Below are 53,175 nucleotides of genomic sequence, written 5' to 3' on the forward strand. Positions count from 1 at the left end.
CGATCTCAGCACGGCGGAAGGGGTGGAATCGCTTCTGAAGGTGGCGAATAACGTCGATATTCTGGTCAACAACGCCGGGATTTACGGCCCTCAGGATTTTTATGCCACCGACGATGAGACCTGGGAGCGTTACTGGCAGACCAACGTGATGTCCGGCGTACGCTTGTCCCGCGCCCTGCTGCCGGGCATGGTGCAGAAAGGCTGGGGACGCGTGGTGTTTATCTCGTCCGAGTCGGCCTGCAATATTCCGGCAGATATGATCCACTACGGCGTGACCAAAACGGCGCAGCTCTCGCTGGCGCGCGGGCTGGCGAAGTTCGTGGCGGGAAGCGGCGTGACGGTCAACAGCGTCTTGCCGGGGCCAACGATGTCGGACGGTTTCGCAGAGATGATGAAAGATGAAATCGAAAAAACCGGCAAATCGCTGGAGCAGCTGGCGAAAGAGTTTGTGATGGCCAACCGCCCCAGCTCGGTTATCCAGCGCGCTGCCACGGTTGAAGAGGTGGCCAATATGGTGATTTATGTCTGTTCGACCCAGGCCTCCGCCACCTCGGGCGCGGCGCTGCGCGTCGACGGTGGCGTCGTGGATGACATCATCTGATGCTGTCAGGCCGCGCTGCCTGCGACCCGACGAGCGGTAATATAGTGTGCTTGCCAGTAATCATCCGTCAGGGTTGAAACCGTTACGCCCTGGCTGCTTGAGGCGTGAATAAACTGGCTGTCGCCAATATAAACACCAACGTGCTTGCGGTTCGGACCCGTCTGGAAGAATACCAGGTCTCCGGGCCTCAGGCGGTATTGCGCCACCTGCACGCCGCGATGGATTTGCTCGTGCGTCGTGCGGGGTAAATTCAGGTGTGCCGCATCGCTGAACAGATGCTGCATCAGCGCGGAACAATCCACCCCGCGATGCGTGGTTCCGCCCCACCGGTACTGGGTGCCTTTCCATTTCTGGTATTGATCGAGAATACGCGAGCGCAGCGGGCCTGTTTCCTGATGCACCAGCGCAGATTTCGCCGGTGAAACTGCCAGCTCACTGTTCATCGAGACCATCGACGCTGGAAGTTGAAAGCTAAACGCAGAAAACGAAGCAAAACTTAACGTGAGGATTGAAATAAGCGATCTAAGAGTCATATCAAGAAAGAAGTAGTGAGTGAGTTTTTCCTTACCTGTGGGGTTCAATGGGTTCCCCTAAATATCTTGCGATGTGGCGATAATATAGACAGGTCGTTTTTTCGCCAATCCTTATCGAGGCCAAAAATAGACTGACTTTGAGATCGCAAGATCGAGAAAAAAATGTTGGGGATATAAGGACTGTCCTGCTAAAGCAGGTAAACTGATCCGCAGAATGTGTATTTCAGCTAAGACGTATTTATGACCAATATGATTGCCGACGAGACGGTGGCAAAATCTAACGTGCTCTCTGTCTTTGACTTTGACGGGACGTTAACGCACCACGACAGCTTTATTCCTTTCCTGCGTTTTGCCTTCGGTAAACGTTACTTCGCGGGCCGCCTGGTGCGTATGGCGCTGCCCACGCTCCACTGCGTGCGTCGCAAGCTGACGCGCGATGAGCTGAAGGAAGTGCTGATTAAAACGTTCCTGACGGGCGTGGATGAACACTGGTTGCGCCAGCAGGCGGAAGCGTTTTGCGAAAAATACTGGAACAAGCTGATGCGTCCCGAAGGGGTTCTGGCGGTGGCGGCTGAGGTGAATTCCGGTGCGGAAGTGACCATCTGTTCCGCATCCCCGGCGCTGGTGCTCCAGCCGTGGGCTGACAAACTGGGCATTAAGCTGATTGGCACGCAGCTGGAAGTGAAAGACGGCAAGCTGACGGGACGCATCACGGGCAATAACTGCCGCTGCGCCCAGAAGGTGGCCAGGCTGGAAAAAGTGTATGGCGATCTCAACGCCTATCACCTGCGCGCCTGGGGTGACACCCGCGGCGACCACGAGCTGCTGGCGGCGGCGCAGGATCCGCACTGGCGGCACTTCCATCACCCGCGCAAGCGTCGGAATTCACCGATTAAGGGTTAGGTGCGGTCTGGTGCCCTCACCCCGGCCCTCTCCCACAGGGAGAGGGAGAAAAACGATGCATCAGGCCTCACGTTTTCCCGGGAACATCACGCTCGCAATAATTCCCAGCGCCAGCACGCCCAATACCACAAACAGGCTGGCCGTTGCGCCAATGCTGTAACCGTGATGCCAGAAGTGATCGGTGGCATTTAACCCCAACTTGAACGCCACGAAGAACAGCAGAAGCACCACCGCCTTCTCGAGATGCACCAGATACTGCTTCAGCGCTTCCAGCACGAAGTAAAGCGTACGCAGGCCAAGAATGGCGAACATCATGGCGCTGTAAATAATCAGCGGTTCGCGGCTCACGGCAATAATGGCCGGCACGGAGTCAAACGCGAACATCACGTCAGAGAGTTCGACGACGGCCACGCAAAGTAATAGCGGCGTCGCATAGCGCTTCGCCTTCTTCACGCGTCCGACCATCACGTCCTGGTTTTCCGGCTTTTCAAGCTCCGCATCCACCTCTTTCTGCGTCAGAATAAAGGCATTGCTGCTGATTTTTGGCCAGACCGGATAGAAGCGCTTCACCAGACGATAGGCGAGATGACCCGAGTAATCTTCCACTTCGTCACTCTCTTCATTGCGTCGGAGCATCATCACCGCCGTCCAGCCGACGACCAGCGCGAAAATAACCTCAACGTACGGCCCAAGGCTTAGCAGGCTGGTCCCGATAGCCACAAAGATGCCGCGGAAGACAATTGCCCCCAGCACGCCCCAGTAGAGCACGCGGTGACGGTACTTATCCGGCACGCCGAACCAGGCGAAGATCGCCATCATCACGAACAGGTTATCGACGGAAAGCACCTCTTCCAGCGCGTAGCCGGTGAGGAACAGGCTCGCCATCTCGGCGCCGTGGTGAACGTACAGGAACCCGGCGAAGGCCATCGCCATCATGACCCAGAAAACGGACCACATCGCCGCGCTTTTCAGCGAGATCGGTTTATCGTGACGGTGCATAAAGAGGTCGATAAACATCGCCCCAACGGCCATCACCACAAAGACAACAACGGTTTCAGTCGGGAAACCGAGATGAGCAGCAGACATACAAAACCCTTTTGGCAGACAAAACACAACACCATGCAAACTGGCGTAAACCAGGAACAGAAAAGGGTGGGCTGTTAATCAGCCTTTTCACCCTCAAAGCCGCAGCCCTGTCGGCTACGTAAAGAGGGGTGTACTTTACCTTACCAGGCGGGGATCGCGCATCTGCCGTTTAGGCGCTCATTCCGCGCAAGCGCTGCAGCACCGCCACCAGAACCGCTACAGACCAGCCCACCATCAACGCGCCCACCAGCCCCTCCACCCCGCCGATGAGCCGCCAGTGCTGGGGTAACGTGACGTCGCCGTAACCTACCGTCGCATAGCTCACCAGTGAAAAGTAGAAGCTGGTGTTCCAGTCATTAAACGCGTCGATGACAAAATAAAACGCCGCAAACAGTCCGGCCTCAAGGAGATGGGAGAAGATCATGGAGATCACGATACCGACATTGCGTAAAACAATGCGTACCGCAGAATCGACGTCTAATTTAATGAATTTTAAAACGCCAAACATCCACAGCGAATGAATCACCACGGTTAGGGTAAGCAAAATAATAATACTGAGTAGCTGCATGATGCGTGCTCTGACCAAAGGGAGTATGGCCCCGCGAGCGCGGCGGGGCATCTGGTCGAAGCTTAGTTGAATGGAGAGAAAAAGTTGGTGCAATAATTGCGTTGCGTGATTATTCCTCTACCGGCACGACCAGCTTGCGGCTGGTTAGCAGCTGAAAACGCTATATCCGCAGCGCACTATCTGTGAGTCACCTCTTATTTACATCATTTAAACCTTCCATTAACTGGATAAAAATAACGCGCCGTCGCTATAGTGGTTTTGTTTAATAAAACCAAGTTGTACCTAATAAAACCAAGAACACACCCTGCGAGGATACAATGACAGAACATTTACGTAACGGCGCGACCGCCACCGAGGACATAGAAAGAGAGACGATGCGGAAGGTGATCTGGCGTATTCTCCCGTTTCTGATTGTCAGTTACCTGGTCTCCATTATCGATCGCGGGAATATCGGCATGGCTTCGCTGCAGATGAATGAGGACCTTGGCCTCAGCAAAGCGGCGTTTGGCTTCGCCAGCAGCCTTTACTTCGTGGCCTATTTTTTGTTTGAGGTACCCAGTAATCTGGCCATGCAGAAAGTCGGCGCCCGGCTGTGGATCCCGCGCATTATGATCAGCTGGGGCATCGTCTCCATGGGCATGGCGCTGGTTCAAAACACCACGTCGCTCTATATCGTCCGTTTTCTTCTCGGGGCAGCGGAAGCAGGCTTCTTCCCAGGCGTCGTGCTTTATCTGACCTGGTGGATCCCTTCCCGCTACCGCGCGCGCATTATTGCGTCCTTTATGGTCGCCATCCCGCTCGCTAACTTCATCGGTTCCCCGCTTTCAGGATTGATACTGTCGCTGGATGGCTGGCTGGGTCTTCGCGGCTGGCATCTGCTGTTCATCATTGAAGGCTTACCTGCGGTGCTGCTGGGTATTGCGGCCTGGTTTATTCTCCGGGATCGCCCTCATCAGGCGAAATGGCTGAGCAATGAACAGAAAAAGTGGCTGGAAACCACGCTGGAAACCGAGCGGAGCCAGCAAAAGAACATTGGGCATCAGACGACGTGGCAGTTGCTGAAGCATCGCCAAATCTGGCTGATGGCGCTGATTTACGCGGGCGCATCGTCCGCGGGCACCACCATCAGCGTCTGGTCTCCTCAACTGCTGAAATCCTTCCATCTCGATAATCTTGAGACAGGTCTGCTTAACGCCATTCCTTACGGCCTGGCATCGGTTCTGATGATTGTCTGGGGACGACATTCCGATCGCACCAACGAACGCCGCTGGCATACCGCGCTGACGCTGTTCATGATTGCTGCGGGCGTGTTCTCTGCCTTTGTAAGCGTCTCGCTCTTTGCCACTATCGTGATCCTGAGCATTATCCTGACGGGTGCGTATTCTATGAAAGGACCTTTCTGGGCGCTGGCATCCGGCTGGATGAGCAGCTCCTCGGCAGCGGCGGGGCTGGCCGCGATTGGCGCCATCGCGAACCTGATTGGCGGGGCGGTAATGGTAAATGCATACGGCATGATCAGCGAGAGAACGGGCAGCTACACGCTGGCTATGCTTCCGCTAGCCGCGCTTTGCCTGGCCGGGGGTATCGCGGTGCTCATTATGGGACGGCAGGCCCGCAACGCTCAGCTACACGAAAAACAGGTCACACATTAGTGATGACAGAAGCGGGACAAATGTCCCGCTTCTGCGTTTAAAGATTTTCTTCCGCCGCGTCGCTCGTTTCACCAAAGAACTGCTGACAGAAGGGCTTACTGGCTCCCATTTTCTGCGACAGACGGCTGGCCGCCGCCTTCATCAATGGCCCTATCTCCTTCTCACGACGATCTTCCGTCAGCCGTGAGATGGGGCCGGTCAGGGCTAACGCCGCAACCAGCTTGTCGTGAACGCCGAAGACGGGCATCGCAAACGCCGCAGTGTGGGGATCGCGTGCGCCTGACGTATAGAAAGGGAGTTCTGCTTCTCCCTCCGGCAGGCTTTCATTGAGCCCCCAATGGCGCAAGACCTTACTAATGGCCGAATTATCGAGCGGGAACTGGCTGCCGGGAAGATTGCTGTGTCGCAGGCCGTGCGACGCTTCCGCGCGAAACAGGCAAAGGCGCTGCCCACCCTCCAGCACATACCAGCTGGCACTCTCCTGAGACGCCAGGGAGAGCGCCTGAAGCTCTGGCTGAACCACCCGCGAAAGATGGAAAGATTGTTCATACAGCTTGCCGAGGTAAAGCAGACGTGGGCCAAGCGCATAATTGCCGTCTTCATGCCTGACGACGTAATTCATCCGTTCAAGAGAATTCATCAGGCGGTAAACCGTGGTTTTGTGATAACCCGACAGCTGTGCCAGCGCGGTCAGCGTCAGGCTCTCATCTCCAGGACGGAAGCAATCCAGTAAAGCCAGCGCTTTTTCAACCGCTACAACGCCTTCATTCCCCATCATTATCTCCTTGTTAGCCCGGCAGTGAGTGTACCTCAATTTTGTGAGTCACTTCGTGTTTACATCACAAACGCCACCTCGGGTCTGGCTAAAAGGAAAGCAACACCGCTATAGTTGTTTTGTTCTGTACACCTGCATTGTACTCAGTAAAACAATATGGAGGCATTCATGTCCGTTTCTGAAAAAAAACCGATTAATCGCCAGTTCGAACGCGTTTCTGCCGAGGATGTTCGTCGGGCAGCCGAGTATCAGGCAGCCATTCTGGCCGACGTGGCCGGTCGCCGCGGTACGCTTCATGGCCGCATCAAACCGCTGGCCCCACACATGTCCGTTGCGGGTCCAGCCATCACCGTGGAAGTCCGTCCGGGGGATAATCTGGCGATTCATGCCGCGATGGCGGTTGCGCAGCCCGGCGACGTCCTGGTCGTCGATGGCAAAGGCGACCTGAGCTGCGCGCTGCTGGGCGAAATCATGGCTACTCAGGCTCAGGCAAGCGGCATTGCGGGCATCATTATTGACGGCGCTGTACGTGACGCCGATTCTCTGAGCAAAGGCCACTACCCTGTCTTTTCTGCCGGCCTGAACCCCTGCGGCCCGACAAAGTTAATTTCTGGCCGGGTTAATCATCCCATTTCAGTCGCCGGGGCGACGGTTCAGGCCGGGGATCTGGTTGTGGCGGATATCGACGGCGTGGTCGTCATCCCGCGCGATGAGGTTCAGCAAGTTATCGCGCTGGCAAAAGAAAAGCTGGAGACGGAGACCCGGCGTCTTGCCGCCATCCGTGAAGGCGATTTGCGTCCACACTGGCTTGATGACGCGCTTCGTAAGGCCGGTATGTTGACCGACGGGGAGACGCTGTGATGGGGGGCAAAGACGTAGTTCTGGTTACCGGAAGCGACCTGGCGGAGCAGGCCATGGTGATGCTGCAGGGCTTTGAGGTGGTGTTTGCGGGCCACCAGCCGACAGAAGATGACCTGAGCGCGCTGTGTGAACGACACAATCCCGTGGCGATTCTGGTACGTTACGGCAGGATCACCGCGAAGGTTATGGATGCCGCCCCGGCTCTGCAGGTTATTTCCAAGCACGGAAGCGGGATCGATGTGATAGACCAGACGGCAGCGGCCGAACGCAATATCGCCGTCCGCGCGGCCCCAGGCGCAAACGCGGCAGCAGTGGCTGAACATACCTGGGCGCTGATCCTCGCCTGCGCAAAGTCAGTGGTGCCTCTGGACAAGCGGCTGCGGGACGGGCACTGGGATAAGGCGACGCATAAATCCATTGAGCTGGAGGGCTTAACGCTGGGGCTAATCGGGTTGGGCGCTATCGGCTCGCGCGTGGCGACTATTGGTCACGCCTTCGGCATGAAGGTGCTGGCTTACGATCCCTATGCTAAGTCCATGCCTGCCCTGTGCGAACGCGCAGAGACGCTGACCGGACTTCTTTCCCGTTCCGATGTCATCTCTTTGCACTGTCCTCTGACCGATGAGAATCGGGAGATGATCAATAGCGAGACGCTCGCACACTGCAAGCGGAACGCCATTCTGGTCAATACGGCACGCGGCGGACTGATCCACAGTGAATCGTTACTGGCGGCGCTCCGGGATGGCACGCTGCACAGCGCAGCGCTGGACAGCTTTCCCCACGAGCCGCTGACCGCGCCACATCTCTGGCAGTCCGTAGAAAACGTGGTTATTTCACCGCATATTGGCGGCGTTACCGCAGCGTCATACATCAAGATGGGGACCGTGGCCGCGAGCAATATTCTGGCCGTGATGGACGTCACCACCGTCAGCCCGTAAAGCCAACCGCGACGAGTGGCAGCGCGCTTATGTCACTTGTCTTCTGCCAGCGCCTGAGCACACGCCCAGGCACTTGCCCATGCCCACTGGAAGTTGTACCCGCCGAGCCAGCCGGTCACGTCCATCACTTCGCCAATAAAATAGAGCCCCGGCACGTTGCGCGCTTCCATGGTGCGGGAAGAGAGCTCATTCGTGTCGACCCCGCCCAGCGTAACTTCCGCGGTGCGGTAGCCCTCAGTCCCGTTTGGCTGCACCCGCCAGTTTGTCAGGGTCTCCACCAGAATCTCCTGCTCGCGGCTGTTAAGCTGCTTGAGCGACACGTCGGGGATCTGCCCCAGCACCTGCAAAGATTCCACCAGACGTTTTGGCAGCTGCATTGCCAGCGTGTTTTTCAGGTTCTGGTTCGGGTGTGCGGTACGCTGCTCATTAAGGAACGCGTCTAGATCGCAATCGGGGAGCAGGTTAACCGTGACAAACTCCCCCGGCTGCCAGTAGCTGGAAATTTGCAGTACCGCCGGGCCGGAGAGGCCGCGATGGGTAAAGAGCAGGTTTTCGCGGAACACCGTCCCGTCTTCGGCGGTAATGACGGAGGGAACAGACACGCCGGACAGCGTCTGAAGCTGCTCGAGAAGCGGTTTATGCAGCGTGAACGGCACCAGCCCGGCGCGCGTGGGCAAGACCTTCAGGCCAAACTGTTCGGCAATCTTATAGCCGAACGGGGAAGCGCCCAGCCCCGGCATGGACAGGCCGCCGCTGGCAATCACCAGATTATCGGCGCTGACGGTTTCGCCGTTGAGCTGCAGCATGTAGCCCTGGTCGTCGCGGGAAACCTCCAGCACCTCGGTGCGCAGGCGCATGACCACGCCGCCCTTCTCGCACTCGGCCACCAGCATATCGACAATCTGCTGCGCGGAGTCGTCGCAGAACAGCTGTCCCAGCGTTTTTTCATGCCATGCGATACCGTGCTTACCGACCAGGTCGATAAAGTCCCACTGGGTATAACGCGCCAGCGCAGATTTACAAAAATGACGGTTTTGGCTCAAATAGGCCGCGGGTTCAACATATAGATTAGTAAAGTTGCAGCGCCCGCCGCCGGACATCAGGATCTTACGGCCTGGCTTTTTACCGTTATCCAGCAGCAGCACGCGACGACCCGCCTGTCCGGCCATTGCCGCACAAAACATACCCGCCGCACCGGCGCCAATTACCACGGCATCAAACCTTTCCACGTCAAAACCCTCTTTGTTAACTGCCGCGGATTGTAAAGTTTCCTATGTGGTCACACCAGCGTAAAAAGATATTACAAAGGCATTTCATTGAAATTTAAAGAATATCCTTTCTGGCCCTTTTCTCAAATCAGGTGGTATGTCAAAAAAAGTCTATATTTCACTTTGCCCGCCGCGCATTTGTCCTGGATAATGCGCCGCGTTCATGTCCTCAAAATGGCGTAACGTCCTATGCTACATTTGTTTGCCGGCCTGGATTTACATACCGGGCTTTTATTATTGCTTGCTCTGGTTTTTGTACTGTTTTACGAAGCGATCAACGGCTTCCACGACACTGCAAACGCAGTAGCGACGGTTATCTACACTCGCGCAATGCGATCGCAGCTTGCGGTTGTTATGGCGGCAGTATTTAACTTTTTTGGTGTCCTCCTGGGCGGGCTGAGCGTTGCGTATGCGATTGTGCATATGCTGCCAACGGATCTGCTGCTTAACGTTAGTTCTGGCCATGGCCTCGCTATGGTGTTCTCAATGCTGCTTGCTGCAATTATCTGGAACCTCGGTACCTGGTATTTCGGCCTGCCTGCATCCAGTTCTCACACCCTCATCGGCGCGATTATCGGTATCGGGTTAACCAATGCCCTCATGACCGGTACCTCGGTTGTTGATGCGTTAAATATCCCGAAAGTACTGGGGATCTTTGCCTCTCTCATCGTCTCCCCTATCGTGGGTCTGGTGGTGGCGGGCGGGCTGATCTTCATCCTGCGTCGTTACTGGAGCAATACCAAAAAACGCTCCCGTATTCACCTGACGCCAGCAGAGCGTGAAAAGAAAGACGGCAAGAAAAAGCCGCCATTCTGGACGCGTATTGCCCTGATCATTTCCGCTATCGGCGTGGCCTTCTCACACGGCGCGAACGATGGTCAGAAAGGCATTGGTCTGGTGATGCTGGTACTGATTGGCGTTGCACCGGCAGGATTCGTGGTCAACATGAATGCCTCCGGCTACGAAATCACCCGTACCCGTGATGCGGTAAACAACGTTGAAACCTATTTCCAGCAGCACCCTGAGCTGCTGAAAAAAGCGACCGGCGTTGACCAGCTGATCCCTTCTCCGGAAGCCGGTGCCACGACTGCACCTGGCGAGTTCCACTGCCATCCGGCAAACGCGATTAACGCGCTGGAACGTGCCAAAGGGATGCTGGGCAATATCGAAAGTTATGACAAACTGACCGTTGAGCAGCGTGGTCAGCTGCGTCGCATTATGCTGTGCATCTCTGATGTGACGGATAAAGTGGCGAAGCTGCCTGGCGTGAATGTTGACGACCAGCGTCTGCTGAAGAAACTGAAAGGCGATATGCTCAACACCATTGAGTACGCGCCAATCTGGATCATCATGGCCGTCGCGCTGGCGCTCGGTATCGGTACGATGATTGGCTGGCGTCGTGTGGCGACCACCATCGGCGAGAAGATCGGTAAGAAAGGCATGACCTATGCGCAGGGTATGTCCGCGCAGATGACGGCGGCAGTGTCTATCGGTCTGGCGAGTTACACCGGTATGCCGGTATCCACCACCCACGTACTCTCCTCGTCCGTGGCAGGTACCATGATTGTTGACGGTGGCGGCCTGCAGCGCAAAACCGTGACCAACATTCTGATGGCCTGGGTGTTCACCCTTCCGGCATCCATCCTGCTCTCTGGCGGGCTGTACTGGATTTCGCTGAAGCTGATTTAATCGGTTGAAGGCGACAAAAAAGCGGGTCAGGAAACTGACCCGCTTTTTTTTATGCTCAGTGCCAAATCATCAATGCAATCATGCTGACGACGACCAGGCCACACAGGGCACTGGTCAAAATGAACTGACGACGCAGGCGCTCGCAGCGACGGATAAATTCTTCATCGTGATGATCGCGGTAGCGCTGGTAGTAGATGTATCCCACCAGACGCATCTGTTTGCTGGGCTGTCCATGCGAGGTGAAGAACCCTCCACCGTCCACATACTGATAAAGCAACGGATCGCAACCACGAAGTACCACTAACAGCGCACGTAACGATGAGAAGTAGCGCGCCATATTCACTATGCAAACCACGCATAACGCCCAAAACAATGCGACGGTGCTAATCATACATCCTCCCCGGCGTCCGCCCACGAAGCAAGGCTTCTGAGCTACCGCACCCCAATGCCCTGACAGACAGTTCAGTGAAAGAATGACCAAAAGTCGATCCGGTTCGCGTTTTAATATCCGAACGGCTCATTTAATAGTGTAGGAGATCCGTTAATTTTTTTGCCACAAGGTTAATCGTTATCAACACCAAAGCTTGAAAAATATGTTTAACTGGGCCGTAATGAAAGCATCAGACGACGGCTTTCCTATTTAGTCATCGATAACTTAAGGAAGGAGTAACACTATGGCTTACAAACACATTCTCATCGCGGTAGACCTCTCTCCGGAGAGCAAAGTGCTGGTTGATAAAGCGGTATCCATGGCACGTCCCTACAACGCGAAAGTTTCGCTGATTCACGTTGATGTGAATTACTCCGACCTCTACACCGGTCTGATCGACGTCAATTTAGGCGACATGCAGAAGCGTATCTCCGAAGAGACGCACCACGCCCTGAGCGAACTCTCCACCAACGCGGGCTATCCGATTACCGAAACCCTGAGCGGCAGCGGCGACCTGGGCCAGGTATTGGTTGATGCGATCAAGAAATACGACATGGACCTGGTGGTGTGCGGTCACCATCAGGACTTCTGGAGCAAGCTGATGTCTTCCGCTCGCCAGCTGATTAATACCGTTCACGTGGATATGCTGATTGTTCCGCTGCGTGACGAAGAAGACGAGTAAGCGCAAAAAAGCCCGGTGGCGCTAACGCTTAACGGGCCTACAAGGTAAAAGCAAAACGGCAACATAGTTGCCGTTTTTAGTGTTTGTTCCCTCTCCCTGTGGGAGAGGGTTAGGGTGAGGGCATCAGCCCGCACTATTCCGGCGTCCCCGGATAAATATCAAACCGGTGCCCTTTGGTGGTCACCGCGTTAGTGGTCGCCACGTCCGCCAGCGGCGGCGCATAGTCAGGGCGCTTTACCACCACCCGCTTCGTCGCCAGCTGGCGAGCCGGCTCCAGCAGGCCATCCGCATCCAAATCAGGCCCCACCAGAGACTGAAACACCCGCATCTCTTTCTTCACCAGCGCGCTTTTCTGCTTGTGCGGGAACATCGGGTCGAGATAGACCACCTGCGGGCGCGGGGTGATATCGGTCAGCGCCGTCAGGCTGGAGGCGTGGATCAGCTGCAATCGTTCCTGCAACCAAGGGCCGATTTCCGGGTCCGCATAGCCTCGCGTCAGCCCGTCGTCGAGCAGCGCAGCGACCACCGGATTACGCTCCAGCATCCGCACATGACAGCCGACAGATGCCAGCACAAACGCATCGCGCCCCAGCCCCGCCGTGGCATCGACCACGTCCGGGAGGTAGCTCCCTTTGATGCCAACCGCTTTGGCCACCGCTTCACCACGACCGCCACCGAACTTGCGCCGGTGCGCCATCGCGCCGCCGACAAAATCGACGAAAATCCCGCCGAGCTTCGGTTCATCGCGCTTACGTAATTCGAGATGTTCTGGTGTCATCACCAGCGCCATCAGGTTATCTTCATCATGTTCCAGCCCCCAGCGGGCGGCCAGAACAGATAAGGCGCCGTCTCCGGCGCCCGTTTCATCCACTAAGCAGATCTTCACGTAACAATCAGCCTTTGATCCCGTAATGCTCAAGCATCGCATCCAGCTGCGGCTCGCGGCCGCGGAAGCGTTTGAACAGCACCATTGGCTCTTCGGAACCGCCGCGGGTCAGGATATTGTCGAGGAACGACTGGCCGGTTTCGCGGTTGAAAATTCCCTCTTCTTCGAAACGAGAGAAGGCATCCGCCGCCAGCACGTCGGCCCACAGGTAGCTGTAGTAACCCGCCGCGTAGCCGCCAGCGAAGATGTGGCTGAACGCGTGCGGGAAGCGGCCCCAGGTTGGCCCAGGGATCACGGCAACCTGCTTTTTAATCTCGGCCAGGGTTTCAAGAATTTTCGCGCCCTGCTCCGGGCTGAACTCGGCGTGCAGGCGGAAATCGAACAGGCCGAACTCCAGCTGGCGCAGGATAAACATCGCCGCCTGGTAGTTCTTCGCCGCCAGCATTTTATCCAGCAATTCTTTCGGCAGCGGTTCGCCGGTCTCATAGTGACCGGAGATAAACGCCAGCGCGTCCGGCTCCCAGCACCAGTTTTCCATAAACTGGCTCGGCAGCTCGACCGCATCCCACGGTACACCGCTGATGCCTGCCACGCCTGCGGTTTCGATGCGGGTCAACATATGGTGCAGGCCGTGACCGAACTCGTGGAACAGGGTGATCACTTCATCGTGGGTAAAGAGCGCAGGTTTGCCGTTCACCGGACGGTTGAAGTTACAGGTCAGGTAGGCGACCGGCTTCTGCAGAGAACCGTCTGCTTTACGCATCTGGCCCACGCAGTCGTCCATCCACGCCCCCCCGCGCTTGTTCTCACGCGCGTAGAGATCGAGGTAGAAGCTGCCGCGCAGTTCGTTTTTATCGTCATACAGTTCGAAGAAGCGCACGTCCGGATGCCAGACGTCGATATCGGTACGCTCTTTGGCGGTGATGCCATAGATGCGCTTCACCACTTCAAACAGGCCGTTCACGGCTTTGTTTTCCGGGAAGTACGGGCGCAGCTGCTCGTCGCTGATGCTGTAGAGGTGCTGCTTCTGTTTTTCGCTGTAGTACGCGATATCCCACGGCTGCAGCTCGTCCACGCCGAACTCCGCTTTCGCGAAGGCGCGCAGCTGGGCCAGCTCTTTTTCACCCTGCGGACGGGCGCGTTTCGCCAGATCGGTCAGGAAGTCGAGCACCTGCTGCGGGTTCTCCGCCATTTTGGTGGCGAGGGATTTATCGGCGTAGTTTTCGAAGCCCAGCAGCTGGGCCAGCTCGTGGCGCAGGGCGAGGATTTCCGCCATGACCGGGCTGTTGTCCCACTTACCGGCATTCGGCCCCTGATCGGAGGCGCGGGTGCTGTAGGCGCGGTACATCTCTTCGCGCAGGGCCTGGTTGTCGCAGTAGGTCATTACCGGCAGATAGCTCGGGATATCCAAGGTTAGCAGGAAACCGTCCTGCTCTTTCGCCTCGGCCTGGGCTTTTGCCGCCGCCAGCGCGCTTTCCGGCATGCCTGCCAGCTCCGCTTCGTCGGTAATCAGCTTCGTCCAGCCCATGGTGGCGTCGAGCACGTTGTTGCTGTACTGGTTGCCCAGTTCGGACAGGCGCGCGGCGATTTCACCGTAGCGGGTTTGTTTCTCTTTTGGCAGGCCAATCCCGGACAGCTCGAAATCACGCAGGGCGTTATCGACCGATTTTTTCTGCGCCGTGTTCAGTTCGGCATAGTGGTCGCCGTCGCGCAGGTCGCGGTAGGCTTTGTAGAGCCCTTCGTGCTGGCCGACCCAGGTGCTGTATTCAGAGAGCAGCGGCAGGGTCTGTTCGTAGGCTTCGCGCAGTTCCGGGCTGTTTTTTACCGAGTTCAGGTGGCTTACCGGGGAGAAGATACGCCCCAGCACGTCGTCCACTTCGGCCAGCGGCTGACACAGATTTTCCCAGGTGTACGGCCCGCCCTGCGCGACCACGCTTTCTACCGCCGCGCGGCAGTTATCCAGCGATTGCGTAACCGCTGGAACCACATGCTCGGGGAGGATTTTAGAAAACGGTGGCAACGAAAAAGGCGTCAGTAATGGATTGGTCATAAACGCTGTCCTGTTGAAATAGGTGAATGAAGCGCGCATCCGGCGCTGTGCATATGGGATCTAGAATGGGGTTAAGTGTAGAGGATTTCAATGCCGGACGTTGTCGAAAAGAGCCCGGTGGTGCTGCGCTTACCGGGCCTACGGGTAATCTTTGCCGTTCTGCTGTAAACTGTGGCAAATCGTCAATTCAGCGGAATATCATTACCCATGCTCAGTTATCGCCACAGCTTCCACGCAGGCAACCACGCCGACGTCCTTAAACACACCGTTCAGAGCCTGATCATCGAATCGCTCAAAGAGAAAGAGAAGCCATTTCTCTATCTGGACACCCATGCGGGCGCGGGCCGTTATCAGCTGAGCGGTGAGCATGCCGAGCGTACCGGTGAATATCTGGAAGGGATTGCCCGCATCTGGCAGCAGGACGACCTGCCTGCCGAGCTGGAGCCGTACATCGGCGTGGTGAACCACTTCAACCGCAACGGCCAGCTGCGTTATTACCCGGGCTCGCCGCTGATTGCCCGCCAGCTGCTGCGCGAGCAGGACAGCCTCCAGTTGACCGAGCTGCACCCGAGCGACTTCCCGCTGCTGCGTTCAGAATTCCAGAAAGACAGCCGCGCCCGCGTCGAAAAAGCCGACGGCTACCAGCAGCTGAAGGCCAAACTGCCGCCGGTTTCCCGTCGCGGCCTGGTGCTCATCGACCCGCCGTACGAAATTAAAACCGACTATCAGGCGGTGGTAACCGGTATCCACGAAGGCTACAAGCGCTTCGCCACCGGGACATACGCCCTGTGGTATCCGGTGGTGCTGCGCGCGCAGATCAAACGCATGATCAAAGACCTGGAAGCGACCGGCATCCGCAAGATCCTGCAGATCGAGCTGGCGGTACGTCCGGACAGCGATCAGCGCGGTATGACCGCCTCCGGCATGATTGTAATCAACCCGCCGTGGAAGCTCGAAGCGCAGATGAACAACGTGCTGCCGTGGCTGCATAAAACGCTGGTGCCGGCGGGTACAGGCCACGCTACCGTCAGTTGGATAGTGCCGGAGTAATCGCAGCCATCGGTGGAAACTATTGATTTCAGGTATACAATCGCGGCAATTCACGATTAAGGACAAAAGCTATGACTAAGCATTATGACTACATCGCAATCGGCGGCGGCAGCGGCGGCATCGCCTCCATCAACCGCGCGGCCATGTACGGCCAGAAGTGCGCGCTGATTGAAGCCAAAGCGCTGGGCGGCACCTGCGTGAACGTGGGTTGTGTACCGAAGAAGGTGATGTGGCATGCGGCGCAGATCCGTGAAGCTATCCATATGTATGGCCCGGACTACGGCTTTGACACCACCATCAACCGCTTCGACTGGGACAAGCTGATCGCCAGCCGTACCGCGTACATCGATCGCATTCACACCTCGTACGACAACGTGCTGGGGAAAAATAACGTCGACGTTATCCACGGTTTCGCTCGCTTCGTTGACGCGAAAACGATCGAAGTGAACGGCGAGACGATCACCGCCGATCACATCCTGATCGCCACCGGCGGTCGTCCGAGCCACCCGAACATCCCGGGCGTGGAATACGGCATCGACTCCGACGGTTTCTTCGAGCTGCCAGCCCTGCCTGAGCGCGTTGCCGTGGTAGGCGCGGGATACATCGCGGTTGAACTGGCCGGTGTGATTAACGGCCTGGGCGCAGAAGCGCACCTGTTCGTACGTAAACACGCGCCGCTGCGCAGCTTCGACCCGCTGATTGTCGATACGCTGGTTGAAGTGATGAACACCGAAGGCCCAACCCTGCACACCAACGCCGTACCAAAAGCGGTGGTGAAAAACGCGGACGGAAGCCTGACGCTTGAGCTGGAAGATGGTCGCAGCCAGACCGTTGATTGCCTGATCTGGGCGATTGGCCGTGAACCGGCGAACGATAACTTCAACCTGGGCGTGACTGGCGTGAAAACCGACGATAAAGGCTATATCGTCGTCGATAAATTCCAGAACACCAGCGTACCGGGCATTTACGCGGTCGGCGACAATACCGGTGCGGTTGAGCTGACGCCGGTCGCCGTTGCGGCGGGTCGTCGTCTCTCCGAGCGCCTGTTTAACAACAAGCCGGACGAGCATCTGGACTACAGCAACATCCCGACCGTGGTCTTCAGCCATCCGCCAATCGGCACCGTCGGCTTAACCGAGCCGCAGGCGCGCGAGCAGTACGGCGACGACCAGGTGAAAGTGTATAAATCGGCGTTCACCGCAATGTATACCGCCGTCACCTCGCACCGTCAGCCGTGCCGCATGAAGCTGGTCTGCGTCGGCCCGGAAGAGAAGATTGTCGGTATCCACGGCATTGGCTTCGGCATGGATGAGATCTTGCAGGGCTTCGCCGTGGCGCTGAAGATGGGCGCAACCAAGAAAGACTTCGATAATACTGTGGCAATCCACCCGACGGCCGCGGAAGAGTTTGTGACCATGCGTTAATCCTGATGCCCCTCCCCGGAGGGGCATTTTTTTAACATTCATAAATCGTTGCAAAACGAATGCTCCGAAAATAGTGATCTACCGCACATTTCCCTCCCCATCTACCGAAGCGAATGTCTACGCTTATAAGACGCCCGGATAAACCTGTCTTTTGAACACACAACCGGAGGTCCCTATCACCATGTTCAACCAGAAACTACAGGCTACCGAGAACATCGAGTTCGAGATTGCAGAAGAGCTGCGCTACGAGACCGATCCCTGCGAGTTGAAACTGGATGAAATGATTGAGGCGGAGCCGGAACCCGAAATGATCGAGGGGCTACCCGCCTCCGATGCGTTGACGCCCGCAGACCGCTATCTTGAACTGTTCGAACACGTGCAGTCGACGCGGCTGTTTGCGGACAGTAAAACCTTCCCCGACTGCGCGCCGAAGATGGATCCGCTGGATATCCTGATCCGCTACCGCAAGGTCAGACGCCACCGGGATTTCGACCTGCGCCAGTTTGTGGAAAACCACTTCTGGATGCCGGAAACGTACGGCACAGAATATGTCTCCGACCCGGGACTTTCCCTGAAAGAGCACATTGATAACCTGTGGCCAGTGCTGACGCGCGAGCCGCAGGATCATATTCCCTGGTCTTCCCTGCTGGCGCTGCCGCAGGCCTATATCGTCCCCGGCGGGCGCTTCAGCGAGACCTACTACTGGGATTCTTATTTCTCCATGCTGGGGCTGGCGGAGAGCGGCCGTAACGATCTGCTCAAATGTATGGCGGACAACTTCGCCTGGCTGATAGAACGCTACGGGCATATCCCCAACGGCAACCGCACCTATTATCTCAGCCGCTCACAGCCGCCGGTCTTTGCGCTGATGGTGGAGCTGTTTGAGGAGGACGGCGTGCGCGGTGCGAAACGCTATCTTGATCACCTCAAAATGGAGTACGCCTTCTGGATGGACGGTGCGGAGTCGCTGCTGCTTAATCAGGCATACCGCAGCGCCGTGCGCATGCCGGACGGTTCACTGCTCAACCGCTACTGGGATGACCGCGATACCCCGCGCGACGAATCGTGGATCGAGGACGTGGAAACCGCGCGCCACTCGGGCCGTCCGCCAAATGAGGTGTATCGCGACCTGCGCGCGGGTGCGGCGTCCGGCTGGGATTACTCGTCCCGCTGGCTGCGCGATCCGTCGCGTCTCGCCAGCATCCGCACGACGCAGTTCATCCCCATCGATCTGAACGCCTTCCTGTTCAAACTGGAAAGCGCTATCGCCAACATCTCGGCGTCGAAAGGGGATAAAGAGACGGCAGAGGAATTCCGCCAGAAAGCCAACGATCGCCGCGCGGCGGTGAACCGCTATCTGTGGGACGAGGAGAGCGGCTGTTACCGCGATTATGACTGGCGGCGCGAAGAGCTGGCGCTGTTTTCTGCCGCCAGCATCGTGCCGCTGTACGTTGGCATGGCAACTCACGAGCAGGCGGAACGCTTGTCGGATGCAGTCAAGGCGCGTCTGCTGACCCCGGGCGGAATTCTGGCGACCGAGTACGAAACCAGCGAGCAGTGGGATAAACCCAACGGCTGGGCGCCGCTGCAGTGGATGGCGATTCAGGGATTCAAGCAGTACGGCAACGACTCGCTGGGGGATGAGATCGCCTGGAGCTGGCTGCATACGGTGAACCATTTCTACAAGACGCACCACAAGCTGATTGAGAAGTACCACATCGCCAGCAGCACGCCGCGCGAAGGTGGCGGGGGTGAGTATCCGCTGCAGGACGGTTTCGGCTGGACAAACGGCGTGGTGCGGCGGCTGATTGGTTTGTATGGGGAGCCTTGAGCAGGGTGCGGTCTTTTCCCCCTCGCCCTCCGGGGAGAGGGCTGGGGTGAGGGGAAAATGTTAGCGAATCACCTCATAAATGGCGCTCTGAATAGACTGCCATTTTTTGGTGGTGGCATCCGGCTGTGACTGCGCGCGGCGTGTGGCCATGTCGAGATCGTGCTGCTGGCGTTTCACTACGGCAGGCACGGTGCAGAACGCTTTAAGATACTCTTTACGTACCGAGGTCAGAGACTCGCCGTTCGACATCGCGTGGCTGAGCGTGTTGATGAAGCGGCGACACGGCTTCTCTTCCACCATGTTTTGCCGGTAGCGTAACATCAGCTCCAGCACGTCGTCATGGCCTGCCGACATCGCCTCTTCAGTCCAGGACAGCTTCCAGTCCATACCGCCCTGCAAAAAGAGCTGGGTCACGCGGGTATCGTTGCGGTTAATAGCCGAGCGGAAATTATTCTCGTCCCAGGTCACCCCCATGCGCGTGAGCGTTTCGCGCGAGGAAGGCGTCTCACGCATTTCCTGCGGTGGAGCCGCTTCAGCCGCGCTGACGGCCGCTGGCTGCGGCTTGCTGCTGGTCACCAGCCAGAAGCCCCCTGCCACAATGGCAATCACCATAACGCCAACCGCCCCCCATAGCGCACCGGAAATGAGCTGCTCGCGTTGTTCGGGGGTGCGCGGCGCGCGCTGGGTCGGCTTTTCAATGGTGTCACGGACTTCAAACAGATCCCCACCGGTAACCCGATCCATTTTCTGCGCCTTTTCCCAGAAGGTATGCAATTCACTGGCATCTACCGCCATGAATCCTGCCGGATTAACGCGCGTTCTCCCCTCTTCAAACGCGCGTTGAACGGGCCGCGCGATCTGCGCGTAGTAGTTGTCCAGCAGCTGAATTTGCGCCGAGCTTAACGTCTTCTGAACGGTGATGCTGTTGCGGATTTGCCGAATATCGTCGAGAAAGGTTTGCAGCGTTTTGCGTGGTTCAACCAGCAGCGTCAGCATGGACGGGTCGCTGAAAAGCGAAGCGTAATAGCGGCTGAACTCTTTTTTATCCACCAGCATCTGCGCCAGCTCGCTGAACATCATGCCGCTCAGGACATCGTTGATCTCGCCAAGCTTCAGCCAGCGCCTTACGCGGTCAGCGTTAAACAGGGTCTTAAGATGGTTGTTCAGCTTTACCTGATCGGGCCAGGCCTGCTGGATAAGCCCTTTAAGCATCAGCTCAATTGCGCGTACCTGCTTGTGCGCCTGCTGCTGCTGGAGTTCGCTGCCCGGTGCCAGCTCCGTGCTATAGGTCAACAGCGGCTGCTGAAGACGAAGATGTTCCAGCGCGGTCACAAACCGCATCGCCGCAATAAGCTGGTTTTCACTCACATCCTGTCCGCTTTCATACTGCGGTACGCGCTGCTGCAGCAGGCGCAGCTGGAGCGTAAATTCCGACATCTCGGCATCATTCAGGTTGAGTTTTTTCGCAACGGCTCCCCAGCCGCCCAAAGCTAATCGCGCGCTGTCGAGTTGTTCCAGAAACCAGCGTGGATCTTTGCCCTCAGAAGCATGTACATTCAGAAGGAGTAAAATTTCCACCGACGCAAGGCGAATGACCGCCAGACAGTGTTCAAACTGTTCGCGAATATGGTGTGATGTGCTGAGAGTCATTGTTTTCCTTAAGCGACAACGAAGACATCAGGAATGGGCGCGAGACGCCCTTTATTCTTTTTATTTATACGCGGTTAACCATACCTGACTTTCTGTTGAAATAAAGTGACAACCCTAAAATGATTTAAAATGTTTCAGGAGAATCTGAATGCCGGTTTTAATTACCTCTCGCCTTACCTGTTCGCCCCTGCAGGAACAAGACTGGCCCTTTTTTCTGGCGTTACAGCAGCACCCGGACGTTATGCGCTTTGTGGCGGAAGACCGCCCCGTCGCGGCGATACGAGAGGCGTTTGATTCGCGCCTGATGCCATGGGCTCCGGGCAGCGCGCACTGGCTTTGCCTCGTCGTACGTGACACCGCCTCACTGACCCCGCTGGGCGTTACCGGGTATATTCATCGGGAGGAGGACTGCGCCGAAGTGGGCTTCCTTTTCGCCCCCGAGGCGCAGGGGAAAGGTTACGGCTTTGAATCCCTGAAGGCGCTTTGCGATTACGCTTTTCTTCAGGGCGGTATACGGCGACTCACCGCCACCGTAACAGCGGGAAACGCTGCTTCAAGACGCCTGCTGGAAAAAGCCCGCTTTCACCTGGAAGGTGAATTACGTGAGAGCTATTATCTTGCGGGGCGCTGGCAAAATGACTGGCTATTTGGTTTATTACAGCAGGAATACCTGAATAATAATTCCTGACCAATAGTAATTTAGCCGATATTTCCGGACGTCGTTTCCTCTTCAGGGTCGCTATTAAGAGGAAACGAATATCAAACGTCATGCGCTGAAAATATTTTCTGCGGCCATTGCGTTAATAAAAAACATCAGGGTCTTTCTCTGGAGAAATATCGTGATGAAAATGGGTTATCGTCTATGGCTGCCTGCGTTCTTTATCGCTGTCAGTGGCAGACACATCCATATTAAGGGTTCCTTAAGAGGTTCCTTCCCCTTAAGTCCGGGCATCACAGGAACATACCGCCTGACACTTCAATACGTTGCGCATTCATCCAGCCCAGCTTATCGCTGAGCAGTGCCGCAATGGCATCACCGATATCGTCCGGTAGACCCACCCGTCCCAGCGCCGTCTGCGAGGCCAGCAACTGATTCAGCTCCGCGTTGTCGCGCACGCGTCCGCCGCCAAAGTCTGTTTCTATCGCGCCAGGCGCAATGATATTGACGGAAATGCCGCGCGCGCCCAGCTCTTTCGCCTGATAGTGCGTCAGCACTTCCATCGCCCCCTTCATGGCCGCGTAGGTCCCTGAGCCCGGCTGGGTAAAACGGGCCAGCCCGCTGGAGACGTTGAGGATACGTCCCCCGTCGTTAAGCAGCGGCAGCAGGCGCTGGGTCAGGAAGAAAGGCCCTTTGAAATGAATGTTCAACGCTTCATCAAACTGGGCTTCCGTCGTGTCGGCATAGGGTGCATATAAACCCGTCCCGGCATTGTTCAATAAATAGTCAAAGGTTTCACGCTGCCAGACGGTCCTAAGGGTTTCCTGAAGCTGTTGGGCAAAATGTTCAAATCCCGTGATATCCCCGACGTTAAGCTGTAATGCCGCTGCGTTGACGCCTTTTTGCTGAATTTCATGCACAACATCCAGCGCTTCCTGCTGGCTACGGTTGTATGTCAGGATGATTCCCGTGCCGTCTGCCGCCAGCTTTAATGCAGCGTTTTTACCCAGACCACGACTACCACCCGTCACTAATGCGATACGTTCACTCATCATAAACCTCGTTTTGGCTGTTAAGGAGATTGAGAAAGAGCTTATTAGGTGATAGAAAGTCAATAAAGATGGATTAAAACGCTTCACTGTTTCAGCAGAAACAACAATGAGCTTCGTCTATGGATAAAATTCACGCAATGCAGTTGTTCGTCCGCGTCGCGGAACTGGAGAGTTTTTCCCGCGCAGCCGAAACATTAACCCTGCCAAAAGGCAGCGTCTCACGGCAGATTCAGGCCCTGGAAAACCGGCTTGGCACTCAGCTATTACACCGCACCACGCGCCGCGTCAGCCTGACGCAGGACGGCATGGTCTATTACGAGCGGGCAAAAGATCTGCTGGCAAACCTTGATGAACTCGACGGTATGTTTCAGCACGATCCCTCCAGCATCAGCGGCCGGCTCCGCGTGGATATGCCCGTCGGCGTTGCTCGAAATTTAGTCATCCCCAAACTGCCTGCTTTTCTGCAGCACTATCCTGGCATTGAACTGGAGCTCAGCAGCAGCGATCGTCTGGTGGATGTGATCCGCGAAGGGTTTGATTGCGTGGTACGCGTCGGCACGCTGAAGGATTCAGGGCTGATTGCCCGTCCACTGGGCAAGCTGTCGGTGATTAACTGCGCCAGCCCGGACTATCTGGCGCGTTTTGGCTACCCGGAAACCCTGGACGATTTAGGCTCGCACGCCGTTATTCACTACACCGCTACGCTGGGAACACGCCCACAGAGCTTTGAGTTTTATAACGGCAGTACAACACAGTGGATAAAAACGGGCGGGGTCTTAACCGTCAACAGCACGGAAACTTACCAGGCTGCCTGTCTCGCCGGACTGGGCATTATTCAGGTGCCGCGGGTTGGGGTGCGCGATTTACTGCGCGCGAAGAAGCTGATTGAGATCCTCCCGCAATACCGGGCCGAACCGATGCCTGTTTCCCTGATTTATCCCCACCGGCGCAACCTCTCCCGCCGGGTCCATCTGTTCATGGAGTGGCTAACCGAACTCACAAAAGCTTACGTGGACTAGTCGCAAGCTATAATTCAATAACATCCAGCCAAACGAAAAGGAAAAGACGCGTGACGCCGGAAAACAACCCGCAACGACCCACCCAACATTTAGAGTATGAGCCCGTCAAAAAGATGGAAACCGGGCCCGAAGAGGCCAAAACGCCAGGTACCGCCAGCAAAGCGCTGGGGACCGTCACCGGCATCGCCGCGAGAATTCAGCAGTTTCCCATGGTGGCGCATCTGATACGCGCAACCGAGCGCTTTAATGACCGCATGGGAAACCAGTTTGGTGCCGCCATCACCTATTTTTCCTTCCTGTCTATGATACCGATCCTGATGGTGTCGTTCGCGGCAGCCGGTTTTGTCCTCGCGTCGCACCCGACGCTACTGCAGGATATCTTCAATAAGATCCTGAATAACGTCAGTGACCCGACCCTTGCCAGTACGCTCAAAAGCACTATCAATACCGCCGTTCAGCAGCGTACCACCGTCGGCATCGTCGGTTTGCTGATTGCCCTTTACTCCGGCGTTAACTGGATGGGCAACCTGCGCGAGGCCATTCGCGCCCAGTCGCGCGACGTCTGGGAGCGTAAGCCGCAGGACCAGGAGAAAATCTGGGTCAAGTATCTCCGCGACTTTGTTTCGCTGATTGGCCTGCTGGTCGCGCTCATCGTGACGCTTTCCATTACCTCCGTGGCGGGCTCGGCGCAGCAGATGATCATCTCCGCGCTCTATCTGGATTACATCGAATGGCTGAAGCCCGCCTGGCGCGGCATTGGGCTGGCTATTTCCATCTTCGCCAACTACCTGCTGTTCTTCTGGATCTTCTGGCGCTTGCCCCGCCATCGTCCGCGCAAGAAGGCGCTGCTCCGCGGCACATTGATTGCGGCGATCGGCTTTGAGGTGATCAAAATCGTGATGACTTACACCCTGCCGTCACTGGTTAAATCCCCTTCCGGCGCGGCGTTTGGCTCGGTGCTGGGACTGATGGCCTTCTTCTACTTCTTCGCCCGCCTGACACTGTTCTGCGCGGCATGGATTGCCACCGCCGAGTACAAAGGCGACACGCGAATGCCCGGCAAAACGCACCGCTAGCCCCGCCATCGGGCTGAAATTTCAGCCCGATTCATCATTTCAGCATATAAATCCAGCCCGTAACTTTTATTTAACCGAAAACCAGTTTAATTGACTGATATTTAAAATCTGTTAAGCATTTCATAGACGTGTTTTGGCTGGTCTGAAAATTATCCGCTTTTTGCTGTTTTTATCACCGGGTCGCGGCTTTGTTACAGATTGAAATGTCGCTTTTGCTGTGCGTAATATGGCCTTTCGTTCGACAAAAATAAGAAAATATTATGCAAGCAACCGCCACCACACTCGACTCAGAAACGGAAAACGTTCCGGTAAATTCGCGCAATAAAGTCGTCGTCGCATCGCTGATTGGCACCGCCATTGAGTTCTTCGACTTCTATATTTATGCCACCGCCGCGGTCATCGTATTCCCGCACATTTTCTTCCCGCAGGGCGATCCGACGGCGGCCACGCTGCAGTCTCTGGCGACCTTTGCGATTGCGTTTGTTGCGCGTCCGATTGGCTCTGCGCTGTTTGGACACTTTGGCGATCGCATCGGCCGCAAAGTCACGCTGGTGGCCTCGCTGCTGACGATGGGGATCTCCACCGTAGCCATCGGCCTGCTGCCGACCTACGAAACCATCGGTATTCTGGCGCCGGTCCTGCTGGCGCTGGCGCGTTTTGGGCAAGGTCTGGGGTTGGGTGGTGAATGGGGCGGCGCGGCGCTGCTGGCGACCGAGAACGCCCCGGCGCGCAAGCGCGCGCTGTATGGCTCATTCCCGCAGCTTGGCGCTCCGATTGGCTTCTTCTTTGCCAACGGGACGTTCCTGCTGCTCTCCTGGCTGCTGACGGATGAACAGTTCATGAGTTGGGGCTGGCGTATTCCGTTTATCTTCTCAGCCGTGCTGGTGCTGATTGGCCTGTATGTGCGTGTTTCTCTGCATGAAACGCCTGTCTTCGCGAAAGTGGCCGCGGCGAACAAGCAGGTAAAAGTACCGCTGGGTACGCTTCTGACCAAACACGTTCGCGTGACCGTGCTGGGCACGTTTATCATGCTCGCCACCTATACGCTGTTCTACATCATGACCGTCTACTCCATGACGTTCAGTACCGCCGCTGCGCCGGTTGGGCTGGGGCTGCCGCGTAACGAAGTGCTGTGGATGCTGATGATGGCGGTGATCGGCTTTGGCGTGATGGTTCCGATTGCGGGCCTGCTGGCGGATAAATTCGGTCGTCGTGCGAGCATGATTACGATCACCACGCTGATCGTTCTGTTTGCCCTGTTCGTCTTCCCGCCGCTGCTGGGTTCAGGTAGCCCGGCGCTGGTGATGGCCTATCTGCTGATTGGCCTGAGCCTGATGGGGCTGACCTTCGGCCCGATGGGCGCGCTGCTGCCCGAGCTGTTCCCGACTGAAGTACGTTATACCGGCGCGTCGTTCTCCTATAACGTCTCGTCCATTCTGGGTGCGTCCGTTGCGCCATATATCGCCACCTGGCTGCAGGCAAACTATGGTCTGTTCTATGTGGGCGTCTATCTTGCGGCCATGGCGGCGCTGACGCTGATTGCGCTGCTGCTGACGCACGAGACGAAGCACCAGGCTCTGTAATTCACTGCGGCCTGATGCCCTCACCCCGGTCCTCTCCCACAGGGAGAGGGAGAAAGGGAGCTATTTCTTCATCTGCGACAAAATGGTCCTACACTGATTCGCCTCGCCCTCTGACGGCGAAATCAGTGCCAGCAGCGCTGCGGCTGGGGTGACCAGCGTCGCAAGGGCCGCAGCCACGGCACCGCGCGCAATCAGCGGCCCTGGCTTCACGCCCGCCTGCGGATTTTTGAAGGTCCCGCGCACGTACAGCGGCGAGCGCAGCGTGATAATACGGATCCCCTTACTCTCCGGGTCAATCGTCAGATCAAGCTGCTCCGAAGCCATGCTGGCGGTACCGGTCACGTTAATCACCGCGTTTTCCGTGTCGAAGGCAAAAATCTGCGGGCGCGCCACGCCGTTCACCAGATCCAGATTGGCCGCCGCGCAGTTCACCCGCACCTCGTCATCGCCGAAGATTTGCCCGACGACGTAGTTACCGACGTTCAGCCCCAGGATCTCCATCAGGTTTCGGCTCACCAGCCCGTCGTTCATCAGCAGCTTCAGGTTTCCGTTGCCGCTGCCCAGCAGCGCCGCCACGGAGTTACCCACGCCGCGAATGTCGGCATCACCGTTCATTTCACCGAGGGTTTTCTGCATCAACTCTACGTTCGGCATCAGCTCTTTCAGCTTCAATCGACGCGCCTGGATCTCCGCCCGTCCCTGCATCGGCTTCTTATCGCCTTCCAGGTGAATGTTCGAGGAAATCGTCCCACCCGCCATGCCGAACTTCAGTGGCTGAAGGCGCAGGTCGGCGTTTTTGAGGAGGATATGGGTCGAAAGATTGCTGATCGGCAGCGTACTGCCATGTTCAATTTTCCCGCCTTTGAAGCGTACATCCGCATCCATTACGTTCCATTTGTCGGTTTCGAAACGATCGTAAGGCAATACTTTACCCGCAGGCTGAACGTCCTTTTTGACCTCTTTGGACTTTGTGCCTTTGCCCGAATCCACGCCAATCAACGGACCAAGATCGGCCAGACGCAGCTGACGGGATTCAACATCCCCTTCCAGTTTCGGGCGCGGTTTTCCGGTGGTGTAGGTCAGCGTGCCGTGGATGTCGCTGTCGCCAATGCGGCCATTAAAATCCCGGTAGTCAAAAACGGACGATTTTTCGGTATCGATTTTGGCGACCAGATGCCCGTCCGTTTCGAATGGCGGGGTATCCGGCAGCAGTACGCCGGTCAGTTCATACAGCTCGCCCAGCGAATCACCGGCAAATTTAAGCTGAAGGTCAACGCCGCCCATGTTCATCGGGTCGTTAACCGTTCCCACGAACGCCACGCGGGTGTTACCGGAACGGAAGTCCGCCTGCACCGGGAACGGCGTGCCCTCGCTCCGTAGCGCCAGCATGCCGCCAATTTTCCCTTTACCGCTGAGAGGCTGATCGTTGTAGCGTCCTTTTGCCGTCAGGCCGAAGACATAGTCGCCCACGCTTGCCGTGTGACCTTTGGCTTTCGTCCCCGTGACCTCGCTAAACGGCAGCGGCTTGCCCAGCGGATCGACCAGGATCTCCACGTCGGCCTTGCTGACCTTATCGTCGATGGCGATCCGTCCGCGATCGAAAAGAATATTGTCGAGACGGAATGACCAGGAAGAAGGCTGGGCATTCGGATCCTTGTCGCCATCGCTGGCAAGGTTAAACGTCCAGTTGTTGGTTTTTTCTGAGAGTCGGATCAGACGCGCATCAGGCTGCTGAAGTTTGATCCACGGCAGATAAACGGTTTTGGTCAGAAGCGCTAACGGCGCTAGCGTGGCCTCCACGCGCGGCAGGTGGACCATGGTGACGTCCGGGATGTCCGGCGGGTTGCCGAGAATGATGTCGTCGGCATGGACGTGTGGCCAGGGGATCCAGCTTCGCCAGCCGGGCTCCTCTTTCTGACGCTCCCATACCACACCTAAATCACCGCGTATGGCGAAGGGGCGGTTCAGTTCGGTTGAGACTTTCTGGTTGATGGTCGGCTTGAGACGGTTCCAGTCAAACGTCGCAATAATGATGGCGACGACCACGATCAACAACAAGAAAATCCCTGCTGTCCAGGAGATTACCCTGGTTGTTCTTGTCATTTTTATCCCCTTTCCTGATGACCTGTCCTGTAAAACTATAGTCCAGACAAAGGGAAGCGGGCTTATCAGAGGGTCGTTATAACGTTATCGAGGCGATCCATGGGCACCGGGCGGGAGAGATAGTAGCCTTGCGCCGCCGCTGCGGGAGAGTTTTGTACATCACGCCACTCTTCCAGCGTTTCCACACCTTCAACAATCACACCCTGGCAATAGCGGTTCATCAGCTGTAATAACAGCGTAAACAGGTTCCGACCTTCCGGGGTCTGACGCAGCATAATGAACAGATCGCGGGCCACTTTAATGTAGTCGTAGCGCACCTCACTCAGGGCGGAGAAATTCGCCATGCCGGTCCCAAAGTCATCCAGCCACAGCGGGCCGTATTCGCATATCGAAGCAAACGAGGAATCCTGCGGCAGACGGACATGCTCCACCAGCTCAAAGCGCATCCACGGCAGGGTGGCGATCAGCTCCTGCAATTTTGCGTTCTGCCGCAGCGCCAGCAGGGTTGGGCCGTCGACGTTCACCGAGGCGAGGATATCGTGCTGTTCGAAAAAGGACTGCTTCGTCGCCAGCATGCGAAGCTGTTCTTCCAGCACATCCAGACGCTGGCGAACGGCAACTTCGGCAAAATAGCGATCCGGCGCGATGCGCTGAGTGGGGTTTGAGGGGTGCGTAACGACGGTCAAAATTTCAATTGCCATCAGTCGACCATCTGTTCGGTAGATCGGCTGATAGGTGTATGCACGCTCACATTGCAGCCAGTAGCGATGCTCCTGCAAGTTCTCAATACTTGCCTCAGGCGTAGTGCTCAGCCGCTGGATAACCTGCTCTGACTTCATTTCAGATGTCCTGTTGTTGGGATAGCCTTTCTGGACTCGTCACAGGATTATCGGCGCGACAATTGAGAACTTTATGTTCAATTCACCGGGAAAATGAAATTAAGATGACAGAAATGCGCGGGAACACGCGCTGGCTCAAATAAAATAATGGAACGTTGTTTTAATATAGTTGACCGGTTAATTCACTCAGCGCACACTGCTGATAATTCTTCTGTTCAGGTTCACGACTATGTCTAAAAAAATTGCCGTGATTGGCGAATGCATGATTGAACTGTCACAAAAAGGCGCTGAAGTCAGCCGCGGATTTGGTGGCGATACGTTAAACACGTCCGTTTATATTGCCCGCCAGGTCGCGCCTGAGGCGCTCACCGTGAACTACGTTACCGCCCTGGGAACGGACAGCTTCAGCCAGCAGATGCTGGAGGCGTGGCAGAGTGAACATGTTGAAACGTCGCTGATTCAGCGTATGGAAAACCGCCTCCCGGGACTTTATTACATCGAGACCGACAGCACCGGCGAACGCACGTTTTATTACTGGCGTAACGAAGCCGCGGCCAAATTCTGGCTGGAGAGCAACGCGGCTGCGGCCATCTGCGAAGAGCTGGCGACCTTTGACTATCTCTATCTGAGCGGGATTAGCCTTGCGATTTTAAGCCCCACCAGCCGTGAAAAGCTGCTGTCGCTGCTGCGCGAATGCCGTGCTAACGGCGGCAAGGTCATTTTCGATAACAACTACCGCCCGCGCCTGTGGGGCAGCCGCGAAGAGACGCAGCAGGTTTATCAACAGATGCTGCAATGCACCGACATCGCCTTTCTGACGCTCGACGATGAAGACGCCCTCTGGGGGGAGAAACCGGTAGAGGACGTGATTGCACGCACGCAGGCGGCTGGCGTGAGCGAAGTGGTGATTAAGCGCGGTGCGGATTCGTGCCTGGTCGCGGTGGCGGGTGAAACGCTGGTTGACGTTCCGGCGGTGAAGCTTGCCAAAGAGAAAGTGATTGATACCACGGCGGCAGGTGATTCATTCAGCGCGGGTTATCTGGCGGTACGTCTGACGGGTGGAACGCCGGAAGCTGCGGCACGGCGTGGGCACCTGACGGCCAGCACGGTGATTCAGTATCGCGGGGCGATTATTCCGCGCGAGGCGATGCCTGTTTAAGTAAGGTGCGGGCTGATGCCCTCACCCTAACCCTCTCCCACAGGGAGAGGGAATGTTTAAGCATTACTGCCCCTGCGGAATATCCGTCGCGTCCGGATGTAAATCATCCGCCGTGGCGGCCTGCGCTGGCTGCGGCGCGGTAGCCATAATGGAATCCCAGGTCGTCTGAAGTTCCTTCATGTCATATTCCGGTTCGCCCTTCGGCTGCAGGAGGATCAACGCCATCTCCTGTGACAGCTGCTGACGGAGGTCCTGATTGAGCATCTCGACGGTCAGACCGTTCAGGAAGTCCTGACGCAGCTTCTGGTACTGTTCCGGCGCAATGTCCACCACCTGATTCTGCAGGGAGCGAATACGCTGGCTGATCAGAATGTCGGTATCGGCACGTGCGTAGGTCGCAAACAGCTTCTGCAGCTCGAGTTTTTTCTGAGCCACGAGAGCATTGAATTCCTCTTCGGAAAGCCCCTCTTTACGCACTTTTGCCAGCTCTTTCGCGACCACGCCCAGATTGGCATTCAGCTTATCGCCCGGCGATTCAACGTTAATGGCACACTGCGCGCGCTGGAACAGCACGCGGCAGTCAAAACCAAGACCGATATTCTTGACGTTGTTCTTGCTCAGCGTCTGCTGAACGTGCCAGAACAGCGCCTCACGCGCCAGATCGGCACGCCAGTAGCGCAGCATTGCCGCGGACTCACGGATGGGCTGCCAGGCGTTATCCCACATGACGGAGAGGCGATCCTGACGCACGGCGTCCGTCATAATGCTGACAGGCTCTGCACGCAGCGGAGAGAGCGTCGGGACAGGGGCTGGCGTTTCACGCTTACCTTTCAAATCACCAAACGCTTTGTTGATCTGCTCCACCACCGCGCGGCTGTCCACGTTACCTACCACGATCAGCGTCATGGCGTCCGGGGTGTACCACTTCTGGTAGAACGATTTTACCTGTTCGGCATCGACCGGCTGTTTCAGCGGTTCGGCCGGGTCATGTCCCAGTAACGTTGAGCCCTTCAGGCGGTAGCGCCACCAGCCCTCTTTGGTATCTCCGGGCCAGGTCGCCACCATGTCACTGTTGCTCAACGCATAGTTAACGGTGTCCGGCGTAATCGCCAGATTGCCAGAGGCATCGGAGAGATACGTAAGCGCTTCTTTAAGCAGGTCGTTACGGTTATTAGGCAGGCTCAGGTTAAACATGGTGTAGTCATACGAGACAACAGCCGGAGGAAGCGGGCGCTTCGGATCGATGGCCTGCTGCCAAAGTGAACGCACCTGAACCGCTTGCAGGCTGCCGCTCTGCGTGAGCGCCAGCCGGGGAATAAAATGGCTAAAACCGGTTTGCTGGGTGCTTTCCGTGAGGGAACCGGTATTAATGGACAGACGGATTTCTATACGGTCACTGGGACGTTGCGGAGTGGCTAACACCTGCCACTGAAAACCGTTCGCTAATGTCCCTTGTTGCCAGGCCGGGTCTGGCTGGAGCGCATCTGCCTGCACATAACTGGCTGCTGCCATCATCAGCAAACCGCCGGTTAAGAGTCGAATTTTTGTGCCCTGCATGTGAACCCCTGATCAACATTCCTGGTTAAAAAAGAGTGCCTCGCGACGCGCTTCACTCTTAAAGATGACGATGAAAACACGTCGATTAGACCGCGCGTTCGGCAAAACGTCACGGTCCGAAGTGAAATATACCCAAAAAAATCTTGTCGAATTATGACAGGTACGAACAGTTATTATGCGCAGGAGCCCGCATCCCGACAAGGGAATACGGGCATTTGTGACAAGATTAAGAGGTTAAGCCAGGATTTTTGCTGTCAGTTGAACGATTATTCAGAGTATCGTCGAGCTTTTTGTGATCCAGCTCTTTCACCCATTTCGCCACCACCACCGTTGCCACGCCGTTACCCACCAGGTTGGTTAACGCACGGGCTTCTGACATGAAGCGGTCGATACCCAGAATCAACGCCAGACCCGCCACCGGCAGGTGACCTACAGCTGAAATGGTGGCAGCCAGCACGATAAAGCCGCTGCCCGTCACGCCTGCCGCGCCTTTAGAGGAGAGCAGGAGCACCACCAGCAGGGTAATCTGATGGAAAATATCCATATGGCTGTTGGTCGCCTGAGCGATAAATACGGCCGCCATCGTCAGGTATATCGAGGTGCCGTCCAGGTTGAAGGAGTAGCCCGTCGGGATCACCAGCCCGACCACCGATTTACGGCACCCCAGCTTTTCCATCTTGTCGAGCATACGCGGCAGCGCCGATTCTGAAGAGGAAGTCCCCAGAACAATCAGCAGCTCTTCACGGATGTAACGAATAAATTTGAAGATGTTGAAACCCGTCGCTCGGGCGATGGAGCCCAGCACCACAACTACGAAAAGGATACAGGTAATATAGAAGCAGATAATCAGCTGACCCAGCTGCACCAGCGTACCGACGCCATACTTACCGATGGTGAAGGCCATCGCACCAAAAGCACCGATCGGCGCCAGGCGCATGATCATATTGATGATGCCGAAGATCACCTGCGAGAAGCTTTCGATTACGTTAAAGATAAGCTGGCCTTTGCTGCCCAGACGGTGCAGGGCAAAGCCAAACATCACGGCGAACAGCAGCACCTGGAGGATGTTTCCGCTGGCGAACGCGCCAATGACGCTGCCCGGTATCACGTCCAGCAGGAAGGCTACCACGCCCTGATCCTTCGCCTGCTCGGCATATACCGCGACCGCTTTGGCATCAAGCGTTGACGGGTCTACGTTCATCCCCGCGCCTGGCTGCACCACGTTGACGATGATCAGACCGATAATCAGCGCAAGTGTACTGACCACTTCAAAATAGAGAAGCGCCACTGCACCGGTACGACCGACCGCCTTCATGCTTTCCATGCCAGCGATGCCCGTTACTACGGTACAGAAGATCACCGGAGCGATGACCATTTTGATGAGCTTAACGAACGCGTCGCCAAGCGGTTTCATTTGCGCGCCCAGCTCAGGGTAATAGTGACCCAGCAGAATACCGATGGCGATGGCTGTCAGGACCTGGAAATAAAGACTTTTGAAGAGTGAGGTTTTCATAAGGTGTCCTTGGGAAGAAAAACCACAGGCTTTGTAAGGTTATGGTTAACCTGCGGCTTTAAAATAACACCCACATAACAGGACAGAAATAAACTCAGTTCAAATTTGAAACACAAATGTTAAGAACTTTGAGCTGGCTCGCACAAGCCAGCAACAAAATTACACTTTTGCGTTATTGTCAGCACCAGAAAGGTATCGTTCTTCAAAGATATCCGAAGGGACTGCGGGGGCAAAAAGGAAGCCTTGTCCGCTCTCCACGCCCGCCTCCGCAAGCCAGGCGCGTTGCGCTTCGGTTTCAATCCCCTCGGCAATAAGATGGAGGTTGAGGCTACGCGCCATCTGGATAATCGCCTGCACCATGCTGCTGTCGCCCGGCAGACCTTCGACAAACGCTTTGTCAATTTTGAGCACATCTACCGGAAGGGTTTTCATGTGCTGAAGCTGACGCAGCCCGGCGTATCCCATGCCAAAATCGTCCAGGGCAATACGAATACCGGCATTACGCAGCGGTTTCAGAATCGCGACCGCCTGATTAGGATCGTCGATGCGTCGGCTCTCCGTCACTTCCAGAGTTAACGTATCAGGTTTGATTCGGTAACGATGGATCAGCTCCAGCATCTCTGAAACCATGGTCGGGTGCATAAGCTGCATAGCAGACAAATTAACCGACAGCGGCAGCGTCACGCCGCGCTCCTGCCAGGCGGCCAGCTGACGGCAGGACTCTTCCAGCACCCAGTAGCCGACGGTAACCATCAGGCCGCAGGACTCAATGCGCTCAATCAGCCCTTCCGGCAGTTCCCATGAACCATCCGGCTGCTGCACGCGCAGCAGTGCCTCGGCGCTTTTCACTTCTCCCGTCAGCAAATTCATCTGCGGCTGTAGCCAGAGGGCAAACTGCCGGTTATCCAGCGCGGTCAGGATGTCGCTCTCTTCGGTCAGGCGCTGCTGCGCCTTTTCCATCTGCTCCGGTTCAAAGAACTGGATCTGATTTTTCCCTTTGCGCCGGGCGGTAAACGCCGCCGAGAACGCGCGACGATAAAGCTGCTCCGCCGTTAAATCACCATAGTACATGGCGATACCGATACTGGCGCTCGGACGAAGCTGGATACCCTGAATGGGCAACCGCTCATTAATGACAGTGAGTACTTGCTGACCTAAGGTGATCGCATGCCACGGTTCTTTTACGCCGTTGGCAATCACCACCAGATCGTAACCGCTGACCTGGGTCAGCACCATGCGCGGGGCAAGGACAGATTTGATCTTTTCCACCAGGGTGAGCAGCAGCATTTCGCGCTGGCTCTCCTGAAGCACGCCAGCCGTGTCCTGCAAGGTTTCACAGGCGATAACCATCAGCGCCGTGGTTTGCTGGCGGGCAACGGTCTGCTCCAGCATCGCCATCAGGAAGGCTTTATTGGGGAGCTCCGATACCGGAAAACGGGTGGCGCTGCTGTTTAATTCATCCTGCTGACGCTGGATGCGCTGCTGGTTGAGGTTGTAGCTGCGCACCAGCATACCTATCTCATCGTCATGATGCAGACGCGGCAGCTCAAGCTGATGTCCCATCTGATCCTGCGGCGCAAGCGTATTCAGCTCACGGGCGATACGGCGCAGCGGATGAACAATCAGCCGGTTAATGCACCAGGTGAGCGCCACGCTGAGAATAAGCGTCATAAGTAAGCAAGTGGTCACTAACGTAACCACCCAGCTCATGACGAATTTATACATGCGGTAGGAATCCGCCTGCAAAACCAGGTAGGCCAGCGGCTGCGGATTCGCAGGGCGTTCAAGCGAATAAACGGGAAGCGAAATTTGCACCGGTAGTTCAAACAGGCGCATCACCATCATCGGGACGGGACGCTCCGGGATAAAGCTCATCCGCAGCGCCTGAAACTGGTTGGGCAAAACGACATCGGCGCGGCTAACGACGCCGGCAGGCTGAATGCGTTTTAAAATGGTTTCCGCTTCGGGAATATCCCCTTTCAGGATAGAGGCAGAAAGCGGGCCACGCACCGAGCGGGCGATACTTTCTAACTGCGAAGCCGTGTTATAGCGATTCTGCTGTACGGAATGAAACAGCAAAATTACGCAGAAGAGCAGGACAAACAGCATAGTGACGGCAGAGACCATCGCCATCTGTTTGATTGTTAAGGAACGGCTGACACGCAAAATGACTCTCCACAAAACTCGAAGCGCAGGGCGCGCCAGGGTGTAAACCCGGCGCGCCTGAGTATACCCGATTGCCGCGCTATTAAGAGAGACTTACAAATGGATTAAGGAAAATCCGATTACCAGTCCGCGTAAGGGATGAGCGGCTGCGGCGGTAAGTCCATATCGCCCTGCCAGCCTGCGGCAGAGTAGCGCACATAGATCAGCGCATGGCTTGGGGTATAGTCTTTCGCCTCCTGAATATCCACGCCCATGCCTACAAACCAGTTGGACGTTACGCGGCGCTCGATAATGGCCCGCGCGGTATAACCCGTTCCTGATGAACTGCTGCCGGTTTCCATTGCGCCCCGGTCGGTATAGCGGTCTGGCTCATCGGTCGGGATCAGATTCTGAATCGGGTAGCGCAGTTCGTCTTTGGTTTTAGAGTGAGACCAGGAGACCGAGCCACCCAGCTCCCAGGACCAGTTCTCCGTGCGTTTACGCCAGGTCACCGGCAGTGCGAAGGAGACGTACTCCTGCGGACTGTAGTAACCGCCCTGACCCAGGGTATACCCGCTCAGGTCTTTGTCGTAGTGCCAGAGCATATTGGAGAAGCCGACCGTCAGGCGTTCATTGTTTTTATTAATGAGCTTGTAGTAGTAACCCGTCATCCAGCGGACGCGCCAGTTATCCTCAACATTTTTACCCGTCAGCGTTTCCGCATTCAGGCTCGACCAGATGCCGTTCGCTTCACCTTTGTCATAGCTCATGCTTACGCCGCCACCGGTGGCACGTACGCCGCCCCAGGTGGTGCCGGTGTTAGTATCTTTTTGCCCGGCAAAGGCCAGCAGAGAGCTGGAGATTGGGCGGCGATGGGCGTTTACGGTATAGCCGATGGGGCCCAGATCGCTGCTGTAGCTGATGCCGCCCACCACGTCGACAACATCAAAGCCCATCGGCGTGGTGCCAATATCCATCGCCCAGGTTTTATTCTGCCAGCCGACGGCAACGCTTGCGCCATTGTCGGACTGATGGGTATTGCCGCTACACGGTGTTTCGTAGCAGGTCCCCCATTTAGGATCGTAGGTCCCGTTATTGTTATCAAATGAACCAGCGTCCATGTTGACCAGATCGCTTCTGAAGAACATGCGCCCGTCAGAGAGCGGGGCATCCACCTGGAGCATGGTGGTGTGCGCTTTCAGGTCGGAATAGCCGCCCGTGCCGCTGGAGCCCCAGTAGTCGTGCTGCAGCGTGACGTTAACATCCTGCTGACGGTACAAGTCACCGGCATCACTGCGCACGCCGCGCTTCAGCCAGTCGTCTTTTTCATCATTACGCGTCAGACGGGTGAAACTGTCGTTATCCACCGGACGCGTCGTGGTGATGCCAGACGACACCATCGCGTCTTTGTAGGTTTCCAGCGCCTGCTGAGGCTGCCCGTTCTGCGCCTGGAAACGCGCGGCATCACGCAGCACCAGCGCGTTTTCCATGGAGCCGGGCTGCGATTTAGCCTGCGGAATAATTTTATTGAAGGTCTGTTCTGCGGCGGCGGAATCGCCCAGGCCCGCCTGCGCCATCGCGATGCGGCGCTGCATATTGAGCGACAGCGGCTGACCGTTTTGCGCGGCGGGCAGCTTCGCCAGCTCCGAGCGCGCGGCATCTTTGTTACCCTGAGCGCTATAAATCTCGGTCAGGCCGAGAATGGCGTCTTCGTTCTGCGGTTCACGCTGCAGAACGGCGTTGTACGTCGTTTTTGCCGAGTCCAGATCGCCACGCTGCTGCGCCCAGTCCGCCAGCGTCAGGTCGATGCGGGTGGAGGTTGGCTGCTGGCGCAAAAGGTTTTCCGCCTCCTGCTCTTTGCCGCTGTCGCGCAGACGGTTGGCGGTTTCCAGCACCTGGTTACTTTGCAGACGGTCGGCAAGCTCCTGAATATTGCCGTTCCACTGGCTTCGCGGCAGCGTATCCAGATGCGCCAGCGCGGCGCGGTCCTGATCGTTTCCGGAAAGATAGAGCCCGTTGGCATAAACCTGATCCGGGTCGGACGGTTTCTGGCTGGCAAGCTGACGCATCAGGGTATCCGCCTGGCTGCGCTGACCCGCGCTGTAGAGATCGCGCGAGAGACGATAGGTTATCCACACATCGCCGGGAGAGAGCGCCAGACGACGACGCTGAATCTCTGCCGCCTGAGCGTATTTCCCCTGATTTTCAAGCTGCTCGGCCTGGGCGGAGAGCTGTTCGTTGGTCAGGCTACGTTCAATATCATCTATGCTTCTGCGCTGGCTGGCGGAGAGAGACTGGATAAACTGCGAGGCCTTCTCCGGGGACTGCGCACGGTAAATATTGGCCAGACCGCGGACCGCATTGCTGTTGCCGCTGTCCATTCGCAGCGCCTGACGGTAATAACGCTCCGCCGCGTCGTTATCTTTACGCGCCGCGGCGGCGTCGCCCAGCCCCAGCACGGCATAGCTGTCGGTATTGTCGATACTGCGTGCCTGCTGATAGTAACGCTCCGCCTGCGCCGGGTTATTCGCCTTCAGCGCCGCATCGCCCTGCTGGATCAGCAGCCAGTAGCGGTTAACCTTCAGCAAACTGTCCCATTTACCCCGGTTATCGCTCTGGGGATCGAGGGCAATTGCCTTTTCAAACTGTGCCACCGCGCGGGCGCGGTCGCCTTTCTGGGAATAAGCCTGTCCCAGGGCACCCACCGCTTCACTGTCGGCATGGTTGGCGCTGACGGCTTTTTGCAGCTCCGCCACCGCCTTACTGCCCTGCCCGGCATCCACCGCCGCCAGCCCTTCCGCTTTCGCGCGGAATGCAGGGTCAGCGAGCTGTTTTTGCTGGGCTTCAAGCTGGGCACGCGCCGCCGCGACGCTATCACCGTCGCTGAATACGCTCAGGTATTTTTGCAGCGCGCTAACGCTCGCGCTGCTGGCAGGCTGGTCTTTGATTTGGTCATACCACATATCAGACGCCTGGCTGCGCCCGTTGGTGGATTTGGCCATCTCCTGCAATAGCGCAAAACCTTCGTCACGGCGTCCGCTCTGGAACAGAAGCTGGGACAGCGTCGCCTGCAGCTGGGTATTTCCGGGGCTGCTGCTGTTTATTTTCTTGAGCTGGTTAATGGCTGCATTCCGGCGAGCAGGATCTTTCGCCACCACGTTCCAGTATTCCGTCGCCACGTCGCCGCCCGGTGGGTTGCCGTCAAACAGCTTGTCATAGGCTGCAATCGCCTCCTGCGTGTGTCCCGTGGTGGCGAGCAATCGCGCCTGCTGGAGCTGCTGGCGGCCATCCGGAGTGGAAAGCAGCATCGTATTGCGTGATGACTGGTACGCGCTCGAGCCCGGCGCGATCCCTTTCAGACGGTCCAGCTCTTTTTGCGCGCCGGCGTTATCGCCCTGGCGCAGCAGGTAGCGAAAGCGTGCGGCAATAACGTCAGGGTTGTTCGGGTCAATCAGCTCAAGACGATAAAGCGACTGACGAACCAAATCCTCACGCTGTGTCGATTCGCCCAGCCGAACCTGTTCCAGCAGCTGTTTCTGCTGCGGAGAGTTGGCGGCCTCAGCCATCGGCATCAGTGCCAGGCCAAGCGATAAAGTGAGTAGATTTATTGTGAACTTGCGCATTCCTGGCCCCAATCCGGTATTAATTCACCTTTTGCGGTGAAGCGAAAACGATGCTGATCCCATCCTTGCCCAAAGAGAGTCAGCACGTAGCTGTAATAGGCATTATTATCGGGAAAATGGTCTGCAACGCGCTGGCGCTGAACCGCCTGGGCATCACGTTGTTGTAAAAACGGCAGCATGGCGGCAGAGAACCCGACCGGACCATTCCCGGTGCGTTTCCCCGTCGCCACATCCACTTTCTCCGGCGGCACACCCCGTTTCATTGTCTTGGCCGCCATCGGCTGGAACAGCGTCAGCAGCCGGGCTTTCTGAGGGTCTTTATCACTCATCATTCCCACCCAGAGATAAACGCGGATGGCGTCGTAGCCGCCCACCAGCGATTTATCCTGCTGCAACCGCCAGCCTTTGTTTTTCTGATACTGCACCCAGTCCGGCGAAAAACCTTTCGGCGCACTCTCCAGCAGCAGGCGCTGATTGGTTTCACGAAGCGTGGTCCACGGGGTACCAAAACGCGTGAAATAACTCGCTAGCTGCGGAGGAAGATAGCTGGGATTAAAGCGCCATACGTTCTCATCGGCAAAGCCGACTTTACCGGGAAGCAGCATTGCGCCGAGCCCCGGGACTTTCACCACTTCATCGCTGACAATGCGTTTCAGCAGCGCTTTACCCGTGCGGGTATAGTCCGGATGTTTCCACAGTCGACCCGCTTCGAGCAGTGACCAGGCGATCCAGACATCGGCGTCAGAGGCGGAGTTGGTATCAATCACCGCCCACGTCTCTTTATCTTTCTGACCCCATAGCCAGGCAGGCAGATGGTCGTTGAGATCGCCGCTGGCAAGATTATCGCGCGTCCACGTCAGCAGCTGGTCAAAAGATTTGCGATCGTTCGCCGCCAGGGCAAAGAACAGGGCGTAGCTTTGCCCTTCCGAGGTCGTAATTTTGCGCGTGTCGCTGGGATCAACGACACGCCCGCCCTCGCTGATGTAGTCCTTTTTAAACTGCTCCCATGCAGGCCAGGTACAGGCGGCGCGAAGAGGTAGCGCCGCCAGCATCACCGCTGCTAATGCACACCAGCGAAAGGCTTTCATCACATCTTACTCATCCGGGTTCAGACGACGACGGCTGATGATTCGCAGCAGACGCCACAGCACCCATGCCAGCAAGACCACGCTAACCGCAGCCAGGATGGCGAGCAGAACCGGATGGTTAGCCAGCGCATACCACAGGCGTTCGAACCATGGCAGATGGCCCACGTAGTACACATCCCCCACGCGCAGGCTATTGACGCCGGACTCACGGATCACCGACACGGAACCAAACATCGCGGCACGTTTACCGCTGTCGTTCATGGCCGTATTGAGCAGTTCATACCCGCGCGGGCTGTCCGCCAGAAGAGCCACCACGCTACGCTGTTCGTTGTAAGGTGACTGGAAGCCCACCACCGCGGCCATTGCCCCCTGAGACGTTACCGTCGTCTGCGCGCTGGCCTGACGATCGTTCACATCCGGCATAATGCTCGGGAACTCGGTCTGGCGCAGCGGCGTGTTAACCCAGGACTGAGCCGCTTTCACCAGCAGATCGATACGTTTGTCATCCTTCAGCTTGTCCGGAATGGTACCGATCACCATGATGTCAGCGTCTTTGTTCTGAATCTGGCTGCCATCGTCCGTCAACGTAACGTTAATCGCCGGTAATCCCGTCTGTCCTCCAACGGTCGCCATGGTATCCAGCAGGGTCGTTACTTGCCCTTCAGTTGGCGTTTTTGGCATCACTACGATGGACTCAGAAAGATCGGCCATGCGGCTGAACGGGAAGCCCGCGTTAGCAAAGGCGCGCAGATCCGGCATCGCCAGGAAGTGATAGTACTTCGAGAAGTCGATGGTCGACTCATCGCCAATCACAACGTGGTTCTGTACGGGCTGGAAGGTGATGCAGTTTTCCGCAGAACCGCCAGGCATTGGGTTCATGTACTGGAAGTCAAAGCGCAGCTGGTTTATCGCGCCAAGCTTCAGTGCCGGAATAGAGACATCCGTTTTGCCATCCAGAAGACCCTGCAGCACCGGCAGGCGAAGCATCAGGCGGTTAGTATCCTGCGTGCTTTGCAGGCTGAAGGATTGCAGGAACTGGTTGTTCAGGCTGATATCCATGCGCGAGCTGTCTTTGGTAGCCGGCGCGGTATAGCGGTAGTTCAGATTGATATCAATGCCGTTGGTACGCAGCAGGTACAGATCCGGCGGCAGATTCAGCGACAGGCTAATCGGCGCTGGCTCAAGCCCCGTCGCCTGCAGCTGTTCTTCATAGGTTTTCAGCTCACCGAAAGTCACCGCACGGTCGGTACGCACCCAGTTTGGCGCATCATAAGGTTTACGCGCCAGCAGCGGTTTGACCTCATCCACCACCACGCTGTTGCCGCGGAAAAGGACGTTACCCTGAGCAATGGCTTTTGCTGCCTGCACCAGGTCTTTATCATCACGACCAAAGACCACCAGCAGCTTCACGTACGGGTTTTCCGGGTGGCTTATCATCTCAACGGTCGGCGCTTTGACGTCCGGATGATCGCGCAGGAAGGCCGGGCGTTTCGCGTTGGTCGCAAACACAATGGCATTTCTGTCCGGCAGTTTGTCATACATCGCCGGGAAGCTCTGTCCACGCCAGCCCGCGCGTGAACCAAACCAGGACGCCACAATGGTGGCCGCCAGCTGTTCGGTTACGTCCGGGGACGAGGCAAACACCATCGGCAGCGTGAGCGGACGGTTATCACGCGGATCAAAGAACGGAACCGGGAATGCGGAGAGATCGTTTTTCAGCGCCAGCGACTGGTAGGTCATCTGCAGCGAGGAGTTACGTCCGACGTCCATCCACAGCGTGTTGCTGGCCGGGTTTTCGCAGACATCGCGGTAGTGACCGACAAACTCCAGGCGAATACGGTTAAAATCGGTGATGAACAGCGGGTTGATCGGCACCTGAGCCTGAGTTTTCTTGCCTAGCTGTTCTTTCGTGACCGGCAGTACGTCCATCAGCTCGTCATTCAGGTAGACCTTCAGCTGAGACTGCGTTGGCAACAGAGACGGCGACGGGGTGTATTCAAGGTTCAGCACCGCATTAGAGACGACCTCATCGCTGCGCATGCCAAACTCAATGCCGCCGTTAGGGTTGATGCCGCGCAGCACCATGCTGCCCGGAGGCGGAGCAATTTGCGCGAAGGTCAGCTTCACGTCGCGCGACGGCGCATTGTCCGCAACGACGGGCGCATTCGCCCCCCGGACGCCCGGCATCACCTGCCCGATGACCTGGCCGTCTGCCGGCAATGTGTTCCCCTCCGTCGGCTGGTTCGGCGTGATATTTTCTGTTTGGCCAGGTGCCGCGGTGACAACCGGATCGGTTGCTTGCGCGACGACAGGTACCGTTGGCGCAGGCGTTGCCGCTGCGTTACCCGGGGCTGCGTTAGCCATTGTTGCGGGGATCGCATTCATCCCCATTGCCACTGCACATAACCAGGAAAGTTTTGTTTTCATCGCGTTATCATCATTGTTGAGCCATAACCGGGTCCGCCTGCTTCGCCTCATCCCGCTCAGGACGACGAGGAATGAACGACACGACCCAGGAAACCAGCGAAGTAAGTGACCGGAAAATTAATTTCACCGACGACGGGGCAAATTCTGCAAGGTGACGATAGCCACGGAACCCCAGCTTCAGAATATCCAGCAGGCTTTCCAGAGGTTTATCTTCCGGGAAGCTGTCCTGCCAGAGAGCCCACGTATCCGCGCGGGCAAACGTACACTGCACAAAATCGATATGTTGCTTTTTGGTCAACGGCATCAGCTGCAGACCGACTTCATTGCCCGCCACGCGAACAACCTGCGTCGGGAAGACATACTCCTGCTGACCGCGCTTAAGCAGCAGGTTAACTTTTTGCCCTTCAAGCACCTTCGCCTGGCCGTTGATTTTGATCCCCAAACCGCCGTCAGAGAAGTCATGCACGGTACAGGAGAAGAGGTGGCCATCTTCACGGGCAATCGCCGCAGGCATGCAGATTTCAACACGATGCGCACGACGAACCTGTTTGCTTTCCACCGACACCGCCACCGCGCCGCCGAGGATAATCAGGTTGTAGAAAACCCATGCCATACTGACGAAGACGGTCAGGATTTCGTTTTCCGGGCCGTAGAAGTAACGCCAGATACCCGCAATGACGCCCACGATATTCAGCAGCACCAGGAAGATATACGGCCGGGAGATCACCCAGTCGACGTACTCCTCCTCCACCAGCCCGCCCTTCGCGGTGACGTTGAATTTACCTTTGTGCGGATTAATCAGCGCCACCATCGTCGGCGGCGCGATGTACCAGGCCAGCACCGTTTCGTAGATTTCACTCCAGAAGGAGTGGCGGTATTTACCCTGTATCTTCGAGTTCGTCAGGCTCGCGTGGATCATGTGCGGCAGAACAAACAGCGCAATCATCAGCGCGGGAGCGTAGATGATATAAGCGTGAAGAAGCAGGAACGCCAGCGGCGCGGTCAGGAAGATTAGCCGCGGAATGCCGGACAAAAAGTGGAACATGGCGTTGACGTAGCAAAGACGCTGCGCCAGCTTGAGTCCTTTCCCGATCAGAGGGTTATCGAGACGGAAAATCTGCACCATCCCGCGCGCCCAGCGAATACGCTGACCAATGTGCGCCGACAGTGACTCCGTTGCCAGACCGGCTGCCTGAGGAATACGCATATAGGCAGAGGTATAGCCACGACGGTGCAGGCGCAGAGAGGTGTGCGCATCTTCAGTCACCGTTTCGACGGCGATACCGCCAATTTCATCCAGCGGTTTACGGCGGATAACCGCACAAGAGCCGCAGAAGAAGGTGGCGTCCCACATGTCATTCCCGTCCTGCACCAGGCCATAGAACAGGGTGCCTTCGTTCGGGGTCTTACGGAAGCGGCCAAGGTTACGTTCAAACGGGTCCGGAGAGAAGAAGTGGTGCGGCGTCTGCATCATCGCCAGCTCTTTCTCCTTCAGGAACCAGCCCATGGTCATCTGCAGGAAAGAGCGCGTCGGCACGTGGTCACAGTCAAAGATCGAGACAAACTCCCCGGAGGCATACTTCAACGCGTTGTTGATGTTACCCGCCTTAGCGTGTTCGTGAGTCGGACGGGCGATGTATTCGACGCCGACCTCCTCTGCGAACTGGCGGAACGCCGGACGGTTGCCGTCATCCAGGATCCAGACCTTGAGCTTATCTTTCGGCCAGTCGATGCCCAGCGCAGCATAAATCGTGTTTTTCACCACGCTCAGGTCTTCGTTGTAGGTCGGCACGAAGAGATCGACAGTTGGCCACTGGGTCGTGTCCTTTGGCAGCGGAACCGGCTGGCGGTTGAGCGGCCAAATCACCTGGAAATAGCCCAGCACCAGCACGATCCAGGCGTAGGTTTCTGCAAACAGCAGCACCAGACCGCATACCAGACTGACCGGGTCGTCCCAGTTCAGGGTTGAGGTATAACGCCACCAGATGTAGCGACAGGAGACGGTCAACGATAACACGATCAGCATCAGCGCCGAGAAGCGCCCCGGAATACGGCGGACCAGCAGCGCCACGCCCCACAGCAGGATCAGGAAGGTGAACTGCGCCAGAGGGTTGAAAGGTTGCGTAATACAGACCAGCGCCAGAATGAGCGAGAACACGACGATCACGCCGAGGATAAAACGCCGCAGGCCCGGATGGAGATGTCCGAGCTCTTTATGGTTATCCAGATGGCTGGTCTTATCGCTGAAGCTGTTGGGCAGTCTGTCCAGCCACTGGTGGTAGCGCTCACGTAACTGCTGCACGCGGGAGAAGCTGCGCCAGTACGGCGTTATTTTCTCTGAGCGGGATGATGTGACCACCAGCCAGATGGCCTGAATGAGATAACGCGCCGGATCCAAAGGACGCGGCCGGTTGGGATTAATGTGCGGATATAGCTCACTGTGGCGGGCACGTATGCGCTGCCAGCGCGGGTGTTCGAGTGGAATAAACATCCAGGCCAGAATCATCCAGAAACAGCCGAGCGCGGCGCTAAATGCCGACGCACCGTGACGGCGAAAATGCCGGTAATGTTCACTCAAACGCGAACTGACCGGCGGGATGAGTAACCAGCTGGCGAGACGACTCATACATCACTCCCTGCATGCTCCGCCCGGTTGGCGAAGTTCAGCAGACACCAGTTAGCCAGCGTCAGAATCTCTTCTGCCGCCAGTGAATCGCTGCGGTATTCGCCGAGCGGTTGCTTAGACGCAAGACATTCCGCCATTCCCTCATCACGATGAATGACAATAGGAAGCAAACGGCGCTGGCTTTGCAGCCATACCTGATAGAGATCGTCCTGGATCTGGCTGCCAATACGCAAATCGTTAATCAGAATATGAGCCTTCTGAGGTAGCCCCTGCTGGTGCAGGCGGATATGGCAGTTCGCATCAACGTTAACGATCGAGAGGATGTGATCGCACTGCGCGATAAGCTGTCTGGTCAGCGTACCGGCGCCGTGGGGCAGATCCAGCAGGATCCATTTGTAGTGCCCCTTTTCTTTCAGGGCCTGCAGCGCCAGCGTGAACTGCGAAAAGAGGCGCTGATACGCGGCTTCATTTTCGCGTTCCGTGGTGGTCAGTTGACCAAACGGCAGCAGATCGAGCTGGGAGGTATAGCGCATCCCCGCATCCTGCCAGTCTTTATCATCAAGCAGCGCGCGTGCCCAGCCCTCTTCACGAGTAAAGTCAACGTTAAACGACATACGCAACAAATTATCGGCGCAGGCGTCAATAACCAGCACCGATTCACCTAAAAGCTGTAATGACCACGCCAGCGCCGCGGTAACTGATGTGGTACCCACACCGCCACGGACACCCTGTAATCCGAGTATGGCCATCAATGGCTCCCTTATTGTTGATGGGCGAATTCAGCTAATAACGGCCAGCGTTTAATAGCCGCGGCCAACTGTTCCCGCTGGGAAATATCGGTGTAATCTATTTCAGGTAAAGAAAAGGCCTGCGTCAGCGCCAGAAAATCGTTTTGGAATGTGTAACCCAGAGTCGAGTCGACTGGGGTTCCAGGTTCGTTATTATCCATTCTTTTTCCATCCCTTTAAGGAAAATCGCACGCTAAAGAAGTTGCGGGGCTTCCTGCCCTGACAAATTTCATTTACATGCTAAATCTGATGTTCTTTAATTTCAATGTTAGGTTTATTTCTACGCTTTCGCTAGTAAACTGAGATACAGATAAATTAGACGAAAAGAGGGACACCGTGGACTCCATATTTTCTATTGGCATCCAGTCATTATGGGACGAATTGAGCCACATGCCAGTCGGAGGAGTCTGGTGGATTAATACGGACCGAAATGAAGATGCTATCAGCCTGGTTAACCAGACAATTGCTGCCCAGGATAAGGATTCCCGCGTGGCCGTCATTAGCATGGGCGAAGACCCGAAGAAAATTATCACGCTGGAAAACAATCGCGGGCCTCAGACGGTGCGATTATTTTCCATGACATCGGAAGCCGATAGTCTATACTTTTTGTCCCGCGACGTTCAGTGCTCTATTGATCCGGATCACCATTTGGTGATTCTTAAATGTGCAAATAACGTCCTGCAAAATATCCCTGCTGAAAAACTGTTGCCGTGGCTTGAAAAAATCAATAAATGGGCAAAATTTCAAAATTGCACGCTATTGATAGTCAATCCTGGCAGTAATAATGACAAGCTGTTCTCACTTTTAATGGGCGAATATCGCTCCCTGTTCGGTCTGGCAAGCGTTCGCGATCAGGTGGGTAGCTATCTCTACGATATTGCATTCTGGTGTAATGAAAAGGGCGTGAGTGCCAGGCAACAACTTACCCTGAAACATATTGAGGGCGAGTGGCACCTTGCACAGCAGGAAGAAACCGTGGTCCAACCGCGAAGTGATGAAAAACGCATTCTGAGCCATATCGCGGTATTAGAGGGGGCACCCGCCCTGTCGGAAAACTGGACACTTTTTGAGTCTAACGAAGCCCTTTTCCATGAAGCCCGCACAACCCAGGCGGCGACCCTTATTTTCTCGCTGATGCAGAATAACCAGATTGAGACGCTGGCACGGCAAATCCACACCCTGCGCCGCCAGCGCGGAAGCGCGTTAAAAATCATCGTGCGCGAAAACAATACCAGCCTGCGCGCCACCGATGAGCGCCTGCTTCTGGGCTGCGGCGCCAATATGGTTATCCCATGGAATGCGCCGCTGTCACGCTGCCTGACGCTTATCGAAAGCGTTCAGGGCCAGCAGTTTAGCCGCCATGTACCGGAAGATATTTCCACGCTGCTCTCCATGACGCAGCCGATGAAGCTGCGTGGGTACCAAAAATGGGATACCTTCTGCGACGCCGTCGGCAACATGATGAACAACACTCTTCTTCCTGCTGACGGAAAAGGAGTCATGGTTGCCCTGCGTCCTGTACCGGGTATTCGCGTTGAACAGGCTCTCACCCTATGTCGCCCGAACCGTACAGGGGACATCATGACCATTGGCGATAATCGCCTGGTGCTATTTTTGTCCTTCTGCCGGGTTAACGATCTCGATACGGCGCTTAACCATATCTTCCCCCTGCCTACCGGGGATATTTTCTCGAACCGTATGATTTGGTTCGAAGATAATACGATTAGCGCGGAGCTGGTGCAGATGCGTGCGCTCCAGCCCGAACAATGGGCTAAACCGCTCGCTATCACGAGCGATGCGAAACCGATCCTCAATGCCAGACATGATGGACACGTCTGGCGTCGGGTTCCGGAACCCCTTCGCTTATTAACAGACAACGCGGAGAACGCATCATCATGAATATCAGCGATATTATTCAACTGGTTATATTCTGTGCGCTGATCTTTTTCCCGCTTGGCTACTATGCGCGCCATTCCATACGCCGTATCCGTGATACGGCCAGAGTGCTGTTTATAAAACCTCGCTATGTAAAACCAGCCGGAACACTGACACGGGCATCACACGTCAAGGCAGACCGAAAACATGACTAATTCTACCTATACCGCTTCGTCACCCTCGCCGCTCTGGCAATACTGGCGCGGCCTTTCCGGCTGGAACTTCTACTTTCTGGTGAAGTTTGGTCTGCTGTGGGCAGGCTATCTGAATTTCCATCCCCTTCTCAACCTGGTGTTTATGGCCTTCCTGCTGATGCCGCTGCCGAATATCAGGCTGCATCGATTACGTCACTGGGTCGCCATTCCTGTAGGCTTTGCGCTGTTCTGGCATGATACCTGGCTACCGGGGCCGGATAGCATTATGAGCCAGGGTTCGCAGGTGGCGGGCTTTAGCGCCAGCTATATCCTCGATCTGACCGAGCGCTTTATTAACTGGCAGATGATTGGTGCGGTATTTGTGCTGCTGGTTGCCTGGCTGTTCCTGTCACAGTGGATCCGCGTCACGGTGTTTGTCGTCGCGATTATGATCTGGCTTAACGTGCTGACGCTGGCTGGGCCAAACTTTTCTCTGTGGCCTGCCGGTCAACCAACCACCACGGTGACTACCACTGGGGGAAGCGCAGCGGCAACCGTCACAACGGCAGGCGATACGCCTGTCGTGGGCGATATCCCAACCCAGACCGCACCGCCGACTTCTACAAACCTGAACGCCTGGCTCTCCAGTTTCTATACCGCGGAAGATAAGCGACAGACTAAATTCCCGGATGCGCTTCCGGCGGATGCTCAGCCGTTTGAACTGCTGGTGATCAACATCTGCTCTCTCTCCTGGGCCGACGTGGACGCCGCCGGTTTGATGTCTCATCCGCTGTGGTCACACTTCGATATTCAGTTTAAAGATTTCAACTCTGCCACCTCGTACAGCGGCCCGGCAGCAATCCGCCTGCTGCGTGCAAGCTGCGGTCAGACATCCCATAAAAACCTGTATCAACCCGCCGGCAACCAGTGTTATCTGTTCGATAACCTCGCAAAACTGGGCTTTACGCAGCATCTGATGCTGGGGCATAACGGCCAGTTCGGTAACTTCCTGAAAGAAGTACGCGAACAGGGTGGCATGCAGGCACCGCTGATGGATCAAACCGGCCTTCCTGTCTCTCTTCTGGGCTTCGACGGCTCGCCCGTCTATGACGATACCGCCGTCCTGCAGCGCTGGCTGCAGACCGTCGAAAAAGACAGTAATCCACGCAGCGCGACGTTCTTTAACACCCTGCCGCTCCACGACGGTAACCATTTCCCGGGCGTGAGCAAAACGGCTGATTATAAAGTGCGTGCGCAGAAGTTCTTTGACGAGCTGGATGCGTTCTTCACGGAACTGGAAAAGTCAGGCCGTAAAGTGATGGTGGTAGTGGTACCTGAGCACGGCGGCGCGCTGAAAGGCGACAGAATGCAGGTTTCAGGTCTGCGTGATATCCCAAGCCCGTCGATTACCAACGTGCCTGCTGGCATTAAATTCTTTGGTATGAAAGCACCTCATCAGGGCGCCCCGATTGAAATCACCCAGCCGTCCAGCTATCTGGCGATTTCAGAACTGGTTGCCCGTGCCGTTGACGGGAAGCTGTTTGTGGAAGATAGCGTGAACTGGGATCAGCTCACCAGCAACCTGCCGCAAACGGCAGAAGTCTCAGAGAACGCTAACGCGGTTGTCATTCAGTATCAGAACAAACCGTACGTTCGCCTGAACGGCGGAGATTGGGTACCGTATCCGCAGTAACTGATCTACGCCTCACCCTCTCCCCGTTGGGGAGAGGGGATAGTCAGTGCGTTATTATTGCGCTGAAATCCACACCAGCATTTTCAGACTTGCCGAATAGTAGTCGTCTTTAGCGGTGATTTCGGGTTCGCCGGAAGACTGCCCCATCGTTAAATCGCGTACAGCCAACAGGCCGCCTTCCATCATATAGGGCGCATATTCGTTGGTCGTGACGTTAACCCAGGCGGGCGTTTGTTCCCGGGGGAACTGACCGAACCAGGCCTTCCACGGCGTCAGCAGCGGACTTTGCTTATCAGACCAGGCGACATACAGCGGAATACGAATCGCGTCATAGCTCATTCGTGGTGGCCAGCCTTTAGCAGGGGTCAGCTTGCCACCTGATGCCAGTGAAACCCAGTCAGTGGGCAGATTCGCTTTACCCGAGCCCATTTTCCCCAGCAGGCGTTTACCATCCTTAATCAAATCACGCCAGACCGGCAAATGACTGCGTCCGGCGAAGGCCTGCCAGGCCGGAAACACAAAATAGGAAGGATTAAGGACCACTTCACCGTCAAGCTTAAATCCCTGGACGCCGGGCAGCATCACGCGGTAACCCGCATAGCGGATCACGCTATGGGCAACCAGCGCTTTTGTAATGGCATCCGATGCGGCGCTGTAGCGTTTGTCATGCCAGCGGGCGTCGGCTTTAAGCAGCGCCCAGGCAATCAGCACGTCACCATCGGCGGCGTTGTTTTTGTCCGCGACCGGGTTGGACTCTGCGGGGTTATAGCGCCAGTAAAAGAGACCATTCTCTTTGTTCTTCAGCTGGCTTTCCGTCCATTGCCAGAGCTTATCGAACGTGGCTTTATCGTCGTTGGCAACTGCCATCAGCATGGCAAAGCCCTGACCTTCCGTATGCGACACGCCACCATTGCCGGTATCGACAATGCGGCCTTCCGGTTTGAAAAAGCGGGCCTTGTAACTCTCCCAGGCCTGATCCGCCAGGGAGAGAGGCGAGAACAGCACACTCATCATGACGGCCAGCGTCGCGCAGACGGGTTTTCGCATAATTAACTCGATCCGGTTATTCGGCACTTCGCAGGGAAATCTCACCGCCCACCCAGGGTTTAATCGCGCCATCCTGTTCCAGGAGCAGCGCGCCCTGTGCGTCAATACCGCGGGAAGTTCCGTAGATCTCTTTATCACCAATCAGCAATTTCACCGGGCGATTGATGAAGTTATCCAGCTTTTCCCAACGAGACAGGAACGGCGCCAGCCCTTCCTGCTCAAAAAGCGTGAGTGAGCTACGCAACTCTTTAATCATACGCACGGCAAGGGTATTACGATCGATGACAATCCCCGCCTCCTGGAGGTTAGTCCAGGCCTGATTCACCACATCACTTTGTACATTGCGCATCACCATATTGAGGCCTGCGCCAATGACGATTTGCGCCGCATCGCCCGTTTTCCCCGTCAGTTCGACCAGAATGCCGGCAAGTTTACGATCGTTGAGGTACAGGTCATTAGGCCATTTAACACGTACTTTATCCGCACCCAGATCGTGCAGCACTTCCGCCATGACGATGCCGATGACCAGACTCAAGCCAATGGCAGCGGCCGGGCCCTGATCGAGTCGCCAGTACATGGACAGATAGAGGTTGGCACCAAAGGGGGAAAACCACTTGCGACCGCGACGACCGCGACCGGCCTGTTGGTATTCAGCAACGCAGGCATCTCCGGATTTCAGCTCAGGCAGCCGATCCAGAAGATACTGGTTCGTCGAGTCAATCACCGGCAGCACAGCAACATTGCCGTGTCCAATCTGGCTGCGGATCGCGTCTTCATTCAGCAATTGAATCGGCTCCGGCAGGCTGTAACCTTTTCCGGGAACCGTGAACACATCAACACCCCAGTCGCGAAGCGTCTGGATATGTTTATTGATAGCAGCACGGCTCATGCCAAGCTGTTCACCCAGCTGCTCGCCAGAATGAAACTCACCGTCAGCAAGGATGCTAATCAGGGTTAAGGGGATAGTATTGTCCTTCACGCGATAGTCTCCACGGCATTGACTTCACCTGTGCGGCCAATGAAGCGAACTTCTGGCTCCAGCCAGACGTTGAATTTTTCGCCCACACGCTGACGAACATAATGAGCCAGCTGTACAACATCATCGCTGGTCGCATCGCGTTGGTTAATCAGCACCAGAGCCTGATGTTGGTGAACGGCGGCACCGCCTACTGAAGTACCTTTTAGCTGGCATTGATCGATAAGCCACCCCGCGGCCAGCTTCACGCTGCCATCCGCCTGAGGGTAATGTGGCGCAGCTGGCCATCCTTCAAGAAGAATTTTTGCATTTTCGCTGCTGATAACCGGGTTTTTGAAGAAACTGCCAGCGTTTCCGTTAACTTTAGGATCGGGAAGCTTGGTCATCCGCATATGGCAAACTGAGTCAAAAACGTCGCGTGCGGTAACGGTAGCCGGATCGAGACGCGTTAAATCTCCGTAGGTCAATACGGGCTGCCAGTTCTTCGACAGGCGCAGCCCCACGGCGACAATCACGTAGCGATCCTGATATTCATGTTTGAAGATACTGTCACGATAGCCAAATCGGCACTGTTCTGCCGTTAAACGCTTAGCCGTTCCGGTCGCCAGTTCGATGCAGTCAACATATTCGCAGACATGTTTCAGTTCGATGCCGTAGGCGCCGATGTTTTGAATAGGTGACGATCCGGCGCAGCCTGGAATAAGCGCAAGGTTTTCCAGGCCCGGCATCCCTTTTTCGAGGGTAAATTGCACCAGCTGATGCCAGTTTTCTCCGGCCCCCACGTGCAGGTGCCAGCTATCGGCACTCTCTGCAACATCAATTCCCATGATGCGGTTAACGATCACCGTTCCCGCAAAATCGTCGAGAAACAGGACATTACTTCCTTCGCCCAGAATCAGTACGGGTTCGTTATTTTCTGTTGCGCTTTGCCATGCATCCAGCAGCTGATGTGCGGTATCGGCACGTACAATTTGATTAGCATTGCGTTGAATGCCAAAGGTATTCCAGGGCTTAAGGGAGTGGTTCATAAACGCTATCCTGATGCAAAAACGCAGGTAGTTTACCGTATAAGCAGGGCGTTGGGGGATTAGTTTGTGCAGCGCATAAACGCAAAAAGGCCATCCTTTCGGATGGCCTCTTCACTTGTTTGATGCCTGGCAGTTCCCTACTCTCACATGGGGAGACCCCACACTACCATCGGCGCTACGGCGTTTCACTTCTGAGTTCGGCATGGGGTCAGGTGGGACCACCGCGCTA

General features: G+C 56.3%; 42 protein-coding genes and 1 rRNA gene (1 of these 43 only partly in view). 18 read left to right on the plus strand and 25 right to left on the minus strand.

Features of this window, described 5'->3' with window-relative positions; genetic code table 11:
- Positions 1–601, plus strand: the 3' portion of a protein-coding gene (locus USH94_RS16780) for an SDR family NAD(P)-dependent oxidoreductase (protein ID WP_111963723.1). Its footprint begins 194 nt before the window's first position; only the last 601 of its 795 coding nucleotides appear in the window; the start codon falls outside the window, past its left edge; it ends in the stop codon at positions 599–601.
- A 5-nt stretch (positions 602–606) separates the two neighbouring features.
- Here USH94_RS16780 and USH94_RS16785 read toward each other — a convergent pair whose 3' ends face one another.
- Positions 607–1,134, minus strand: a complete 528-nt coding sequence (locus USH94_RS16785) for an NlpC/P60 family protein (RefSeq protein WP_111963722.1) — start codon at positions 1,132–1,134, stop codon at positions 607–609.
- 240 nt (positions 1,135–1,374) lie between these two features.
- On the opposite strand from USH94_RS16785, the gene USH94_RS16790 reads away from it, so the two are divergent.
- The gene (locus USH94_RS16790; protein WP_111963721.1) at positions 1,375–2,037 is read left to right on the plus strand and encodes an HAD family hydrolase; all 663 of its coding nucleotides are present in this window, start codon (positions 1,375–1,377) and stop codon (positions 2,035–2,037) included.
- A 60-nt stretch (positions 2,038–2,097) separates the two neighbouring features.
- Here the strand turns inward: USH94_RS16790 and USH94_RS16795 are convergent, their stop codons facing one another.
- The gene (locus USH94_RS16795; RefSeq protein ID WP_023309545.1) at positions 2,098–3,123 is read right to left on the minus strand and encodes a TerC/Alx family metal homeostasis membrane protein; all 1,026 of its coding nucleotides are present in this window, start codon (positions 3,121–3,123) and stop codon (positions 2,098–2,100) included.
- A 169-nt stretch (positions 3,124–3,292) separates the two neighbouring features.
- Entirely contained in the window at positions 3,293–3,691 is a 399-nt protein-coding gene (locus USH94_RS16800; RefSeq protein ID WP_111963720.1) for a potassium channel family protein, read from the minus strand.
- A gap of 317 nt (positions 3,692–4,008) precedes the next feature.
- Between USH94_RS16800 and USH94_RS16805 the strand changes: the two genes are divergently transcribed.
- Entirely contained in the window at positions 4,009–5,343 is a 1,335-nt protein-coding gene (locus USH94_RS16805) for an MFS transporter (RefSeq protein ID WP_111963719.1), read from the plus strand.
- A gap of 37 nt (positions 5,344–5,380) precedes the next feature.
- Here USH94_RS16805 and USH94_RS16810 read toward each other — a convergent pair whose 3' ends face one another.
- Positions 5,381–6,118, minus strand: coding sequence for an IclR family transcriptional regulator (locus USH94_RS16810; RefSeq protein ID WP_111963718.1), 738 nt, complete (start codon positions 6,116–6,118; stop codon positions 5,381–5,383).
- Positions 6,119–6,286: 168 nt separating this feature from the next.
- Here USH94_RS16810 and USH94_RS16815 point away from each other — a divergent pair, with 168 nt between their 5' ends.
- Together USH94_RS16815 and USH94_RS16820 are read left to right on the plus strand one after the other, a co-directional pair.
- Entirely contained in the window at positions 6,287–6,979 is a 693-nt protein-coding gene (locus tag USH94_RS16815) for an RraA family protein (RefSeq protein WP_111963717.1), read from the plus strand.
- Positions 6,979–7,917 (plus strand): NAD(P)-dependent oxidoreductase, encoded by a 939-nt coding sequence (locus USH94_RS16820; protein ID WP_111963716.1) that lies wholly within the window; start codon positions 6,979–6,981, stop codon positions 7,915–7,917. Before USH94_RS16815 ends, USH94_RS16820 begins: the two co-directional genes overlap by 1 nt.
- Before the next feature lie 32 nt (positions 7,918–7,949).
- Here USH94_RS16820 and USH94_RS16825 read toward each other — a convergent pair whose 3' ends face one another.
- Complete coding sequence (locus USH94_RS16825) at positions 7,950–9,146, minus strand: NAD(P)/FAD-dependent oxidoreductase (protein ID WP_111963715.1); 1,197 nt, start codon at positions 9,144–9,146, stop codon at positions 7,950–7,952.
- Positions 9,147–9,374: 228 nt separating this feature from the next.
- Here USH94_RS16825 and pitA point away from each other — a divergent pair, with 228 nt between their 5' ends.
- Complete coding sequence (gene pitA / locus USH94_RS16830; protein WP_111963714.1) at positions 9,375–10,874, plus strand: inorganic phosphate transporter PitA; 1,500 nt, start codon at positions 9,375–9,377, stop codon at positions 10,872–10,874.
- Between the two features lie 55 nt (positions 10,875–10,929).
- On the opposite strand, the gene uspB is transcribed toward pitA, so the two are convergent.
- Entirely contained in the window at positions 10,930–11,265 is a 336-nt protein-coding gene (uspB, locus tag USH94_RS16835; RefSeq protein ID WP_003861224.1) for a universal stress protein UspB, read from the minus strand.
- A gap of 283 nt (positions 11,266–11,548) precedes the next feature.
- On the opposite strand from uspB, the gene uspA reads away from it, so the two are divergent.
- On the plus strand, positions 11,549–11,986 hold the full coding sequence (uspA, locus tag USH94_RS16840; protein WP_003861223.1) for a universal stress protein UspA: 438 nt from the start codon (positions 11,549–11,551) through the stop codon (positions 11,984–11,986).
- A 133-nt stretch (positions 11,987–12,119) separates the two neighbouring features.
- On the opposite strand, the gene rsmJ is transcribed toward uspA, so the two are convergent.
- Positions 12,120–12,872 carry a 16S rRNA (guanine(1516)-N(2))-methyltransferase RsmJ gene (gene rsmJ / locus USH94_RS16845; protein WP_181574016.1) on the minus strand — a complete coding sequence of 251 codons (753 nt, stop codon included), beginning with the start codon at positions 12,870–12,872 and terminating at the stop codon, positions 12,120–12,122.
- A 7-nt stretch (positions 12,873–12,879) separates the two neighbouring features.
- Positions 12,880–14,922 (minus strand): oligopeptidase A, encoded by a 2,043-nt coding sequence (gene prlC, locus USH94_RS16850; RefSeq protein ID WP_111963713.1) that lies wholly within the window; start codon positions 14,920–14,922, stop codon positions 12,880–12,882.
- A gap of 207 nt (positions 14,923–15,129) precedes the next feature.
- Here prlC and USH94_RS16855 point away from each other — a divergent pair, with 207 nt between their 5' ends.
- The 3 genes from USH94_RS16855 (at position 15,130) to USH94_RS16865 (ending at position 19,227) form a co-directional block, all read left to right on the plus strand.
- A complete protein-coding gene (locus tag USH94_RS16855; protein WP_032640380.1) occupies positions 15,130–15,972 on the plus strand; it encodes a 23S rRNA (adenine(2030)-N(6))-methyltransferase RlmJ in 843 nt (280 codons plus the stop codon).
- 71 nt (positions 15,973–16,043) lie between these two features.
- Positions 16,044–17,396 carry a glutathione-disulfide reductase gene (gene gorA, locus USH94_RS16860; RefSeq protein ID WP_111963712.1) on the plus strand — a complete coding sequence of 451 codons (1,353 nt, stop codon included), beginning with the start codon at positions 16,044–16,046 and terminating at the stop codon, positions 17,394–17,396.
- Between the two features lie 181 nt (positions 17,397–17,577).
- Positions 17,578–19,227 (plus strand): alpha,alpha-trehalase, encoded by a 1,650-nt coding sequence (locus USH94_RS16865; protein ID WP_111963711.1) that lies wholly within the window; start codon positions 17,578–17,580, stop codon positions 19,225–19,227.
- A 60-nt stretch (positions 19,228–19,287) separates the two neighbouring features.
- Here USH94_RS16865 and USH94_RS16870 read toward each other — a convergent pair whose 3' ends face one another.
- Positions 19,288–20,877, minus strand: a complete 1,590-nt coding sequence (locus USH94_RS16870; RefSeq protein WP_111963710.1) for an STY4199 family HEPN domain-containing protein — start codon at positions 20,875–20,877, stop codon at positions 19,288–19,290.
- Between the two features lie 148 nt (positions 20,878–21,025).
- On the opposite strand from USH94_RS16870, the gene USH94_RS16875 reads away from it, so the two are divergent.
- Positions 21,026–21,565 (plus strand): GNAT family N-acetyltransferase, encoded by a 540-nt coding sequence (locus USH94_RS16875; protein WP_111963709.1) that lies wholly within the window; start codon positions 21,026–21,028, stop codon positions 21,563–21,565.
- Between the two features lie 263 nt (positions 21,566–21,828).
- On the opposite strand, the gene USH94_RS16880 is transcribed toward USH94_RS16875, so the two are convergent.
- Positions 21,829–22,587 carry an SDR family NAD(P)-dependent oxidoreductase gene (locus tag USH94_RS16880; protein WP_111963708.1) on the minus strand — a complete coding sequence of 253 codons (759 nt, stop codon included), beginning with the start codon at positions 22,585–22,587 and terminating at the stop codon, positions 21,829–21,831.
- A 119-nt stretch (positions 22,588–22,706) separates the two neighbouring features.
- On the opposite strand from USH94_RS16880, the gene USH94_RS16885 reads away from it, so the two are divergent.
- From USH94_RS16885 to USH94_RS16895, 3 genes are all read left to right on the plus strand, one after another.
- Complete coding sequence (locus USH94_RS16885) at positions 22,707–23,606, plus strand: LysR family transcriptional regulator (RefSeq protein WP_111963707.1); 900 nt, start codon at positions 22,707–22,709, stop codon at positions 23,604–23,606.
- A gap of 50 nt (positions 23,607–23,656) precedes the next feature.
- Positions 23,657–24,682, plus strand: coding sequence for an inner membrane protein YhjD (gene yhjD / locus USH94_RS16890; RefSeq protein WP_111963706.1), 1,026 nt, complete (start codon positions 23,657–23,659; stop codon positions 24,680–24,682).
- 260 nt (positions 24,683–24,942) lie between these two features.
- A complete protein-coding gene (locus USH94_RS16895) occupies positions 24,943–26,265 on the plus strand; it encodes an MFS transporter (protein WP_111963705.1) in 1,323 nt (440 codons plus the stop codon).
- 60 nt (positions 26,266–26,325) lie between these two features.
- Here USH94_RS16895 and USH94_RS16900 read toward each other — a convergent pair whose 3' ends face one another.
- Positions 26,326–28,368, minus strand: coding sequence for an AsmA family protein (locus tag USH94_RS16900; protein WP_111963704.1), 2,043 nt, complete (start codon positions 28,366–28,368; stop codon positions 26,326–26,328).
- Between the two features lie 65 nt (positions 28,369–28,433).
- Entirely contained in the window at positions 28,434–29,207 is a 774-nt protein-coding gene (gene pdeH, locus USH94_RS16905; RefSeq protein WP_111963703.1) for a cyclic-guanylate-specific phosphodiesterase, read from the minus strand.
- A 229-nt stretch (positions 29,208–29,436) separates the two neighbouring features.
- Between pdeH and USH94_RS16910 the strand changes: the two genes are divergently transcribed.
- A complete protein-coding gene (locus USH94_RS16910; RefSeq protein WP_111963702.1) occupies positions 29,437–30,366 on the plus strand; it encodes a sugar kinase in 930 nt (309 codons plus the stop codon).
- A gap of 63 nt (positions 30,367–30,429) precedes the next feature.
- On the opposite strand, the gene USH94_RS16915 is transcribed toward USH94_RS16910, so the two are convergent.
- The 9 genes from USH94_RS16915 to bcsR form a co-directional block, all read right to left on the minus strand.
- Positions 30,430–31,923 carry a M16 family metallopeptidase gene (locus USH94_RS16915; protein WP_047646783.1) on the minus strand — a complete coding sequence of 498 codons (1,494 nt, stop codon included), beginning with the start codon at positions 31,921–31,923 and terminating at the stop codon, positions 30,430–30,432.
- A 226-nt stretch (positions 31,924–32,149) separates the two neighbouring features.
- Positions 32,150–33,436 carry a dicarboxylate/amino acid:cation symporter gene (locus USH94_RS16920; RefSeq protein ID WP_023309587.1) on the minus strand — a complete coding sequence of 429 codons (1,287 nt, stop codon included), beginning with the start codon at positions 33,434–33,436 and terminating at the stop codon, positions 32,150–32,152.
- 159 nt (positions 33,437–33,595) lie between these two features.
- Positions 33,596–35,602 carry a biofilm formation regulator HmsP gene (hmsP, locus tag USH94_RS16925; RefSeq protein WP_111963701.1) on the minus strand — a complete coding sequence of 669 codons (2,007 nt, stop codon included), beginning with the start codon at positions 35,600–35,602 and terminating at the stop codon, positions 33,596–33,598.
- Positions 35,603–35,721: 119 nt separating this feature from the next.
- Positions 35,722–39,204 carry a cellulose synthase complex outer membrane protein BcsC gene (gene bcsC / locus USH94_RS16930; RefSeq protein WP_111963700.1) on the minus strand — a complete coding sequence of 1,161 codons (3,483 nt, stop codon included), beginning with the start codon at positions 39,202–39,204 and terminating at the stop codon, positions 35,722–35,724.
- A complete protein-coding gene (gene bcsZ / locus USH94_RS16935; protein WP_111963699.1) occupies positions 39,186–40,292 on the minus strand; it encodes a cellulose synthase complex periplasmic endoglucanase BcsZ in 1,107 nt (368 codons plus the stop codon). Before bcsZ ends, bcsC begins: the two co-directional genes overlap by 19 nt.
- Positions 40,293–40,298: 6 nt before the next feature.
- On the minus strand, positions 40,299–42,719 hold the full coding sequence (gene bcsB, locus USH94_RS16940; RefSeq protein WP_111963698.1) for a cellulose biosynthesis cyclic di-GMP-binding regulatory protein BcsB: 2,421 nt from the start codon (positions 42,717–42,719) through the stop codon (positions 40,299–40,301).
- Positions 42,720–42,729: 10 nt separating this feature from the next.
- On the minus strand, positions 42,730–45,345 hold the full coding sequence (gene bcsA / locus USH94_RS16945; protein WP_111963697.1) for a UDP-forming cellulose synthase catalytic subunit: 2,616 nt from the start codon (positions 45,343–45,345) through the stop codon (positions 42,730–42,732).
- Positions 45,342–46,094, minus strand: coding sequence for a cellulose biosynthesis protein BcsQ (gene bcsQ, locus USH94_RS16950; RefSeq protein WP_111963696.1), 753 nt, complete (start codon positions 46,092–46,094; stop codon positions 45,342–45,344). The genes bcsA and bcsQ overlap by 4 nt, the downstream gene beginning before the upstream one ends.
- A gap of 11 nt (positions 46,095–46,105) precedes the next feature.
- On the minus strand, positions 46,106–46,294 hold the full coding sequence (gene bcsR / locus USH94_RS16955) for a cellulose biosynthesis protein BcsR (protein WP_008503237.1): 189 nt from the start codon (positions 46,292–46,294) through the stop codon (positions 46,106–46,108).
- A gap of 175 nt (positions 46,295–46,469) precedes the next feature.
- Between bcsR and bcsE the strand changes: the two genes are divergently transcribed.
- From bcsE to bcsG, 3 genes are read left to right on the plus strand one after another with little or no spacing between them, the layout of a single operon-like run.
- Positions 46,470–48,032 (plus strand): cellulose biosynthesis c-di-GMP-binding protein BcsE, encoded by a 1,563-nt coding sequence (bcsE, locus tag USH94_RS16960; RefSeq protein ID WP_111963695.1) that lies wholly within the window; start codon positions 46,470–46,472, stop codon positions 48,030–48,032.
- Positions 48,026–48,223, plus strand: coding sequence for a cellulose biosynthesis protein BcsF (gene bcsF, locus USH94_RS16965; protein WP_024908822.1), 198 nt, complete (start codon positions 48,026–48,028; stop codon positions 48,221–48,223). The genes bcsE and bcsF overlap by 7 nt, the downstream gene beginning before the upstream one ends.
- Positions 48,216–49,895, plus strand: coding sequence for a cellulose biosynthesis protein BcsG (gene bcsG / locus USH94_RS16970; protein ID WP_111963694.1), 1,680 nt, complete (start codon positions 48,216–48,218; stop codon positions 49,893–49,895). Before bcsF ends, bcsG begins: the two co-directional genes overlap by 8 nt.
- A gap of 54 nt (positions 49,896–49,949) precedes the next feature.
- Here the strand turns inward: bcsG and USH94_RS16975 are convergent, their stop codons facing one another.
- The 4 genes from USH94_RS16975 to rrf form a co-directional block, all read right to left on the minus strand.
- Positions 49,950–50,942 (minus strand): glycosyl hydrolase family 8, encoded by a 993-nt coding sequence (locus USH94_RS16975; protein ID WP_111963693.1) that lies wholly within the window; start codon positions 50,940–50,942, stop codon positions 49,950–49,952.
- 16 nt (positions 50,943–50,958) lie between these two features.
- Positions 50,959–51,921, minus strand: coding sequence for a bifunctional biotin--[acetyl-CoA-carboxylase] ligase/biotin operon repressor BirA (gene birA, locus USH94_RS16980; protein WP_111963692.1), 963 nt, complete (start codon positions 51,919–51,921; stop codon positions 50,959–50,961).
- A complete protein-coding gene (murB, locus tag USH94_RS16985) occupies positions 51,918–52,946 on the minus strand; it encodes a UDP-N-acetylmuramate dehydrogenase (protein ID WP_111963691.1) in 1,029 nt (342 codons plus the stop codon). The genes birA and murB overlap by 4 nt, the downstream gene beginning before the upstream one ends.
- A gap of 124 nt (positions 52,947–53,070) precedes the next feature.
- Positions 53,071–53,175, minus strand: a 5S ribosomal RNA gene (gene rrf / locus USH94_RS16990); the annotation flags it as partial.

This window comes from Enterobacter sp. 148H3 (assembly GCF_034107425.1).
Lineage (GTDB): Bacteria > Pseudomonadota > Gammaproteobacteria > Enterobacterales > Enterobacteriaceae > Enterobacter > Enterobacter vonholyi.

Coding starts and splice junctions, on each gene's coding strand:
- USH94_RS16785 (WP_111963722.1), bottom strand. CDS start 1,134: ATGACTCTTAGATCGCTTATTTCAATCCTCACGTTAAGTTTTGCTTCG.
- USH94_RS16790 (WP_111963721.1), top strand. CDS start 1,375: ATGACCAATATGATTGCCGACGAGACGGTGGCAAAATCTAACGTGCTC.
- USH94_RS16795 (WP_023309545.1), bottom strand. CDS start 3,123: ATGTCTGCTGCTCATCTCGGTTTCCCGACTGAAACCGTTGTTGTCTTT.
- USH94_RS16800 (WP_111963720.1), bottom strand. CDS start 3,691: ATGCAGCTACTCAGTATTATTATTTTGCTTACCCTAACCGTGGTGATT.
- USH94_RS16805 (WP_111963719.1), top strand. CDS start 4,009: ATGACAGAACATTTACGTAACGGCGCGACCGCCACCGAGGACATAGAA.
- USH94_RS16810 (WP_111963718.1), bottom strand. CDS start 6,118: ATGGGGAATGAAGGCGTTGTAGCGGTTGAAAAAGCGCTGGCTTTACTG.
- USH94_RS16815 (WP_111963717.1), top strand. CDS start 6,287: ATGTCCGTTTCTGAAAAAAAACCGATTAATCGCCAGTTCGAACGCGTT.
- USH94_RS16820 (WP_111963716.1), top strand. CDS start 6,979: ATGGGGGGCAAAGACGTAGTTCTGGTTACCGGAAGCGACCTGGCGGAG.
- pitA (WP_111963714.1), top strand. CDS start 9,375: ATGCTACATTTGTTTGCCGGCCTGGATTTACATACCGGGCTTTTATTA.
- uspB (WP_003861224.1), bottom strand. CDS start 11,265: ATGATTAGCACCGTCGCATTGTTTTGGGCGTTATGCGTGGTTTGCATA.
- uspA (WP_003861223.1), top strand. CDS start 11,549: ATGGCTTACAAACACATTCTCATCGCGGTAGACCTCTCTCCGGAGAGC.
- prlC (WP_111963713.1), bottom strand. CDS start 14,922: ATGACCAATCCATTACTGACGCCTTTTTCGTTGCCACCGTTTTCTAAA.
- USH94_RS16855 (WP_032640380.1), top strand. CDS start 15,130: ATGCTCAGTTATCGCCACAGCTTCCACGCAGGCAACCACGCCGACGTC.
- gorA (WP_111963712.1), top strand. CDS start 16,044: ATGACTAAGCATTATGACTACATCGCAATCGGCGGCGGCAGCGGCGGC.
- USH94_RS16865 (WP_111963711.1), top strand. CDS start 17,578: ATGTTCAACCAGAAACTACAGGCTACCGAGAACATCGAGTTCGAGATT.
- USH94_RS16870 (WP_111963710.1), bottom strand. CDS start 20,877: ATGACTCTCAGCACATCACACCATATTCGCGAACAGTTTGAACACTGT.
- USH94_RS16875 (WP_111963709.1), top strand. CDS start 21,026: ATGCCGGTTTTAATTACCTCTCGCCTTACCTGTTCGCCCCTGCAGGAA.
- USH94_RS16880 (WP_111963708.1), bottom strand. CDS start 22,587: ATGAGTGAACGTATCGCATTAGTGACGGGTGGTAGTCGTGGTCTGGGT.
- USH94_RS16885 (WP_111963707.1), top strand. CDS start 22,707: ATGGATAAAATTCACGCAATGCAGTTGTTCGTCCGCGTCGCGGAACTG.
- USH94_RS16895 (WP_111963705.1), top strand. CDS start 24,943: ATGCAAGCAACCGCCACCACACTCGACTCAGAAACGGAAAACGTTCCG.
- USH94_RS16900 (WP_111963704.1), bottom strand. CDS start 28,368: ATGACAAGAACAACCAGGGTAATCTCCTGGACAGCAGGGATTTTCTTG.
- pdeH (WP_111963703.1), bottom strand. CDS start 29,207: ATGAAGTCAGAGCAGGTTATCCAGCGGCTGAGCACTACGCCTGAGGCA.
- USH94_RS16910 (WP_111963702.1), top strand. CDS start 29,437: ATGTCTAAAAAAATTGCCGTGATTGGCGAATGCATGATTGAACTGTCA.
- USH94_RS16915 (WP_047646783.1), bottom strand. CDS start 31,923: ATGCAGGGCACAAAAATTCGACTCTTAACCGGCGGTTTGCTGATGATG.
- USH94_RS16920 (WP_023309587.1), bottom strand. CDS start 33,436: ATGAAAACCTCACTCTTCAAAAGTCTTTATTTCCAGGTCCTGACAGCC.
- bcsC (WP_111963700.1), bottom strand. CDS start 39,204: ATGCGCAAGTTCACAATAAATCTACTCACTTTATCGCTTGGCCTGGCA.
- bcsZ (WP_111963699.1), bottom strand. CDS start 40,292: ATGAAAGCCTTTCGCTGGTGTGCATTAGCAGCGGTGATGCTGGCGGCG.
- bcsB (WP_111963698.1), bottom strand. CDS start 42,719: ATGAAAACAAAACTTTCCTGGTTATGTGCAGTGGCAATGGGGATGAAT.
- bcsA (WP_111963697.1), bottom strand. CDS start 45,345: ATGAGTCGTCTCGCCAGCTGGTTACTCATCCCGCCGGTCAGTTCGCGT.
- bcsQ (WP_111963696.1), bottom strand. CDS start 46,094: ATGGCCATACTCGGATTACAGGGTGTCCGTGGCGGTGTGGGTACCACA.
- bcsR (WP_008503237.1), bottom strand. CDS start 46,294: ATGGATAATAACGAACCTGGAACCCCAGTCGACTCGACTCTGGGTTAC.
- bcsG (WP_111963694.1), top strand. CDS start 48,216: ATGACTAATTCTACCTATACCGCTTCGTCACCCTCGCCGCTCTGGCAA.
- USH94_RS16975 (WP_111963693.1), bottom strand. CDS start 50,942: ATGCGAAAACCCGTCTGCGCGACGCTGGCCGTCATGATGAGTGTGCTG.
- murB (WP_111963691.1), bottom strand. CDS start 52,946: ATGAACCACTCCCTTAAGCCCTGGAATACCTTTGGCATTCAACGCAAT.